The following is a 57,671-nucleotide window of genomic DNA, read 5'->3' as shown; positions in this document are numbered from 1 at the left end:
CAACTCGTTAAACAGCGCACTCAAGAGTTAGAACAAGAAAAACGGGTTTCCGAGGCGGCAAATCGCGCCAAAACCGATTTTTTGGCAACGATGAGCCACGAACTTCGCACTCCGCTCAATGCCGTTTTAGGCTTATCTCAAGTGTTGAAGCGAGAAATTTTCGGTAGCCTCAGCGCCAAGCAGCTTGAATATATCAATCATATTCATAGCAGCGGTGAACATTTGTTGATGTTGATCAATGACATTTTGGATTTGGCAAAAGTCGAAGCCGGACGAGAAACCCTGATGCCAACCGTTTTAGCGGCTCATGATCTCTGTCACTATTGCCTTGCGATGGTACGAGAACAAGCGACCTTGCAAGGATTGCAGTTAGTTAGTCAATTAGATGCCAACGCTAAGTTTTGCACTGCCGATGAACGACGACTCAAGCAAATGTTACTCAATCTACTATCCAACGCAGTGAAGTTTACTTCTGCTGGAACCGTTTCTCTAATTGTGTGTAAACAGCCGCAGGGGATTTCATTCACCATTGCCGATACGGGTATTGGCATTCCTGCTGACAAGCTAGATCTGCTATTTCAGCCCTTTAGTCAACTCGATGGTGAACTGACCCGAAGCTATGCTGGAACTGGGCTAGGGCTTGCCCTCACTCGCAAGCTGGCCCGGCTACACGGCGGCGATGTTACTGTATCATCCGTGCCGGGAGTGGGCAGCGAATTTACCCTGTTTTTACCCGATGTTTTAATAGAATCACCTCCACGATCGCAGGCTCTTGCCCTTAACCCTTACGTTGTTCAACACCAACAGTCAACCGGGAAGATTTTGCTGGTTGAAAATGACGTGATTAGCGCAACATTGCTGCAAGATTACTTGAAAGCGATCGGCTATCAGGTAGAAACGCTTTGTAATGGTGACGATTTCCTCACGCGAGTACGAGACTTTTGCCCCAATTTGATATTGATGGATGTGCAGTTGTCTCAAACGCTCTCTAGACTAGAGTTGCTGAAGCAGTTGCGGAGTGAACCCGATCTACAAGATCTTCCCGTTATTCTTGTTACAGCAATGGCGATGGCGGGCGATCGCGAAAACTTTTTGACCCACGGTGCCACCGACTATCTCAGCAAACCACTCGATATAGTCCGGCTTGAACTGTTGCTAATCAAATACTTATAGTTCTTAAGTAATAGTTTTAATATCTCCTGTTACAGTCTTATTGCAATCCAAAATTATTATCACGATTACTACGGATATCTAAATAGTTGCAACTCTATTAGGACATAAATTATGCGCTAATAGAACTGCGCGAGAGATAAACTCTGATCTGGCTTAGGAGGGATGAACCCCTTTGATTGAGTTGTTATTCTGGTCGAAGTAAGAGTTCGTTAGAAATACTTCACAACTGGGGATATAAAACCATGCCACTTCATAAGATTAAAGACTTCGATCCCGATTACCGCACACACTTTGATGACCAAGATATCGTTGGTTATGATTTGTATGCAGGTAAAGATAAAGTTGGTTCAGTTGATGATTTGTTGGTTGACGATTCAGGTAAACTCCGCTACCTAATCATTAACACCGGTACCTGGATTTTAGGCAAAAAAGTCTTGTTGCCTATTGGGCGATCGCGCATCGACTACAAAAATCATCGCATCACTGCTGAAGGGCTAACTCGTTCTCAGGCAGAAGCATTGCCTCAGTATGATGGCAACATGCCTGTGGATTATGACCATGAAGAGCAAGTACGCAGTGTTTATCGTCCTATGGCGGGCACTACGGCAGTAGAGAACTCTGCTCCTCTAGACAACAATGCGCCTCTGACAGGATACGATCGCGACACCTATAGCTATGATCGTGACTCTGCTTTGTATGACTTAGATGATACCAATCACCAAAGTCTCAAACTTTATGAAGAGCGGCTAATTGCCAACAAAACCCGCGCAAAAACAGGTGAAGTTGCAGTCGGCAAACGTGTAGAAACCGAAACTGCTAAAGTTTCTGTACCTATTGAGAAAGAGCGTGTGGTCATTGAGCGCACTGCGGGTGCTGGCACAGCCGTTACTCCCGGCGACAGAGCGTTTCAAGACGGTGAAGTAGCGCGAGTAGAAGTTTACGAAGAAACTCCTGATATTCGCAAAGAAGCGTTTGTCCGTGAAGAAGTCAACATCAGAAAGGAAGTTGATCGCGACACAGTGAATGCTGAGGAAACGCTACGTCGGGAAGAGTTAAACGTGGATACCCAAGGGAATCCGGTTGTTGATAAGGGAGTAGACTCTCGCCGTAACTCTGAGCGCGTTTAGATATTGCTTTTAGCAGCGCAAAAAACTCAGTCATAACGTACTCCAGGCAGAGCTATTGATAGCTCTGCCTGGAGGTTATTGAGGAAAAGTAGGGGAGGAATAATAAAATGTCAAAACAAGAGAATTCTGATATTAAAGACTTATCAAATAAAAACAAAAACATGTCGGTTGATGAGTCTTCGCAATCTCGTGATGCAGCCCGTTATCAGCCAGGAGGCAGCCAGTTTTTTGGAGCTTTAGAAAATTCCGCTTCTTTAGAAGAGCCTAAATTTATTCACCAATCGCCTGCAACGGTGTCTGTCGTTTCAACAGAAAATTCTTCTCAATCTTCTTATTCAACGCCCTTAATCGCTGATCATCAGGAGTCTAGTTCGAAACCTAATTTAGAGGTAGTTCCTAAACCAACTCTTTTAGAGCGAAACGAAACTATCAAACATTTATCTGATGCTGACAAATTGCCGTTTGAAGAAACAATTTCGTTGTTAGAAGAACGTCTGGTAATTGATAGTCACAGACGCAAGATTGGAGAAGTAATTGTTCGTAAGGAGATTGAGACGCGCATTATTGAAGTTCCGGTTCGCCGCGAGAAGTTGATCGTGGAACAAGTCAGCCCAACCTACCAACAATTGGCGGTAGTGGATTTGGGTCAGATACAAGAGACTGAATTTGATCGAAGTGCATCTATTGATACGGCTGCTCACAGATTTGATGATGTTAGTGAGGCGATTCACTTTTTGGAATCGATCGCGGCTCGAACCGATGAAGCACAGCAAACGGTACACATTAGTATTGTGGTCACCGGTAAATCGACGAGTCATATTGATTAACTCACTGCTCCCATCGCCTGACCTGCTAACCAGCCTGTCGTCCAAGCGCTTTGAAAATTGAATCCCCCAGTAACGCCGTCAATATCTAAGATTTCACCTGCAAGGTAAAGTCCTGAACATTGGCGACTTTCCATGGTTTTAAAATTGACTTCGTTTAGCTTAACGCCGCCACAGGTGACAAATTCTTCTTTGAATACGCCCTTACCGTTGATGGTGTACTGTCCTTGAGTGAGTTCTTGAATCAGTTGATTGAGCATTTTGTTCGACACATCTGCCCAACGGGTTTCGTCTTGAATAATCCCAGCACTGACAATTAAACGCTCCCAAAGGCGGCGCGGAACGGGGACTGGACAACTAGTAGCAACTAACCGTCGGGCAAGCTGCGATCGCACGGCTATCAGTTGTTCACGCACCACTTCTGGGTTCATTTGAGGAAGTAGGTTGACCCGCAAAGTAGCGTGATACTGCTGTTCATGCAGCGCTCTAGCCCCCCAAGCAGATAACTTTAGTACGGCGGGACCGCTTAATCCCCAATGTGTAATCAGCAGCGCTCCAGTTTGCTTAAACAGGGTTTTGTCGTTGACTTGAAGCTGAATTTGGGCAGATGGCACGGATACTCCCGCCAAATCTTCTAACCGTGGATCATTCACGTTGAATGTAAACAGAGAGGGGACGGGCGGCTCGATTGTGTGCCCTAAGGATCGGGCGATCTCGTATCCTTGCAGATTGCTTCCGGTTGCCAACAATAGGCGATCGCTATGTACTAATTGCCCTGACTTTAACTGAATCTCAAACCCGTTTTTTTGATGGTCAACCTGCTGAACGTGAGTGCCTGTGTGAACTACTACACCCGCTTTTTTTGCAGCCCACATCAAGCATTCCACGATCGTGCCAGAGTCATCCGTCGTTGGAAACATGCGTCCATCCGCTTCAGTTTTTAGTGCCACGCCTTGCTGTTGAAACCACTCCACCGTTTCTTTTGCCTGAAATCGGCTAAAGGCTCCCCGCAGTGCTTTGCCACCACGGGGATAGTTTTGCACCAGCAACGCCGGATCAAAGCAAGCATGGGTGACATTGCAACGTCCTCCACCCGAAACGCGCACCTTTGATAAGGGCTGGCGGGCAGATTCTAGCAAGGTAACCCGCGTGTGAGGATGCGCTTGGGCGCAAGCGATCGCGCCGAAAAAACCCGCGGCCCCTCCACCAATAATCACAATATTCATGGGAAAAACACTTTAAACAAGTTCGCTATCCACCAAAAATCCATAGCATGAAGCAACGAAAGAATCGGCGTTTCCCTTCATCAAGCATTCTCGCCGTGCACAGTCTAAACAGTTTGCCTGCATGGGCAACACCAAGTCCAGCGCTGAATACAGGCTCACACCTTGATGGATAAACGCCTGGGCTTCTAGATCGGAAATCGTGTTGCAAATGAGAATGGCTTGTTTGCTACCCAATGCTGATCTCTGCTGATTCAACTGTTGCAGAGTTTCTCCAAATCCTTGAGACTCATCTCGAATCGCTACCAGCGCTTTTTGGGCAATGGTTGCGAAACATGGTGGCTGTTCGCTTTCAAAAAAATCTTTATATTGCAGAGTCAACGTGCCATCAGGATAATGCAGAGTACGGATGTAGCGCAAAAAAGGGACTGCGAATCGCTCTTCTAAATCTAAGGCATACCACCAAGATTTGTGCCAAGCGTAATGGGGCAATCGGAGGATTTCTTGAATGTGGGGCGGCGGAAAGCCGACATTTGCCAGCAGCGAGATCGTCGGTGCCAAAGGCAAATGTTGAGCGATCGTTTGCAGGTCAGATTCATGCTGAGTTAATCTTGCAACTTCTTTACTGTCATTGGTCCAGCTATTATTGCTGTGGTCTAGCTGAGGTTGCACCTGGGCTAGCACACAGTGAATTGCTTCAAAGTGCAAAATGCCATCTGCCGTAATGCGATCGCCCATGGGTACCCCCACCTCGCTGGCAATGGTGCCAAGTCGCTCAGGCTGAATAATTGCTGGGATGCATTGAGTTAACAAGTTATGTAGCAGATTCAAATCAGCGATCGCCAGCGCCATCTGAATCTGATCCCGCACGCTGATCGCCCTAACTTGCTCACTAACCGAATGAAATAGCGGATTACTCGGCATTGCAGGAACCCTCCTACCAGCAGTGGACGATCAACTGAAAGATTCAGCGAGTTGCTTAAAGGTCTTGCCCGATTGACTGATCCAACCATCATTTCAGAACTGGGCTATATCATCCCAATTCCCGCTGATTTTCTTAAGATTGCTCGCTTGATAACCGCCTAAGCCCTGACCTTAATCATTGCGGCAAGCCGCGATCGCATAAAAAGGATCACCACCCGACATCCCTAACCACTGCAACATTGCTGGCGCTTGCGATTGACGCGCAATCACTTCTGGTTTGCTAAATCCTGGCACTGCCTCAAAATAGCCCTTCACCAGTGCAACTCGGCTTGTCTCCGAACCCTCTCGCCATGCCTGAATCGCCTTTTGATAAAACATCCGGTTAGAAAAGCTAATAATTGCAATGCCACCTGGCTTCAAAATCCGATGAATTTCAGAAAAAATAGCCTCAGGATATTGAAGATATTGCACTGAAACCGTGTTCAAAACCGCGTCAAAGGTTTGATCCGCTAACGGCAACTGAGGCTCTTTGTTTAGGTTCTGCACAAAGCAGTGACTTAATCGCTGATTGCGCGCCAGTTCTTCACCATTCAGTCCGTGCCCTTCCACATGGGCAAATTCCACATCGTCAGGCAAATGAGAAACCCAACTGCTCATCATGTCAAAAATTCGCGTGTTGGGCTTCAGTCGCTCTCGATATAAGTCAGTGAGTTGCTGAATAAAACCATCATCTACATGGGTCACAAAGCGAGGCGATTCATAGAACTGAGTGTCGTCAGTGTCGTCAAGTTTGGCGCGCTGACTTGGGTTAAGCAGAGTCATAAAAAGAAAAATTGATTACAGAACAACTATGAACTTATGTTAACAATTCGCTGGTGTGGCGGACCTTGCAGACTGAAAATAGGTGAAAGCCCCTAATCTGAAATAGTTTTAACCTACGTTTGAGCAAAGCATTTATGCTGAAATTGCCTACCCTTTGGGCGATCGCACGATTGGATATCAATAATTTTCCTAGTTGATTCTTGTATCATCTAACCCTTGCCAAGGAAGCCATACAGCATCACACTAGTGGTGAGTGAATGGCAGAGGGAGATTATTCTGTGAAGCGAGTACTAGCGATTATCTTGGGTGGCGGCGCAGGAACCCGTCTCTATCCACTAACCAAAATGCGGGCAAAACCAGCAGTGCCTCTGGCTGGCAAATATCGACTGATCGATATTCCAGTGAGCAACTGCATTAACTCCGAAATTTATAAGATCTACGTCCTAACCCAGTTCAACTCCGCATCGCTCAACCGTCACTTATCCCGCTCCTACACATTTTCTGGCTTTAATGACGGGTTCGTTGAAGTTCTCGCAGCGCAGCAAACGCCAGAAAACGCCAACTGGTTTCAAGGAACGGCAGATGCAGTTCGGCAATATCTTTCACTTTTTGAAGAGTGCAATGTCGATGAGTTCTTGATTCTGTCCGGCGATCATCTGTATCGGATGGACTACAGCAAGTTTGTGCAGCGTCACCAAGAAACTAATGCCGATATCACCATTTCAGTCGTGCCCATGGATGAGCGCCGTGCCTCTGACTTTGGTTTGATGAAGATTGACGGTGCTGGGCGCGTGGTTGATTTTAGCGAAAAGCCTAAAGGCGATGCGCTAACTCAAATGCGGGTCGATACGAGTGTTTTAGGACTGAACCCTGAAGAGGCAAAACAAAGTCCTTACATCGCCTCTATGGGCATTTATGTTTTCAAGAAAGAAATCTTGATTAAAGTCCTCAAAGAATCCTTAGAACGGACTGATTTTGGTAAAGAAGTCATTCCCGATGCTGCGAAGAAACATAACGTTCAAGCGTACCTGTTTGGCGGCTACTGGGAAGATATTGGAACGATTGAGTCGTTTTATGACGCGAATATGGCGCTGACGCAGCAACCCCTTCCGCCCTTTAGCTTCTACGACGAAAAAGCACCCATCTACACTCGCCCTCGTTACCTGCCACCCACTAAGCTGCTGGATTGCCATGTCAAAGAATCGATCGTTGCCGAAGGCTGCATTTTGAAGGAATGCTCCATCAATCATTCAGTTGTGGGTGTGCGAACTCGGATTGAGTCAGGGTGCGTGATTGAAGACACGATGATTATGGGTGCTGACTACTATCAACCTTTGGCAGAACGTCAATCTGGTACAGTAATCTATTCCGCAGCGAATGTGCCCGTGGGAATTGGCAAAGACACGATTATTCGCCGCGCCATTATTGACAAAAATGCTCGGATTGGCTGCAATGTGCAAATTGTAAACAAAGACAATGTGCAAGAAGCCGAGCGTGAAAGCCTTGGTTTTTTCATTCGCAGCGGTATTGTGGTGGTGTTAAAAGGTGCCACTATTCCAGACGGGATGGTTATTTAGGAAACGGTCTTCATCCCGAACTCCTTGCCCGATGGAGAGGAGCTTTCAGCGATTTTTAGATTCGTGAGATGTTCTTTCTCGATTGAGGGCGATCGCGTTTTGTAATGGTTCGTCTATTTTTTCTGATTGGTCTTCCTGGAAGTGGAAAATCAACCTTGGCAACCGACTTGCTCAACGAATGCTCCGATCGCACCCTGATCTCGACAGATGGGATTCGGCTGACTCTGTATGGGGATGAGGCAATACAGGGAGACTGGCTGACCATTTGGCAGGAGGTTGAGCGGCTCTTCCGAGTGACAGCCAGTCAAATCCGGCGGGGCGAACGATCTGACGCTATTTATGATGCAACGAATGCAGTGCGCCAGCAGCGGCGAGAGGCGATCGCCCTCGCCCGCAAGTCTGGCTTTACTCACATAACCGGGATTTGGCTCAATACTCCCCTCTGGCTCTGCTTGCAGCGTAACCAGCAGCGCGATCGCCAAGTTCCTGCCGATGTCATTCAGCGTATGAATCATCGTTTAAGGGGCGCACCGCCATCCAGGTTAGAAGGGTTTAATGATTTAATCAGGGTACGGGATAGTGCGGGGAGTGGAGGTCGGTGAGATAAGGTTACTCTCAACAACTCTTTGCACCTGACCCTACTTTTTGTCGTCTTTTGGTGGAGCAGGCTGACCTCGTTGAAGGATTTTCTGCACTTCTGGACCGGGTGTGTAGTTGAATCCATAGGGCGATCGATCAGAGTCATCCAACACTTGAGGTGTGACCAGCACGACAATTTCGTTGCGATCGTTTTGCTTCCTACGGTTTCTAAACAGCAAGTTGAGAATTGGGATATCTCCCAAAATCGGCGTTTTGATCGTAATCGTCCGCTCAGTTTCTTGAATAATGCCCGTGAGAATGAGTGTTTGACCATTCCGCAATCGAATTTTGCCTGTCTCTAATCGTCGTCGATTGACCAACTGTTGAATCAGCAAATTATTTCTGGAAGGGTCTGTAATTTGTTGCCCCGGTGAACTCACTTCAGGCGATAACGAAAGAGTAATAAAATCACTATCGTCAATCTGATCAATCGTTACGTTAAAAATCAATCCCACATCAATCGGAGGCTGCGGCAAAATTCGCGTAGTGGCAACATTCCCTTCCACCACTCGTTGCTCGGTGAAGCCAGAAAAAACTTGAGAAGTTAGGTTGACTTGAGACTGGCTGCCCTCCTGCACAATTAAAGTTGGATCAGTCAAAATTTTGGCGTTTCCAGAGGTTACCTGGGCCTGTAGCCGCAACAAAAACTGTGCCGGAAATTGAAATAGAGGCGGCAATCCATAGGTAATGACTGGATTTAACACAGTGGTCACGGTGTTGCTGGTAGTCACTGATCCAGAGGTCAGGTTGGTAATCACAGATGCTAAGGGATTAGCGCTAATTGGGCTAGCAGGTTGGAACCCTAGCGTTGCACCTTGAGAATTGATCACGGGTGCATTGACATTCAACGGAGGCTGCACATCGGCAAAAGGATTGGCGATCGTCGCTGGACTGGTGAGGCTATTGGGAACATCTGCTAAAGAGGGATTAAACCGCCCAAAGTTAGCAGTCGATTGCCCCTGATTGACATTGAAGAAGTTATCAGCAATGCCAAACGAGAAGCTGGCTCCGATATTGCTTGATCGTGTTAAATCCACTTCAACAATTTTGATGTTTACAGCAACCTGTTTGCGACGCACATCCAGTCTATTCAAGTAATTAGTCGCAAGATCAAGCAAGTCGAGCGTTCCTACCAGGGTCAGAGTGTTGGTACGGGAATCAGCCGTTGCCTGCAATCCTTTGAAGAGCGGACTTCTGGCTGCTGTACTACCATTCGCTCCCAATTCTTCCAAGATTTGTAGCGCACCTTTGTAAGGCACATTTTCAGTGACTGTACTATTTCTGCCAAGCTGGCTGTTTGTAGCGCTGCCCCCTTGTCCACCTCCGCTGGAAAGGCTAGATGCACTGGTCGCTGTGTTGGTGATGTTGGTTTGAGGAAGGGTGGCTCTCATCTGGTTGAGCCTGAGCGTTCGGGTAGTGTAGCTGCCTGCTGTAGCAGGCAGATTCAACCCAATGAAGATAGTTCTGCCGACGCGATTAGCTTTCAGTCCCTTGGCTCGCAAGACGTAGTTAAACACATCCTGAATCGGTTCGTTTTCAATATTCAATGAAATGTTGGAGTCAATCACTGATCCGGCTGCCTGGGGTGTCGTTCCTGGCAGCGTTCCAGGGGGGGCACCAGCAGCCCCCGATGCTGGGGAAGCCGAAAGGTCTTCTGTGTAGACAATTCCCAAATCTGCCGCTCTAGCCAAAATTGCCAGGGCTTCCCGTACAGGCGCTTCGCGCAATACTACTCGCGAAATTCGAGCGTTCGTTCCCAGATCAATATTGACAGGCACAACGCTGATATCGGTGTAATTGATTCTGTTGGAAGGCAGAGTAGTAGCGGCGGGTGAGGATCTAGGGGATGGGACAGGTGAAGGGGTGAGAGGAGATGGGGCGGGTGAGGGGACAGATGAAGGGGTGAGAGGGGATGGGGCGGGTGAGGGGATAAGGGATGCAGGTGAAGAAGGGGGAATGGGAGTGGCTGGACTGGCTGGACTGGCTGGATTGGTGGCTGGACTGGCTGGACTAGCTGGATTGGTGGCTGGTTTGGCTGGACTGGCTGGATTGGTGGCTGGTTTGGCGGCTGGAGTGACTAATGAAGGCGATGGAGCAGGAGATGGGGTTGCGGAAGATAGTGGGATTGGCTTTTTAGCATCGCTAGGTGCGGCAGGAGTTCCAGAATGCATTAGGCGAAGGGTCAAGCCAGTTGCATCCTGCTGGGCGACCTGACCCATAATCGATCCGGGTTGCCCGACGACAATCACCTGAATACTGTTGGTTCCCGACGGAGTGACAAGAATGGAATTAATGCCGGGGGCTGGATTATCCTGGCGAAAAATCTGATTGGTTTGAGAGAGCTTCAGTTGAGTGTTGGTGATGTTTGCGATCCAACTATTGCCCTGACCTGTGGTGAAAATTTGGGGGCGATCGCCCGATTGAGTCTGCAAAACAACATCCACTCCGCCGCTGGCAGCGTTGATTTTAATCGCTGTTACCTGGGTAGGAAGCGCCCAAGCAGACTGTTGAGCCAGGACAACTAACGCTCCGCTCAACAGTGCTCCACCTAATACCTGATGCTGTCGCAAACTGCTCTCCTCCCTCACCAGGGATGCTATTTCGATCCAATTTCAACAAAAATCGAGTGCACTCTGCCATTCAAAACTGATTTTGCGAACAAAACTGTTTTGAACCTGATAGTCGCCAATGCTACCTCAAATGAGCGCAGCGGCACAGAAAATTTAGCGTTGTTATCCAGGCTATATACAAAAAAAATTTCTTTTAACATCTGTCTACAGATACATCCATTTCGCACTGCTAAAAGGAATGATGGATTTGAGACAGTCAAGCCAGTATTTTTACGTAATTTCTCACAAATCAATAGATCTAAATCCCCCTTTGTTTCGTAATAGTCCTCAAGAGGCATTTAGCTTCTTACGCACTTTTTTGCGAAATGACAGATCCAAGATTAGCTTTGCTCCGTATTAGTGCTTAAGACATTACTCCGCGCTAGCTAGGTCGATATATTTCAAGGGTTTGATGCGCTTTCTACTATGCCCTACCCAGGGAGGGGATTCTGAGGCAATAGCCATTTATCTTCTCTGCTAACCCATGCCCCTCATTAAACTGACACTTTTACCAAAGGACTTCTAATGAACAAACTGGTGCAAGCAACAGCAACAGCGGTAGCTGTACTCGTTGCAGGATTATCATCCAGTCAGGCACAAGCGGTGACGTTTACTCAAGTAGGCGATACCGGGCAAACTTTGGGTACTGCTCAAGTGATTCCAGCCGGTTCGCTGCCGCTGGAGTCAATTTCTGGAACAGTTTCGGCTCCGAACATTGCTCATCTATTCAAAATTTTTCTTACGGGTGGTCAAACATTTTCAGCAACGACGATCAATGCTGAAACATTATTGCAACTTCCAGTTGATCAAGCGTTGGGGATACCCACCGATTTGTTGGTTGATCCTCAGTTGTTTTTGTTCGACGCGGCTGGTATAGGCGTGTATGGAAATGATGATAGCGTTGGAACTCAAGCAACGCTGCCATCTGGCGGTTTTTCTCCGGCTCAATCAGGGGCTTATTTTCTGGCGATCGCTGCTTCTGGCTATAACCCTGGTAATACCCTGGGCAGTATTTTCTCTCCTGCGAACGCGAGTGGGCTTTTTGAACCAACGGGTTCCGGTGCAGCAAACGCTTTTAGCAGCTTTACAGGACAAGCGGAAAGCGGAGGGCGCTACATGATCTCGCTAACAGGCGTGACTACTGGCGATGACTCCAACTCCAATGCAGTTCCTGAGCCTGAACAAACAGCGGGGCTAATAGCCGCGGGTGTTTTGGGAATCGGCTATCAGTTGAAAAAGAGAAAGCATCAGAAATCACTGAAACGCATTTCAGGCTTGCCGTTGCAGTAGATCGCCAAAGATAGGGTTTCCCTTGAGTCGCGCGATCGCGCGACTCAATCAGTCACTAATCACTCAAAACTATTTGTCTCAGGAGACTACCATCATGGCAACAAAGCCACCGCTTTCTTCATCTAAATCACTTTGGCAGCGTTTCTTTACTGGAGCGCCAGCCCGATTGAGCTTGATTGCTCTAACCGTATTTGCAACCGTTGGCACTGTTGGCCTGGTTTCCAGCTATGTTCGATCCTCTGACCATGACGATGGCGAGGTCGATACCAAAGGTCGGAATCTCAACTTAACAGACTTGTTTGTGTTCCGAGAGCAGGATCAAAATTCTGCGGCGGCTCCAGGCAATCTGGTGTTGATTATGAATACAAATCCGCGATCGCTGGCAAGACAGCAGTATTATTTCAGCACCCGTGCCCGCTATGAGTTCAAAATTACGCGGGTTGCAGACAAAAATGCACCCGTTACAGGCGTACCCAATGCGATCGTGCGGTTTGAATTTGGCGCTCCAGATGCCAATAAACAGCAGGCTGTCAAAATTACGACAATTGTAGACGGCAACACCACAGTCGCTATGGGCAAAACGACTCCTCTTGGGTCAGCGTCTCAACCAGTGGTTAACAATGTGTCCCTAGGCGGCGCTAATGCAACAGTATTTGCTGGTCTACGGGAAGATCCATTCTTCTTTGATGTAGAGCAATACTTCCGAGTGCGGGCGGGTGCTCGTGGGATGGGTCCTGCCGTTGGGTTCCGTCCTGCAAGCACGGCAGTGGATTTTACAAAAGGCTATAACGTGAATGCGATCGCCATCAGCATTCCCATTAGCCTAATTTCTGGCGGCAGCTCGACGGTTTTTGACGTTTGGGAAACCATTTCTCTACCTGGAGCCGCTGGCAAATACACCCAAGTTGAGCGCCTTGCCCGACCTGTAATCAACGAAGGCTTAGTGGTTGAAAATGATTTCTTAAACGCCCTCAATGCGGTTGGACCTGATTTTGAAGCCGCTGCCTTGGCTGGTCAGCAGCCTGCTGCTGGCATTGCTGCGCCTATCGTAGCTGACGTAGTCAAAACTCTAAAGGCGGTCGGCAATAGTGATGCTCGGGTTAACGCTCTATTAGGTGCTTTTCTACCGGATGTGATGCGGATTGATACCGCGGGTCCTAGCGGTTATGCCAATGATTTGAATGAGAAACTTAGCCCTGTTCGCGGTCGCCTGATCAAAGACGACGTGTTCGACATCACAATTGGTGTGTTGACCAACGGCGCAATCACTACCGACAATGTTTCCTATGAAGGTGCTCCGGGTAATCCGGCTCAAGGGCATCAGCCTTTAGTCCCTACGTTTCCTTACTTGGCTTTGCCAAACTAGAACGTCAGCAGGTTAACTAAAGTGATTTGACTGCCACTCTGCTAGAGGTCGGGCTTTTGAAAAGTCCGACCTCTCAATACAGGTTTGAGATTATGTAGAGGACGTGAAGTGAAAAGCGTAAACTCCTTCCAGGACAAAGACAATCGGGGAATTCTTAAGCGCTTTAGAACCTCATTGCTAATTGCGGTACCCATAGTAGGGCTGCTGTTCTGGTCAATGCCATCGGCATTGAAGTTGTGGACGAAAACATTTGGAAATAGTGGACTAGAAGCGCCTTACCGCTATCGGTTCGAGCGATCGCCAGAGAGCGTCACTACGAAGCTAGGGCAAGAAGTCTCCTTTTATAAGGAGCGTATTCGTCAAGATCCAAGCAGTGGATTGAACCGTGCCCTGCTTTCCAAAACCTATCTCAGAATGGCACGAGCCACAGGGGAAACCAGTTGGTATCTTTTGGCAGAGCAGACGGCTCAAGAGTCATTAGCTAAACTCCCGTTTAATAACGACGGAGCTATCTTCGCACTCGCTAGAGTTGCCACTGCCAAACATGATTTTCCAAGCGCACTCAAACTGATTCAGCAAGCCTCTCAGAATGAAGAAACCCTGGCACTGCAAGTGACTGCAAATCTGGCGATGGGCAATTTGCCATCGACCAAACAAGCGAGCGATCGCCTCGTGGCACAAAACCCAAGTCTGAACTCCTTCACCCTTCGAGCATTAGTGGGTGTTTCTCAAGGCAATGATCAAGCTGCGATGCAAGACTTTCAGCAAGCATTGGCGTCAGAAGAACCTGAAGAGACAGGCAGCTCTGTTTGGGCACGAACTGGTTTGGGTCGGCTTTACTTTAAACGGGGCAAACTTGATCAAGCGGAAAAACTTTATCAGGAAGCTTTGCGGATTCTTCCCAATTATCCTCCCGCCTTACTAAATTCAGCAGAGCTGGCAATTCGGCGAGGACAGTATCAGACAGCAGAAAAATTTTACTCTCAGTTCTTCCAGCTTTCTACAAACTCTCCCAGTGTGTATGATCACGTGATCTATAGAGGGATGGCGCGAGTTAAGGAACTGGAGGGTCAGTCCGCGGATGCAACTCAGTGGCGCAACGAAGCAGAAGCCCGGTTACGTAAAGACCTAACCACCTTTGGGCATCGGCGAGAACTGGCACGACTGTTGTTAGAGCGAGGTCGTCCTCAAGATTTGACTGAAGCCCTGACCTTGATGCAGGCAGAGGTCAAGGTTCGCCGTGATGCCGAAACCATGGATACTCTCGCGTGGTCATTTTCTCAATTGGGACGCTGGCCAGAGGCACAGACGGCAATGCAAGCAGCCCTTCGCTCCGGCATCCGTGACCCAGCACTATTCTATCGGGCAGGCACTATTGAGCAGGCATTGGGTCGCTCTTCTCAAGCAGCAGCTTTCTTCAAAGCCGCGCAGGAAACCGATCCGACGTTCGATGATCAAGCTCGACAGGCCTTAGGGTTAGGGGTTGGGTTGTTGGGTTTGAATTAAAAGGAAATGGTCATGTCCCGTAAATGGCGTTTAGTCAGATTTAGCATCCTCTCATTTATAGGTTCATTGGTGCTGTCGTTAGTTTTGGCAACACCAAGTCAGGCACACTGGGCAGACTTGGCGGTGGCGGATATTGTGGTTAACGAAACAACGGCTCAAATCACACTCACTTTCCCTACAGGACTAATCGCATCTGCCGATGATGACCGGGATGGGCAGCTTTCAGCCGTCGAAGTCCGCAAACATCAAGCTGAGCTGCAAACTTTCCTGGGCGATCGCATCCGCCTCACCGATGCCATAGGAACCTCCGGCGTTCTTAAAGTCGAACCCTCCGCAACCACCACGCTGCCTTCGAGCTTGAAAGCCACCACGGGTACTCACAGCACGATGCAGTTGATCTATACCTGGTCACAACCGGTTCAGGGAGTCAAGCTGGATTACGACCTGTTTCTTCCTGGAGTCTCTACTGCTCACTGCCTAGTAACGGTTTCCTATAAAGGACAAACGCAAACCGCCATCCTGCGCCCTGAAAGCCAGGAGCTTGCCCTGATGCAAACGGCTCCTTGGTATTTGACGGGAAGTGTGCCGCTTGCGATCGCGGGCTGCTTTGTCTGGGGAGCCATGCACGCTCTTTCACCGGGACATGGAAAGACGATCGTGGGAGCTTATTTAGTAGGGGAAACTGCTACCCCTCAACACGCGCTGTTTCTGGGATTGACCACCACCATTACCCACACCATCGGAGTCTTTGCTTTGGGGCTGGTAACGTTGTTTTTGGCAAACTTCATCCTGCCAGAACAACTGTATCCCTGGCTCAGTTTTATATCGGGTCTGATTGTGGTAGACATTGGTCTGCGTTTGCTGCATCGTCGCCTGCAAAGCTTTACATGGTTCAAAAAAATATTCTCTAGTCCTAGCCATACCTCTGATCATTCCTACGAGCATTTACCCGCTCATTCCCATCACTCTGTGCCTGATCATTCGCACCATCATTCTCATGAGCATTCGTCTGCTCAATCTGATCACCATTCGCACGATCATTCTCATCACTCCACATCTGCGCATTCCCATCAGGCTCACTCTCACCTCCCGCCCGGAGCGGATGGCTCTCCGGTAACCTGGAAAAATTTGTTGGCACTTGGCATTTCCGGTGGCATCGTCCCCTGTCCGTCTGCCCTGGTTGTATTACTCAGCATGATTGCGCTCGGTCAAGTAGGGTTTGGATTGGTGTTGGTGTCTGCCTTCAGCCTAGGCTTGGCAGGAACTCTAACCATTCTGGGGCTGCTACTGGTCAGTGCCCGCCGTCTATTTGAGCGAGTGCCAACTCAGCTTCGGTTCGCAAGAGTATTGCCTACCATGAGCGCATTGTTCATTACTCTGCTTGGCTTAGGTATATCAGCCCAGGCAGTGATGCAAATTGGTCTCGTCAAGCTATAGCTTTATGAATCAGCGTTACTTCACGATGGGTCTACTGCTAGGTGTCATTCCGCTTCTAGTAGAGTCGGCTGTGAGTCTTCCAGCAGCTATAGGGTTTGAGTTGCGATCGCCCCCTATGGTAGACACCAACACTCCGGTTTGCTACATCCAATTTGAGGGTAGCGGCATGACAGATGTAACCAGTATTTGTGGGAAGAATGTCAGTAGCCCAACAGCGGCAACTAATAACAGCGCTACTTCTACGCCTCTTAACATTACTCCTGCTGCTCCGCCCCCGCCCAACCTCTCTCCTGCTGCAACGGCTGGCAAATGCAACTTTATGGATGCCAATGGTAAACCTTGTCCGAAAACCGACGATGACAAGCCAGATGCAAGTAAGACAGAACCGAGTAAATAATAAACGCATCCAAATTGCATCGATAAACATACCTGTTCAACTATCCAGTTTTTGTTAATCTGGGATTACCATTGAGTAACCAGGTACTAATAGAGGTGCTAATAGAGGTAAGGGTTGATGGCAGCGACCGATTACAAAGACTACTACGCGGTGTTGGGGGTAAATAAGTCTGTGGATGCGGATGAAATTAAAAAAGCATTCCGCAAACTGGCACGTAAATACCACCCTGATATGAATCCTGGCGATCGCCAGGCAGAGGCGCAGTTTAAACAAGTCAGCGAAGCTTACGAGGTGCTATCCGATCCAGATAAGCGCCGCAAATATGATCAGTTTGGTCAGTATTGGAAGCAACCAGACCAGCCGCGATCGCCCTATGGAGGAAGTAATACAGACTTCGACGGCGTTGAATTTGGGCGCTACGGCAGCTTTGATGAATTTATTAACGAACTGCTAGGACGGATGGGATCTGACCCTGGTTTTAACAGTTCTAATCGCTACCGCACTTCACCGGGAACGACAGGCGCTCCACCGACCGGCAACACAGCAGGGCTAGATAGTGAAGCAATCTTGACCTTAACCCTGGCAGAAGTGTTTAACGGGGTGCAAAAGCGGCTGTCTTTGGGCAAAGAAGTGATCGATGTTCGGATTCCAGCCAGTGCAAAGCCCAAAAGCCGCGTTCGGGTTCGAGGAAAAGGAAACTATAGCCCTCACTACACGACTCAACGAGGAGATCTTTATCTCACGATTGACATTGCGCCTCATCCATTTTTTCAATTTGATGGCGACAATTTGGTGTGTGAAGTGCCTATTACCCCCGATGAAGCGGTCTTAGGTGCCGCGATCGAAGTGCCCACACCCGATGGCTTAGTTACAATGAACATTCCTGCTGGAATTCGGTCAGGACAATCGTTACGGCTGCGGGGAAAGGGTTGGTCAAAATCAAAAGGTGGGCGAGGCGATCAGATGGTGCGCGTGGTGATTACTCCACCCAAAGAGCTGAGCGAAATTGAACGAGAGTATTACGAAAAAATTCGAGATCATCGCACGAGCAATCCGCGATCGCACCTGAAAGATATTCGTCTGTAGAGATAATGAGCTTTGAGTGAGAATGAAATAAACCTTTTCTCACTCAAAAACGGCCTTCTCACCATCACATTTTTGGTTTAGCGAGGACGAGCAGGACACTCTTTGGGTTTTGGGTTTTGCTGACAAAAGCGAATTGCCTCGTTAAATTTGGAAACGGACATGCCACTTTTCTGAAGGATCGTTCGGGAGTTGTTATCAAAGCGATCGCAAATTTCCCGAACTTTGCTAGGAATATTACCTTGCTGGCAAACATTTTCAGGCACATTGCCAGCCATCAGTCGCTTTACCTCGGCAAAGTCTAGCATTCGCTGTTGCTCAATTTGCCGAGCCACAGCTGTATATTGCGCGATATCTGCTGGGGATTGAGCTTGGGCAGCGCCGTTAAACAACAGCCCAACTGTGGATACGCCAAATAGCAGTGCTTTAAACATAGAAGGACGGCTAAAGCGTAATGGGAAATACATAGAGCGGTTCATTTTCATAGCTGCGTGTTCAATGCCAAAAACTAGCACACTAATAGGTCTTCAAATGGTTTGAATTATTTTAAGGGCGATAAGTTCCTATAAGAAGCTGATTTCTGACTTTTTTGTTGCTCACCGCTCATTTCATCCCACAGAGATGGCATAACTCCACAATTTTTGTCTGCATTGCCGCTAAATCCTCTGCTCCATCCTTCAGGCTAAACTCTAGCTCCAACAACAAAGGCAAGGTTTGCAGCAGCGCTTGAGAAGAAAGGGGCTGCACTTCTTGTCTCAAAAAATAGAGGCGCTTGGGATTGGCAATTTCAGCCGCCTTGGCGATCGCCGCATCATCCCGCTCTCCCGATTCCAGCATCAGCTTAATCCATAACCAGCAGCGAAATTGTTTAATTAAAGAACTCACCATCCCCAAGGCGGGTTCATTTTGGCGCAACAATTCGGCAACCATTTCCAAGGCTTCAGCAACTTGCCCCTGGCGAATGGCAGCCGCTAGCTTTAAGGCATTTTGTTGAGTCGCAACAACTAAGGTCGCCACATCCGATTCAGTCAGCGATCGCCGCTCATTTCCGGCGTAGAGCTGCAGCTTTTCCAAGGCACTGTACAGCTGGCGTGTATCATTACCCACTGACTCCGCCAATAGTTCTTCCGCCTCCGCTGTCAGCCTTACGCTCATTTCCTGAGCCACCTGTTTCACCTGCTTTAACAACAAATCACCTTTCCAAGACGGAATTGGAGAAAACTCTCGAATCTCAGCATATTTTTGTAGCAGTTTCGTCACCTTTAAGCGACTATCAGGTTTTACGGAACTCGTTAACAAAAGAATGCTGGTATCGGGCAGTGAAGCAAAGGTGCGCTCTAACTCCCCAAAAAGCTCATCTGGGCATCGTTGACACACGGTAGTATCCGTTAGCCAAGTTAACCGACTGCCTGCCCCAAACGGCGGAGTCATTGCTTGGTTTAGCCCCTGAGTGACGGCATCGGATTGCTCTGGCGAAATTCTGTTGTAATTAAAGCTTTCCCACGCCGGGTCCAACACTTTTAGCCGCAGGGCTTTGGTAGCTTGAGCGATTGCAAAATCATCGGTTCCCCAATATAAATAAATTGGCATCAGCACTCCCTAGCATTGAGTAATTGGGTAGTGCCATACAAGTAATGATGCATTGTAGTGCGTGATTGATGAAATATCAGATGGTACTAATGTGATTCTCCAACGATGTTGAAAGCGATTCTAGCTATAAAAAGGTGCTCCAGCAGCAATCGGTTATAGGACTATGCCCCACCGAAACGTAAATTTTCGGGTAGTTTGCACGAACTGTCATCCACAGTCCTGACAGGTGAACCGTTGCTTACCGTTGTGGATATGACCATACTTGAGCGTTTGGGAAGACGCACAAAAATCGCAGGCATAGAGGAGAAATAGCAAGAAACCTTACTGCTCCATCGTTACATCTTGAGCACTACCGCGGATTGGACTGTGAACTGTGACTAGCTTGGTGCCATCAGGAAAGGTAGCTTCCACTTGCACATCGTGGATCATACTGGCAATGCCTTCCATCACATCAGCTTGGGTTAATAGGGTAGTGCCATAGCTCATCAGATCAGAAACGGTACGCCCATCGCGTGCGCCTTCGAGAATCGCTGCGGTGATGTATGCGATCGCTTCGGGGTAATTCAGCTTTACACCCCGCGCTTTACGCCGTTCTGCCAGCAGTGCAGCCGTGAAAATTAGCAATTTATCTTTTTCTTGTGGAGTCAATTGCATAGTGCGTCCTATTCCTCACATTTAACAATAATCTCAAGCTCATCGAGCAATGGCAGCAGATCTTGAGTGATTGTACTCTAAGTCAAAGTTTCATTTAGAGTTGCCAGACGCGGGGAGTGCAGGCAGAGCGCTGGAGGTGAGTTGATCTCACCAATTGCCAGACTGCCATTAGCCACTGGCGTGCTTCCATTGTAGAATTGCCGCGATAGCGACACAGTAACCCACACAGCAAACGGGTTACGCCAATTTCGCCAGAGGTGCCCAGCCAGAGCGATCGCGCTTTTTCTACCAAATCGGTTTCTACTATTTGCCCAACGAAGGCAAAGTTACCCACAATGGGATAGCCTCCTAAACCATGGGGACTATCGAATGCTTCTTCGCAGCCAGGAAGCCATTGGCGATCGATCCACAAGGGACGATCTCTTTGCCATATTTCGGTCTGCGATCGCCAGTTCCCCTGCACAAACTTTTCGCCCCGTGCTGTGCGTCCAAAGCGGGTAATATCCCAACCCAGCCAAGAGGCACCCGGTGCCAAGTCAATCCGCATATCTTGACGATAAATTGCCTGGTCAAACACGATGGTTTCTTGGGGTAGCCATTCTAAGCAAGCTCCTTCTGCGATGTAAATCTGTACGCTTTGCTGGGCTTCTAGTCCTGTGGAGCCGTATAGTTTGGCGGCGGCAGCGGTGGTGATGAGTGCCTGAGCCTGCGGTTGTAAGTGGATATCAAGGGAAAGGCGATCGCCGCCAACAATGCCACCCGCTGTATGCAAAATCACGCTATGACAGACGGCTTCGCCTTCAGGATAAAACGGTCGCTGCACCTTCAGTGGCGCTTTTACCTGCTCGAACGTTAGGCAAGTCGCATTGCCCTGCCGTGCAAAGTTGAGATGGAGCCTTCCATGCCAATGCTGGGTAAAAGGGCTAGTCATTGATTAGAGGACAGGGTTAGAGCCTTTTGTTTCACTTTTGTTATCTAAACCTAAATTTGAAATATATCAACCTGGCAACCTAAGTGGCAAAGAGAAATCCAGCAATTCTACGAATTTCAGCCAAAGCCATGAGTGGCTTCTCCCCTGCCGCAAAATTTGAATGTGTGCCTACTTTGCCGATAATGAGAGAAATTAGCCGAACAAGCTACTTTAGGCTGCGAAATAACGATTGATACAATAGACAATTAACTCTAAACGTCTTAATCAAACATCTATTTTACGTCTTATGGATTACCAACGATTTATTAATCAACTTCCTGAGCAGTTTCATCATTGGGGTAAGGAAACTGTTTATCCAAAGTCGGAGCAGTTTCAGGACTCGTTAAATTTTATTGAAGGCATGACCACTGCCAACGTAATGCAATTGCTCAATTTTGCAGTGGATTGTATGGATGCGGGTGAAATTTACTGTGAAATTGGCACCTATAGAGGATCGACATTAATAGGAGCGTTACTGAATCACCGCGATCGCATGGCGTATGCAGTAGATAATTTCTCTGAGTTTGATCTGGATGGAGTCTGCTTAGAAGCATTGCAAACCAACCTCAACTATTTTGGGTTAGAAGAACAGGTTTACTTTTGCAATCAAGATTTTCAAAATTTTCTACTGGAGCTACGAGAGCTTAATGTAGAAGAAAAAATTGGAGTCTATTTTTATGATGGTGCGCATGATTATCGCTCTACTCTTTTAGGATTGTTGTTAGTAGAACCTTTTCTGGCAGATCATGCCTTAATTATTTTAGATGATGCGAATTGGGGCACTGTGCAGCAAGCATGCTGGGATTTTTTAGCCGTCACGCCGGAGTCAACAGTAGCAATGGAATTATTGACTCCTGTTGCTCGGCATTCTACCTTCTGGAATGGGATTCAAATCCTCAGTTGGGATCGAAATAAAGTTCATAATTATTCTGCGGCTGCATTTGATAACAAGCGCTATCCACTGGTGATCCAATCAATTTATAATTTGCAACTACTTGAACAAAAGCAACAATCGTTGGAAACAGTTTATCAAGAAGCAAAAGCTTATCATGCAAACAAACAATTTAGTCGTGCTGAAAACAAGTATCAAGAATATTTGTTATGGCGAGATGATGATGCCGAAGCATGGCGAACTTTAGGCATTCTTTATTATGAATATGAAGCTTATCAAGATTGCTCAAATGCTCTCGAAAAGGCGATCTCGCTGGATTCATCCAGCGAGATTTCTTACTATTTTATGGGATGTGTATTAGAACGATTAGAGCGACCGAATCAAGCGATTGCAGCTTACCAAAAGGCTCTTTCACTCAACCCTAATTTAGTAGATGCCTACAACAATCTAGGGAATTTATTCACACTTAAGGATCAGTTGGGTAAAGCAAAGATGCTTTATCAACAGGCGATCGCGCTCAATCCCAATTTTTTTGGCACCTATCTCAATCTAGGCAATCTCTATCTAGATAAAGGGCAGCTTTCAGAAGCTGTGACAACCTATCAAACGGCTCTCCAACTTCAACCCGATAATTTAGATGTGCGGCACAACTTAAACATTGCCCTGCAAGCTCAAAACGATCCCATTCAATTTCATCAAAATGCGGCAGAACGGTTAGCTCAAATAGGGCGAGCTTCCACTGCTATTTGTCACTATCAAGCATTAGTTTTATTACCATCTGATCAACCTGAGCATTACTCTAAACTGGCTGAAATATTATGGCAGCTAAATCGCAGTATTGAATCAATTGAAGCATTGAATCAGGGTCTTCGCTTATATGAAAATTCAGAGAAACTAAACTATGAATTGGTGATTAAGTTGATGCAATTAAATCAGCATCACGCAGCAATCAAAGCGACAGAATTTGCCTTAGAGAAGTTACCAAAAAGCTACACCTTTAAACTGCTAAATGCTTTGATGCTGCCATTGGCTTATGACTCGCCAGAAGAGATTGAGTTTTATCGCGATCGCTTTACAGTAGCGTTGCAAAATTTAATTCAAGAAACTGTATTAAAAACAGCAGGGCAACGAGAAAATGCACTAACTGGCAGCCAACGCTTTACCAGTTTTCAATTAACTTATCAAGCCCAAAGTATGCTTGAACCACAACAGCAATATGGGCGCCTAATTCATCAAATCATGGCGGCAAACTACCCTCAATGGGTGCAGCCTTTGTTAGAACCAGCGATCGAAGGGAAGATTCGGATTGGGTATGTATCTCACTATTTTCACGCCTACAGCGGAACGCTTTGGCTCACTGGATGGTTAAAGCACTGTAATCACCAAAACTTTGAAGTTTTTTGTTATTACACAGGCGATTCGCCAGATTTAATCACTCAACAATTTCAATCCTGGAGCGATCGTTTTCATCATATTCCCAACAATTTAGAAGCAGTTTGCCAACAAATTTTGTCCGATCAACTGCATATATTAGTGTTTCCTGAAATTGGCATGGATCCGCTCACCGTGCAAATGGCAGCATTGCGCCTTGCGTCGATTCAATGTACGGCTTGGGGACATCCAGTCACTTCTGGTCTATCCACAATTGACTACTACCTATCCAGTCAAGCGATGGAGCCAGCCAACGCTCAAGCACATTATTTGGAAACCCTGGTTTGTTTGCCAAAACTAGGCATTGCTTACCCTCAACCCCAGGTGCCGCCGCTGACGAAAACACGAGCCGAGTTTCACCTGCGAGAAGACGCGATCGCCTATCTTTGCTGTCAGGCTCCATTCAAATATTTGCCGCAGCATGATGTTTTATTAGTCGAGATTGCGCGTCGAGTTCCTCACGCACAATTTGTGTTTATTCGAGCGGATATTTTGCAGCCCCGTCTGCATCGGGCTTTCGCCGCTGCCGAGCTTAACAGCGATGATTACTGTATCTTTTTACCATCTCTAGAGCGCAACGACTACTTGATGCTGAATCTGCTATCAGACGTTTATTTAGACACGCTGGGTTTCACAGGCGGTAACACTACTCTGGATGCGATCGCTTGTGGGCTACCGATAGTAACCTGTCCCGGAGAATTCATGCGGGGTCGGCTTTCTACTGGCATCTTGCAAACGTTGGGTGTGACTAACACGATCGCTAGCAATGAAGCTGATTACGTTAATATTGCCGTCAGATTGGCACAGGAAGACGCTTTGAGGCACGAAATTTCAACGGCAATGCAAGCCCGATGCTCAGAAGTATTTGATGACCCAACCTGCATCACTGCCTTAGAAGAATTTTATTGCCAGGTCGTTCAGGAAAGGGTTGAGGCAGCTACCAAAAATCAGTGATGTTGTAGCCAAATTCTGCCATCATCTGGCGCAGTAACGGCATACTTAGCCCAATTACGTTGCTGTGGCATCCTTCTAGTTTTTCAACAAAAAAACTGCCTTTTCCTTCCAACGCAAAACACCCGGCACAGTGCATCGGTTCACCTGTGGCAACGTAATCTTCAATTTGGCGATCGCTGATATTGGCGAAGTGTACCTGCGTTACCTGACAGCGAACTAAGGTTTTGAGTGGTGCTTCAGAAGATTTTGTTTTAGGCAGCAGTTCAATTAGAGTATGCCCAGTATAAAGTCCGCCAATGTGACCGCGCATTGCTTGCCAACGGGCGATCGCCTCCGCTGCACTATCCGGTTTTCCGTAAATCTCGCCATGCAGTGCCAAAACTGAATCACAGCCCAAAACGAGTGTTGGCGTTGATATTTCTACTTTCGCCAATCGTGTCGCCACCGTATCTGCTTTACGCAAAGCCAATGTTCGCACCAGCAGATCAGCATCGGCACTGGCAACCTGAGATTCATCAAAATCACTCGGCTGCACGATCGCATCAATCCCTGCAATTTTCAGCAATCGTCGTCGTGCTGGAGAAGCTGAAGCCAAAACAAATTGTGGAAGTCCCATGGAAAATGAGGAGTGAGGAGAGAAAGGGAGTTGGAGGCTAGAGAATAGGGAGCTAGGAGCTAGAAAAGGATTAGCCTGACCACTTAGCCTCTGTTTTCTAATATTTGCCTAATACACTGAAAACGATCGCACAGTTTTTTCTATCATGTCTTTCATTCTTTCCCACCGATCTTCGGTAGTAGAAGCGTTAAGGGTGTAAAGTTTGCCCCGACTGACAGCAACGCTAGCCAGATTGTGTCGGGCTTTATCGCCAACCTTGACTGCATATTCCAGCAGATAATAGGTTTTGTCACCGATTTCTCTCGCTTCGGCGTTGACCAATTCTGCTTCTCTGCCGGAACCCGGAGGGGCGATCGCGCTTTTAGAAAGCTTGTAACCAACCTGACTCGGATCGCCTAAATCTTTGAGAGATTTGCCAGTGGTAACTGGATTAATCACAACGCTGACATTTTCCGTTTGTTCAATAATGTCGTGGAACACAACATCGGGTCCATCCGACACTTGTACTTGGAGCCAACCGTTAGGATACAAGAACTGGTAACCGTCCAAACTGTCTACAAAGCTTTTGAACCCGGTCGCGCCGGATACGCATCCTTGCAAACTCAAACTGATGATAACCATCAGCATTACCACTGTTCGCTTAAGCATCTCTCCAACTCCGCTGCTAGCCAATTACATAGTCTGTTCGGGCAGATCACACTGCCCTCGTCAGTTTTTATATTCTCCCATCTCTTTGTAATGAAAGGTGAAACATGCTGAGAACTCTTGGACTCTTATTCGCAACAACCTGTGCCATCCTGCTTTTATGGCAGAGTGGCACCTCGGCTCAAGCCGCATTCAACTTGCAAAACGATATCAATCAATTGCGATCGCAGATGCAGCAACTTCAATCAGAAGTAAGTCAACTGCGCCGGGGCAGTTCCTCCTTACCATCCAATCCAACACCATCAATTTCTCGCCCAGCCCGCACCTCAACCCTGAGCGATCGCCAAATTATTGATCGTTTGGCAACGCTGGCGATCGAAGCCAAGGATCGATTCAACGCTTTAGAATCAAAGGTTTTCAGACTAGAAGCTCGCTTTAAGTAAGACAAGTGAAACAATTTTGAAGCTACTATCCACCCTTTTAATCCAGCTTCAAAGCGTTGACTGGCACCTCGTCCCAAGATTGCACCTGACGCATACTCGCCGTCCATCCATCGGATCGCTGCTGATCCGTTAGATTTTCCTTAAATGATTCATGGCAATCCTGCGCTTGGTCTTCATCACAACACGCAATGCAGGTGTGAAGAATTCCACAGGGATCTATTTGTTCGTTTACCCAAATTGGCATTGCACTATCTCCTGATAGGCTAAACATCTAGATCCTTACACAAAAATCAAAATCAACCTGTTGATTTTTGCTTCTTGACTGTCAAATCTTGCAAACAGAGGCAAGGACATCAATTATTGTGTTGGCACGGTCCGGCAAAAGGAAACGATTAGTAACCCTAACTTTACTATTAACAGTAGATTTTTCAAAAATCCGATTCTATGGTGTCTTAAATTAAATTTGCAGTACCTGATACTCTAGTAAACCTGAACTCTTTTAGGTAGCCTGTCTCTTTTAGCCACAGAGCAGGGAAAGTTAGAGAAGCGATAAAGACTGAGAGCATAATTAAGAAAAATCATGCGAGCTTCCAACAAAGTAAAACCTATCGTTAGCTCCACCCTCGAACAGATCCTCTCCTCCAAGCAAGTTTCTCGCCACCAACACCTTCAACTCACATCGATATTGCTTTCCAATCAGCAAGTCACAGATGCGGATCGACTGAACATTAATCGAGTGTTGGAAAAGGTAAAAGCAGGTCAAATAGATCTAATTGACTAACATTAATTTCCCTTCCAATAGGGCATCTTTGTTTTAGCGCCGTAGGCTTGGCAATATAGAGCATTGGCATCGTGAAATCCAGAGTGAGATCGCGCTGTCTTCACGGCTGAGGTAACACAATCGTTTTGCCTGCTAAAAACCGAACCAGGCGCGAAATTTGGAACCTGCGCAAGACTATCAGTTGAATTGCACGGAGAGGAAGCCGTAGGCAGGAGGATGTTAGCCCTCTATTTGGCAACCTGCCACGGAATCATTACATCTTGGGCGAGGCGCTGCGATACGGCATAGGCTCCATAGCGGTTGAGGTGGCTTGGGTCAGAGAAGTAATCGGGTTGAGTTGCTAGGGCGCTGCTGAGATCGCGGTAGATAAAGCCAAACTCAGGTGCAAGGCTGAGCATATGCTGCTGAAAAGCATCTTCATGACGTTTGCGTGAGGGGTCGAGGTATTCCTGCGTGAGGGGCAAATTGACAAATACCAGCTGCAGTTTTTGAGATTGAGCATATTGAGCGATCGCAATCATTGCGTCGGTTTGAACTCCTCCCAGCCTAAAAGATTCGTAGTCAGAATCGTAATCACCCGAAACCCGCGCATACTTTTGATAGTAAGTGACTGGATTGAAGCGAACTGGCAGAGGCAAGAAGCCATCAATATCGATCATGCCTTGCCCATCGGCAGAGAGCGAAGGGGCCGAACTGGCAGCAGCAGCTGGAGAAGTTGAGTTGATTAAACTATCGGAGGATGCCAGCACGCCCGATGAAAGTGCGGGGGGCAACAGGCTAATTAATTGTTCGCGCAGCCGAGTTTTTAAGCGATCGCGCTGACTATACACGGCTGACAATCTACCCAACTGTTTGGTCAGCGCTTCATTCACCTGCTGATATCGGTTTGCAGTAGAGGGAGCGGCCTCTTCAGTCACAGATGCCGGGGTGCCGTTTGGCTGCTGTTTGGCAGTCGGTGCCTGAGCGATCGTCGTACTGGCGATCGGGAGATTACCCGCAGTCAACGTACGGTAGCCTTCAGAGGTAATCATTCCGTTATAGGTAATATCCATGCGGGCACTGTTAAAGGCACGCGCCCCGTCTGCAAACAGCAGCAATTTTGGCAGTTTATCCTGCGGTAACACATGCTGGACTAGCAAATCGACGACTTGAGCCGTTGCGCCATTAATGCCAAAGTTGAAAATTTGAACCCCAGAATAACCTTGTTTTGCCAATGTTTTTTCTAACGCCACCGGATCGATTCCCCGTAACGCTCTGGAACTGCCGATGATTAGCACATCGGGCGCTCCAAAAATTTCTAAATAGCTTTTATAAACGGCAAGCTGGCGATCAAATTGACGACTGTTAAAGCTGGGGTAGTTGAGTTGGGCGGTCAGCGTGTCTGCCTTTGCCTGCATTGGAGAAGCGGGTAGCACTTTAGCATCCAGCGGATCGATAGATTCAGCTAAAGGCAGCGTTGCTTCACCAATGTGGGTAAAGCTTGAAGCATTAAAGGCTTTAGCATCACTCGCTTGTTTGCGGAGCGATAAACTTGGGAGTTTTGCCGCTGATGATTTAGGACGGGTCGCCAATAGAGAGGCGGAAGTTTGGGTTTGGGCGATTTGTGTTTGAGCAGATAGCTGAAGCCAGTAGCCTAGCAGCCAGTCTGCTTGCAGAACAAGCAGCAACCCCACAAGGCTCCAAACCAGCCCAACCCCTAAACGCTGGCGGTCAGGCGTAGCAGGGATGTCGGACGAGGAAGAGCTAGGATTGAGCGATGCAGATTCTAGAGGAATAAAGAGTTGGGTTTGAATTAACGATCGCTGAATTCGCTCCAAGGTTCGTTCCGCGATGTGAGCGATCCCTGAACCGCGCTCATCGGTCTGCTGCTCCGACCACGGCACCATAGCACCCGCTGGCGACAGCAATTCATCCACATGAATATCGGATGCTGCAAAGTCTGGGGTGGCTGTAGGGACTAAGCGATCGCCACTAAAATCAAGCCCATAGTGCCAGAGCGGCATCCGCTGTCCAGAGCGCCGCCCATAAACGCGCACTCCCATTACTGAATCAATGTGTAGCGGTTTCAAAAAACGAGCAATGGGCGCAGCAACAGCATCCTGCCGAGGGCAATTCGGCGCATCCGTCATAATGTGCAGCAAGTCGCCTTTTTGCCGAATTTGGACGCGAATGCCGCCCGTTGCCAACTTGGCACTTAAATCAGGATTTACCAAGCGCGTTAGCAAAAAGGTAATCGCTGCCAAATTTCCCTGACGGGCAAGATCGAGCGTGGCGATCGCCAGTTCTGGATGGTGAGCAGCGGGTAACTCTAGCCAGTGAACCCAGGCAGGAGTAGCTGCGATCGCCTCGGTCGAGCTCATCACTCCATAGAGCGCCACCGCCTGAATCCCCTGCGGCAGCAACCCTTGCAGCACTGGCTCAATCGCCGCGATCGCCCTAGCCTGATCGGGCACCGGGCCGTTGATCCCAGCACAAGAGAGATGCAAGGTAGAGTCTTTTAGCAAGGCCGATAATTCCATTGCTTGCCCTGCCAAATGGCGATTTAGCAATTGGGCGATCGCCTGCACATCGCCCCACCGCGCCCATTCTTTGAGGATGTCTGCTGTGGGGGTCAGGTCTACTCGCACTATCCATTCGGGTCGTGTTTCACCGCTTACCTGCCCAAATACCACCGCATCTCGAATGTGTTGAAGCTCCAATTCGCGGAGACGCTGGGCAATCTGGTCTCTCAATAGAGACAGATCAGGGCTATACGCCGACTCACAAATAATGATTAATCTTGGCGGGACTAAATTGCCAGAGGACTGAGGAAAAGGCTGCCTAACAGGAGCCGCCTCAGTTCTGGCACGCACGGCAACCCCCAAACCGCTGAGAGCCTGACTTAAGTAACGAGCGATCGCATCGGGCTCTCCCTGCTGGGCTTGGGCAAAGCAAAGTGCAATGGGATCAACCTGGGCGGAGGTAGGCTGATCAGCAGTTTTCAAAGTGGTTAAAGGGCGATCGCCTAAGGTTGTAGATGCGTTCCAATTTAAATCAATCGCTTTTATCCAAAGCGGCTGATTGCCACCGATACACCGCCCGTAAACCATCAGACGGTGAATGTGAGCAGATCTCAGGGGCAAAGAACGATCCGGAGCATCAGAGGCTAAAGCGTGCGACAGCATCGTAACAATGGACTCTGCATCTGGGCTGGAGTCACTTTCTATCAAAATATGAAGGTGATTGCCCTTCAATCGAATTTTGATATGAGCTTGGCTCTGCCCAAAAATTTGCTGTAGCCACTGTTTCAAGCGCCTACGAGCGATCGCAGATTTCTGGGGCATTCCAGAAGAGATTGGGAGTTGTCCATCGGCGTTCAGCATGAGAGCATTAGCATTAGCAACTGATTTGATAGATACACGGTTGAGTTAAGAGCAATCGTGCCCATAGAGATAACATATCCTCATCAGATCTGGCATAGTTTAGGATCAAATTGCAGTTTCAACTTTGCCATGTTTGGTGCCGACATGTATCTCGTATCAGTATTGAACACCTAATTTCAAAAATCGCTCAGGTAATATTGCTTTTATCCAAAGCTAAATTAGTTTCTTTTCACGTTTTATTGACACGCTGAAAAATCTCTTCATAAAAATTACAATCAGGCCACACTATGCAATCATCAGATCGTTTACCCACAAAAGCTCCAGTTTCTTCTCTGCCAGCGCCAGCTTTGGAGCTATTGATTAGCCTAGCGACGGCACCCCTATTAATTGGCTTAGTGGGTGGAAAAGCTCTGGCAGAAGCCTCTCAAGAGATTGGCAGATTTGCAGAAGAAGTGTTTCGGGGCGATCGCCTGCCGTTATTAAACCTTTCCAGTCTACCCTCGCCATCGATTGATACCGTCAATCCAGATTAGCTCAGGCATGTTTGCCAAAAATATTTGGTCACCTGAACCACTTCACAGGTGGAAAATAGCCCATAGAATACTTTGAATGTCCTTCTAGAACCAGCCTCCATGAGTGTGACACGTGCTTCAGCGGATGACGCGTTTAGTTCCAGTACAGTGATTGAATCTAGAACATTAGCAGAGATGTCTACAACATCCACATCCGACCTTTTCCTTAAGCTGCGGCTTAAATCGGTTGAAGAAACTTGGGAATCTGTTTTACGGGAAGAATGTGGACAGCAACTCGTTGATCTACTAAGCCAACTTCGTGACTTGTGTTCTCCTGAAGGACAGGCAAACACTTTTATCGAATCTGAAGTACTCAAAGTGGTTGAAAAGCTCGATTTAAACGAAGCTATTCGGGCAGCCCGCGCTTTTGCGCTTTATTTTCAGCTAATTAATATCGTCGAGCAGCACTACGAACAGCGAGATCAATTGCAATATCGGGCGGCTGTGCGCGATGCCAGCGGTTTAGAGTCAGGCACTTCGAGTCAGGGTGAAGAAACCACACACGCTAGCCGATTAGAAGCAGATCTTTTAGAAAAAACGCTTCAAGATCCTGCGACTCGTCGCGCATTAGGCACTTTCCATTGGCTATTTCCTAAACTGCAAGCGCTGAATGTGCCACCCAAACACATTCAAACCTTAGTAGAACAGTTAGATATTCAACTTGTGTTCACCGCCCACCCGACCGAAATTGTTCGCCACACCATTCGCGATAAACAGCGCCGGATTGCTACCGTTCTACGACAGCTTGATCAAGTAGAAGAGCGCCAAGCCTTTCAAGGGTTGGATATTGATTCAGTTGATGAAAACCAACTACGCGAACAACTTACGGAAGAAGTGCGGTTGTGGTGGCGAACCGATGAATTGCACCAATTTAAGCCAACCGTATTGGATGAAGTGGACTATGCGCTGCACTATTTTCAAGAAGTGCTGTTTGACGTGATCCCTCAGCTTCATCAGCGGTTTAAGCGAGCCATGAAAGAATCCTTTCCTGGCATCAAACCACCCAACTATGATTTTTGTCGGTTTGGCTCGTGGGTAGGCTCGGATCGCGATGGCAACCCGTCTGTTACCCCGCAGATTACCTGGCAAACCGCTTGCTATCAGCGTAACTTGGTGCTGAATAAATACATTGGCTCTGTGGGTAAACTGATCGATCTGCTGAGTCTTTCCTTGCATTGGAGCGATGTATTGCCCAACTTGCTGGAGTCTTTGGAACAAGATCAACTGCAAATTCCCACCGTCTACGACAAGCTAGCCATTCGCTATCGTCAAGAACCTTATCGGCTTAAACTGGCATACATCCAAAAGCGGCTAGAAAATACCCGCGATCGCAGCCTCAAAATGTATAAAGGCGAGTATGTTCAGCAAACTCACTCCGATCAAGAGCGCGCCACATTCTACCGATCTGGCGCAGAATTTTTGTCAGAACTACGGCTGATTCAAAGCAACCTCTGCGAAACCGGATTGACCTGCCGCGACTTGGAAAATCTCATCTGTCAGGTTGAAATTTACGGCTTTCACCTAGCTCAGTTGGATATCCGCCAAGAAAGCACCCGCCATGCAGACACCATTGATGAAGTGGTGCAGTATATGCAGGTGTTGCCCAAGCCTTACTGCGAAATGACGGAGGACGAACGGATTCACTGGCTTTCTACGGAATTGCAAACTCGCCGACCTTTAATTCCGGGAGCGCTGCCATTTTCTGAGAAAGCCAACGAAGCGATCGAAACGTTTCGCATGGTTCGCACCTTGCACGACGAATTTAGTCCAGAGATCTGTCATACCTACATCATTAGCATGTGCCATGATGTCAGCGATATGTTAGAGGTGCTGCTGTTAGCCAAAGAAGCAGGACTCTATGATCCCGGAACGGGCATTAGCATGATCCGCGTAGTGCCGCTGTTTGAAACGGTAGAAGACTTACAAAAAGCGCCGGCTGTTTTAACCCAACTCTTTGACATGCCGTTGTACCGCACGATGCTGGCAGGCGGAAACGATCCCGATGCCGAAAATCATCTACCCGTAGAGAAGCGACCGTGGCGGCTTAATACCCACTTGCAAGAAGTGATGCTGGGCTATTCCGACAGCAACAAAGACTCTGGATTCCTCAGCAGTAATTGGGAAATTCACAAAGCTCAGCAAGCATTACACTCTTTAGCTGAACGCTACAACATCTTACTTCGTATCTTCCATGGTCGGGGCGGCTCCGTGGGTCGGGGTGGCGGTCCTGCTTACGAGGCAATTCTGGCACAACCGGGACGCAGCGTTAACGGACGCATCAAAATCACGGAGCAAGGGGAAGTGTTAGCTTCTAAATATTCCCTGCCAGAATTGGCGCTGTATAACTTGGAGAAGGTCGCTTCAGCAGTGCTTCAGAGCAGTTTGCTTCGCACTGGATTCGATGAAATCCAGCCCTGGCACGAGATTATGGAAGAGTTGGCTGCGCGATCGCGCAGCCACTATCGCGCCCTGATATACGAGCAACCCGATTTCATCGACTTTTTCCATAGTGTTACCCCAATCGACGAAATTAGCCAATTGCAGATCAGTTCCCGTCCGGCGCGACGGGGTGGCAAACGCGACCTAGCGAGCCTGAGAGCGATTCCCTGGGTGTTTAGCTGGACTCAGAGCCGTCTGCTGTTGCCTGCCTGGTATGGCGTGGGCACTGCCCTCAGAGACTTTTTGCGCGATCATCCTGAAGAACACCTGAAGCTGTTACGCTACTTTTACTTCAAATGGCCATTCTTCAAAGTGGTTGTTTCTAAAGTAGAGATGACCCTGTCTAAGGTCGATCTGCAAATTGCGCGGCATTATATGAGCGAACTGGTGCATCCCGAAGATCGGGAGCGATTTGAGCCTGTGTATGAACAAATTGCCAACGAGTTTTACTTAACTCGCGACATGATTTTGACCATCACGGGACATAAGCGCCTGTTAGATGGCGATCCAGATTTGCAACGCTCAGTGCAGTTGCGTAACGGCACCATTGTGCCCCTTGGCTTCCTTCAAGTTTCCCTGTTAAAACGCCTGCGCCAAAGTAAAGATGAAGCAGCTTCGGGCATTGTGCGATCGCGCTACAGCAAAGGCGAACTCCTGCGGGGTGCTTTATTAACCATCAATGGCATTGCTGCCGGAATGCGAAACACAGGCTAAGCCTACTCACCATACAAAAAGCCCCCTCAGCAATGCTTTTGGGGGCTAGTAGATTTAGGAGCGATGAAGTGAATAGTATGAAAGTACTATAAACGTCGCTCTTTTGTCAATGGAGCGTTATTCTTTCTCCTATTAGAGAGACACTTAATGCAGACGCGATCGCGAGTAGCTATTCATGACAAAAATCGACCCCCCTTCTAGTTCCCAGCCTCATCAGAGTCCGGTAACTTTTCAACCAAAATCTTTGCTCAACCTTAAAAGTAGACGGCGGCGTTCCTATAAAACGTTGACGGCTCCCAATGGACGCACCACTTTTTTGCAAGTTAATTTCAAGCCAGCGTTTTGGGGAGATCTGTATCACTTGCTGCTCACCATGTCCTGGATTCAGTTCTTGGGCTTGGCAGTTGGGCTTTATTTGCTCAGTAATTTATTGTTTGCTGTCGCTTATCTCTTAGGTGACGAATCAATTGCCAATGCAAAACCTGGTTCGCTATTAGATGCTTTTTTCTTCAGCGTGCAGACCATGGCGACAATCGGCTATGGCGCGATGTATCCCAAAACCCTCTACGCCAATTTTCTAGTGGCGATCGAAGCACTGATTGGTTTGTTGGGTGTAGCAATGATCACCGGGTTGATGTTTGCCCGGTTTTCTCGCCCAACTGCACGGGTGATGTTTAGCCGGGTTGCGGTTGTGGTCCCTTACAATGGCAGACCCACCTTGATGTTTCGCACAGCAAATAAACGCGGCAACCAAATTTTGGAGGCGCGACTGTGGGCAACACTGGTGCGATCGGAAACCACAAGTGAGGGCTACACCATGCGGCGAATCTATGACCTTAATCTGATTCGTAGCCACAGTCCTCTATTCACCCTTTCTTGGACTGCCATGCACCCAATTGACGAAAATAGCCCTCTCTATGGAGAAACGCCTGAATCCCTTGCCAACAGCGACGCAGATATTATTGTGTCCCTCACCGGGCTAGATGAAACTGTTGCCCAGCCCATTCATGCTCGCGAATCTTATGCTATGCAGGATTTAATTTGGAATCATCGGTTTGTCGATGTTATTTTCTCTTTACCCAATGGACAGCGCATCGTGGACTACAGTTACTTCCATGATGTAATGGCGATCGACGCTGAATAGTTAGAGCAATAAAGCTCGTTATTAAGCAAAAAGAACATTTTGCAGAGTTAACGCGAAGCATAAGATTGAGGAAATCCTTAGTAAATACTTAACTGATGGCTCAGGCGGGGTTTGAACCTGCGACCTTGGGCTTATGAGTCCCCTGCTCTACCACTGAGCTACTGAGCCGTAACAACACTAAGCAACCTTACTAAAATAACACAACTGACATGGATACCAAAATAGTGCTTGAACCTGATTTATAAAACCTCAAAACGAAGGGGAGATATTTCTCCCCTATTGAATCGAATCTATCAAGAAAGGATTAACTGCGAGGCAAATAGGCCATAGGATTAACGGCACCTTTTCCAGAGGAATGTATCTCAAAGTGCAGGTGAGGACCAGTACTGTAACCTGTGCTTCCCATTTCAGAAACCTGTTGCCCCTGAGCAACCTGTTGCCCCACTTGGACTAATACTCGACTGTTGTGCGCATACAGAGTTAAGCTACCATCCGGATGCTGAATTTCGACAAGATAACCGTAGCCACCCGAATTCCAGCCAGCGGTGACAACTGTACCTTCTGCGGCTGCAACAACAGGTGTGCCAGTTGGACCTGCAATATCCACTCCCTTGTGCATCCTTCCCCAACGCCAGCCAAAGCCAGATGTTAAGACCCCTTTTGTGGGCCAAACGAAACCTTCTGAACGTTCCCCTGACCCAGGTAGGTAGGATTCACTCGTGCCTAAGGAGGGTAGTTCGGGTGATACCGCTTGACCAATCTTAGATTGCAGCAGTGGATCATAGCTTTCAGAGCCAACAGGAGCAACAGCTACAACTTGTCGCTGATTTTGAACTCGCATCGGTTGCTGAGATGATGCTTTCACCTCATTCGACGAATCAACCCTGACTCGACTACGCATTTCTTGCAACTGAGTTCTTAAAGTGGCCGATCTATCACCACTAAACTCTGAGTTGACTCGATCGCTCAAACCAGCAGCATAGCCACCACCTGTAGCCACAGGATAGGCAGCAACCTTTGTTTCTAGCTGAGGAGCCGCTTGAGGACGAGGTGTCTGAGTTTGATACCGTTGTCGAAGTTGATCAATCTCTTGCCTTAAATTCTCAACATGGTTGTAGCGGACCAACCTAGACTCAGATTCACTCGTGGTCTGAACCTGACTCTTGCCAGAAAGAGATGCAATGGCAACTTGCACACTTGCTGACGGCGATGGCGCAAATGTTGCGGTCGAGCTTGGCAGAGAAGTGTATGAAGCAGTTGCAACAGTGGATGTAACTGGAATAGAAGCGATCAATCCTTTATAGTCAGATCGTTCACCAGCAGCACTTTGAGAGGGTGGAATAATTAACGTCTGATTTACGAAAATTTGGTTCGGATCAGAAATTCGATTTGCTTCCGCTAGCTGCTTCACAGAGATACTGTGAATACGGGCGATCGCTACAAGCGTATCTCCAGGAACAATTTGATAAGAAGAAGCCCGATTAGTTTGAGCAGGCGATGTTGGAAGTTGCGTGTTCACAGGGGCACGAAATGCCACTTGCTGCCGAGTATCTGAAGATACCAATGGCTGTGGTGTCAACGCTTTATCAGATTCACGCTCAACAGGAAGAGTAGAAACTACTTGAACCTGCTGCTCCGTTTGAGGTACTTGCTGTGCTGATTGAGGGACAGCCTTATACTTCTTGGAACTCAATACGGCTAAGCCACTCTGCAAGCTTTGAGTTTTTTGCTTAAGGTTCTCAAGTGCTTTGTGCTGCTTATTCTTCAGGTCATCGCTGTCTGCTGAATCAGCTTGAGGCTCAGATTCTTGAATCTGATTAGAAATTGGACCGTAGTAACTAGGTGAGTTTGGCGAGGCTGAAGCATCCAATGCTTGTGCCAAACGGGTATCAGTTGGAATGATCAGAACCTGACCCACCCGAAGTACAGCGTTCACAGAAAGCCCATTTGCCGATGCTACTGAATTTGCATCAGTTGTATAGAATCGAGCGACGTCCCAAAGAGTCTGCCCTTCTTGAACCGTATGGCTAACTTTGCGATCGCTTCTAGAAATAGACGATTCAACCACTTCAGAGTTGGGTGAAAGCGTAGCGGCTTCAAAGGAAGCGGAAGATGCCGAAGTCACGGGTTCATTTTGGATCGGTTCTGCCGCAACAGCCCCATCTCCTTGACTAGAAATCGGCAGGCTATAAGCCCCCATCGAAATTGCCAGACCAATCATAGCTGCCGAAGTCCGAGCTCGGCGATTGGGTTCTGGATCAGCCTGCTTTGCTTGAGCCGTTGTTTCTTCGTGCTCGTTCATACAAGAAGGAACAGGCTTAACCTTCTGCGGAAATGTTCGTCTCAAAAAACGACCTCCTAAATCTCCAGCGTTTAACTGTCCTTGAGCCATTGACTTAACCCTGCGGTAGAACCTTAATCACAGTCCAAAGCGATCCAGATCACACATGGCAAATACACTTAGGCAAGATTACCCCGCTTTTTCGATTTAGACAAGTTCATACTCACAATAAATTTTTAAAGTAAGCATCAAACCCATCGAGGCAAGGAAACTTGGGAAACCAGTAACACAACAAAAACTAGTAGTGCTTTCAAAATCCCAATAACTAGAATCCTACAGCACCTGTAAACCGTTACAGAAATCTGTAGAACAGTTGCCCTATCAATCAAAGCAGAAGCAAAACCGCAAAAACGTATCCTTTAGAAAAGACTCAAATATCCTCACCACCACCACTCCTCACAATCCCACCTTCAAATCGGTCATGCTGTCTGACTGATTTGTTCTTCGAGAAATTGAACTGTACCACAGACAGAAGCAACCAATTTTATTTAGCACAAACCTCGAAGTACAACTATTTACAGTCAGAAGGCTTACTACTTCTAGTTTGCAGGAATTGGCAAGAGCATTAAAGCACTAATTGCTCAACTGAACGACAGTGTTAAGAAACTATAGAAATTTCTTATTGTTTTGTATCAAATCCGTAGCAGAACAGATCTAAATACTGCAATTCTTTAAATCGTGTTTTTGCTTAGGCTGGCTCACAGATTTCTTAATGCTCCTGAAATCTAAATATCTGCATTGCAAATCTGCGATGGATTTTCAGGCTTGATGTATGGATGCGCATATAAGGATGAAGTGCTGTTTGAATTCAAGCGAATCAGAATAGTTCTTAACGATAGAAGCAAGCAATTTAGTGGGGACCTCTTGCTCTCAGCTATATGCGATTAATGATGAACTCAAACAGCAGGCTAGGATCATTACAGTAATCCCAACTGCCGACGAGCTTCAAATAAGCCGATAGCAACACTAACAGAGAGATTAAGGCTGCGTACTTGGGGCTGAGCCATTGGAATATGAACCGTTTCAGTGCAAGATTGCAGCAGATCTTTGGGTAGACCCATTGTTTCACTGCCGAAGAGTAACCAATCAGAGGGTAGAAACTCAAACTCAACATAGCTGCATCGTCCTGAAGTGCTAAAGCCAATCCAGCGACTGTCTGTCTGCCGAGAGAATTTTTGAAAGTCTTCGATTGAGGGGTGGTAGGTCAAGTTTACGTAGGGCCAATAATCTAATCCTGCCCGTTTAAGATAGCGATCGCTAATTTCAAAGCCCATAGGTCCAACTAAATGTAGCTCTGTGCCTGTTGCAGCGCAGGTTCTAGCAATATTTCCAGTGTTGGGCGGAATCTGTGGATGAACTAAAACAACATGAACCATAGAATAAATTGCACTCTTTAATGAGCCATACACTAGCTCTCAGTTGTTTTCTATCTTAGGAACACTTTGATAGCTTTTTTTAATATCTACTTCGGGCATTCGACAAATTAAAAATTTTGTCCCCAGTTTTCGCCTGAGGCGTTTATACCTTCTTCGAATTAAATTGATTTGACTTATCTCAGCCAGCGAAGAATGACAATTTTGGGGTTGAAAGGGTCAGTATAGGACTTGGCAACAGCAGTTAATTTAGCTATGTTTTCGCCTGAATCAAAAGTGTCTGTATTTCACTTATCAGTTTTTTAGTTTTTATCTATATATATATGCATCATATATGCATCAAAATCTGTAGGTTCTAACTGGGAAGGAATGGCGATGAGGACAGCTTTTACCAGGGGTTTTGCCTAAATAATTAATCAACGATCGCTGAAAGCAGGGTAGGGTTAGGAAACATAGAGCTTGAAGATGGGTTGATGCCAGTAACAACACAGCAGATTGTGCAGTGGAAACAGCAGGGACGGGCGATCGTGGCGCTAACTGCATGGGATTTTGCCTTGGCAACGGTATTAGATGAAGCCGGAATAGACTTAATTCTGATCGGCGACTCGTTAGCAATGGTTGCTTTGGGATACAACACAACCCTGCCGATTACGCTAGATGAAATGGTGCATCATGCAAAAGCGGTGCGGCGCGGAGTTAAGCAAGCCTTGCTGGTGTGTGATCTGCCTTTTATGACCTACCAAGAAAGTGTGCAGCAAGCATTGCACTCGGCCGGTCGGTTGTTAAAAGAAACTGGAGTGCAAGCAGTCAAGCTAGAAGGGGGTAACCCGATCGCGGTTGAAACGGTGGCGCGACTGGTGCAAGTTGGTATTCCAGTTATGGGGCACGTGGGGCTGACTCCGCAATCGGTGCATCGGTTAGGCTATCGACAGCAAGGAACCTCACAGTCGGCGGGAGAAGAAATTTTGGCGGAGGCGATCGCCTTGGAACAAGCCGGAGCTTTCGCGATCGTCTTAGAACATATTCCGAGTGAGCTTGCCCAGCAAATTACCCAGAAGCTATCTATTCCAACCATTGGGATTGGAGCCGGACGCTATTGTGATGGACAGGTGTTAGTTACCGCTGACCTGTTGGGATTATCGTCGCGTCAGCCACCGTTTGCGAAAGCCTATGTCAATTTGAGGGAGACCATTACAGGCGCAGTTCAGGCATTTGCTCAAGAAGTCAGCGATCGCGCTTTTCCAGAGAAATAATCGCTTTACAGTTTTTCTTCTAGTGGCTTGCAAAAATTGACTGCACCAACTTTGATCACATAGATTGCAACGGGCGTTGCTAGCTTAACGGGCAAATCAGTGCTTGTGGTTAAGGCTACTAAAACATCGCCGCTGAGTCCATCTTCAAAGGGTTCTTTAAGTTCGGGTTGGCAAATAATATGTCGCCAGCGTTTGGCAAGTCCATCAATCCAGCGGTCGGAGGTATCCGGTTGTTGTCCGCATTGAATAGCAAGGGCGATCGCAGCGTCATCTAAATTCCCTTCACAATCTTCCAAAACATCCAAAGCAACCAACGCTTCGGCATATTCTGAGAGTTCAGTTCGGAAGTAATTGATTTCCTCAAGCGTAACAATCATAGACATACAAGCACTGTAATAAGTCAGACAACCCATATTAACGCATGTCTTTTTAGCGCATATCTTTTTAGGGCGAACCGATTTTTCTGAACTGTCAAAACAGAATCAGCCAGTTTTGGTCACACAATTTTTTTTGCCAAATTCTTTTGCAGCAGCCACAAAGCGATCGCAGTTGCACCAGCAGTCAGAAATCCACTGCCCAAAGATGCTTTGCCCAAAAGGATACAAACAAATCCGCTGCTGAAGAGTGCGATCGCGCTGCCGCCCACCACCATCACCATCAGTTTGACCGTTGTTACTGCATCTGTCATACGTTTTAACACCGCTTCATCTGACTCTAGCGGCACCACAGACTGCATGGTGTGCTGCAATGCTTGATACTTCACAGCATCTAACTGGTAGTAAGTTCCTAGATCTTCATCCCGCAATTTTGCAACAGAATGTAAGCCGAACCGTTTAGCATGTCGAATGGCAAGACTAATATGGCGCTTAGTCGCAACGGGTTGAAATGCCTCAAAAATCGAAGTGCGATAAACTCCTGTTTTTGCCATTTCAAGAATCCGTTCACTCAGTTCTGCAACGGCTAAACGGCGGCTAATTTCACTGGTCATCACCAATGGACTCCCAAAAATCTACACCAGACTGAAATGCTCTGTATTGTCTACATCACAGGCACTTTACGATGACATTGTAGTTCAACCAGTTGATCCGCGCCTACTCTGAAGCGGGTAGCTGCATCACTGCACGGTAGTGATCTTCCACCTGCTGCACCGCATTGGATTTACGGTTTACTGACCATTGACTGCGGTTAAACAGTTGCGATCGCAACTCATCCAAGTTGATCCGCGTGGGCTTACCTTCCGCAATGACGCGATCGCCCTTGACCCAAACGCTGTCTACTACCTGAGTGGGACGACCCAACACCAGCAGCCCAATCGGATCGGTGCGGGGCAATAGCGACAAATTCATCAAGTCATACAGCACCAAGTCTGCTTGCTTACCCACTTCTATGGAACCCAGCTCACTTGCCATGCCCAGACCAGTCGCACCTCCCAAGGATGCCAGTTCTATCGCTTGGTGTGGCGTAATCCAATTTGTGTAGTCCAAATCGGTGACGTTGTGCAAAATAGTGCCAATTTTGATCGCTTCTAATACATCTTGAGAATCGTTGCTAGCCGCCCCATCGCAGCCAAAAGCAACATTAATCCCCGCTTGGCGATATTTCAAAATCGGAGCAATGCCGCTGCCTAAACGCAGATTACTTAAGGGATTGTGGACGACCGTCGAATGAGTGTCTCCTAAAAGGTCTATGTCGTGTTCATCTAGCCAAACACAGTGAGCCAGAGACGTTTGGGGGCTGAGAAATTCCAGCCGTTTCAAACGTTCTACCGCGCTACAGCCATACTGTTCATACGCCAAGAGTTTCTGAGCTTTCGTTTCTAATAAGTGGGCATGACGACAAAGATCGTGGCGATCGCTCAACTCCACACAGCCCTCGAATAAAGCATCAGAACATAGCTGAGTGCCAGTAGGAGCAGCCATAATCGAAATCCCTTCGGTCGGGCGATGAAATTGGGAGATCGCCTCTCGCAGAAGCTCCAACATTGCCTCCGTTGATCGCAAGTAAGGTTGGTGCTTTCGCCCTGTGTCTCCACAGGGAATTCCCGATTCCAATGATTCATCCTGAATTAGCGGACCGACAAAGGCTCGAATGCCCACTTCTTTATAAGCTTGGACAGCCGCAGCAACCGTTTCCAGCTCTCGACCCGGAATCAAAACCAGGTGATCCACAACCGTCGTTCCACCCGTGAGCAAGGTTTCAACGGCAGTTCCCAGGGCGCTCAGATAAATCTGTTCCGGGTCAAGGGGCGTGGAGTCGTAGAGTTCTGCCAGCCAGAGTTCTAGGGGATAGGGTGGAATCATGCCACGCTGCCACATTTCTGAAGAGTGCGTGTGGGCATTGACAAAACCCGGTAGTAGGAGTTTGTTGCGACCGTCGATCGCTGTCCCCAAAATGTCTAAAGTGGGGGCGATCGCAGCAATCCGTCCCTCAACAATATGAACGCTGACTGCTTGATACTCTTGCCCAACCGGAATTAATACATTTTGAATCGTAAACACCAAATACAGCCCTAAGAAACTCTTTACAGTTTGCCAGTTTAAGTTAGACAAAAAATACCACTCACTGGATGAAGTTTAAGCACCAAGGGCCAAGAATATGCCGAGCCTATGGGCATATGAGCTTCAGCTCTCCCCATAATTTGTGTTTAAAGACCATTCAGGGCGGAAGGAAAGTCATAGGCTCTTGACAATATGTGATCTCTCTCATTTAAGAAGTGATGGGGCTTCGACAAAGATCCAGAGTTTTGCTCATCATCGCCATGGACTTTAACGGCTGGATCTAAAAGTTTTGATAGGGAGCAAAAGTTGCTGCGATCGAGTCTATAACTGTAGACAGCTTGATGACTAACAATTTGATGCATACTCAATCGGTGTAGGAGAAGACCCAATGAAATTAGGCACAGTCGCTCTAGCAGGATTAACAGTAATGGGTGCGGTAGCCGCCACCAACTTAGTACTAGCGCAGGAGAGCCAACCAATTCCAGTAGAATCCCAGCAAATTCCAGTAGAACCCCAGCAAAATGATAGGCGGGCGGCGATCGCCAGAGTTAATCCCAAAAAACCCATTCAAATTCGCGTGACCAGTCGGACGAATATTCCTGTTGTTGCGACCGTGTTGCCCACTGCTGGCGATCGTCCAATTGCGCCAGGGAAAACTGTGATCTTTGGTCGCCTGCATACGAGCTATCTGTCCCTGCCTATGGATTTGCAAGTTTCGTTGCAAGAAACTCCTGACTTCGATAATCCCATTCGCGTGTATTTAGAGGTCAAGACAGTGGGCAACGAAATTCTCATCGACGTGAAAACCGCTTCAACGGGTGCTGGTAACTCCTCCCAAACCGTGGATGTAGACGAGAAGGGCGCAGTTTCTGTTTACTAAGTGGGCTGAGTGCAATTAAATATCCCGTTTATAATTTCCCCCTAAAAGCAGGTGGGTGATCGTGGCTTGCACTCAAACAACTGAGTTTCGAACGAGAGCGATCTCGTTTGCACTGGAACACTTGCGGGCAGCTAAACAGTAGCATTTTGAACTTGAACTGCACTTCATCCTGCACCTCAATAATTTGTGTCGCGAGACACTATTTAGAGTGAAAGGAAGGTCATAGGCTACTGACAAGAGCGGCAAAAGTTTGTTTGACTGAGTGAAGTTGACAATCTGCACAAATCCTTTGGTGCCCTACAGGTGCTGAGCGGCAATACAACCCAAGTTGATCGCGACTTCGCCTTGATCGACTTGGGTTGGCAATGCAATCGCGCCAAAATCTTTCTCGACAAGATGCTGAGGTGACTTTTTATTGTGCAGCATCAGAAAAAGCTGACAGCCCGCCAGTCGCGATAGGGCGATCGCATTTTCTACCTTTAGAAGGATTTTCCTAGAGGTGGCTAACATTGCCCTGTATGCTAAAACAAACTCTTTTGGCTAGCGGGTCAGATGTTTCCTATTAGCGACGATAACCCTGGAAAAACAACGCCCTACGTCACCTATGCCCTGATTGCACTGAACGTATTGGTGTTTTTGTACGAAATTACCCTGTCTCAGCCTCAGCTAGAGCGATTTTTCTATTCAGCGGCAGTCATTCCGGCTCAGCTTACAGCCACCTTTGAGGGTAATCCTGGAGCACGAGCCGAACTGCCTGAACTGGCGACTCTGATTACCTCGCAGTTTCTCCACGGCGGCTGGTTGCATATTTTTGGCAACATGCTGTTTCTCTGGATTTTTGGCAACAATGTAGAAGATGAACTGGGCCACTCTAGGTTTTTGGTGTTTTATATCACGTGCGGAGTATTGGCAAGCTTAGCCCAGTGGTTTTTCTCGCCTACATCAGCAATTCCATCCTTGGGAGCCAGCGGTGCGATCGCGGGAGTAATGGGCGCTTATATTGTTCGCTTTCCTCTGGCGCAAATTCTGACACTCGTGTCAGTTTTTCCGCTGCGGGTGCCTGCTTTCATATTTCTAGGCATTTGGTTTTTGCAGCAGGCGCTCTACAGCTTTGCCAGCCTCCAAGTTCGCACCAATATTGGCATGGAAAGCGGTGGGATTGCCTACTGGGCACATGCAGGTGGTTTTGTATTTGGGGCGCTCATAGCACTGCTGTTTGGGATGCGCCGTGATCCAAGTATGGTTGCCAAGTAAAGCGCTGCTTGAAGAAACAATGTAGGGCACAATAAGGAAACTCTTTCTGATTGTTGACTCTATGCCTGCTCCTTTGGATGCCCGACAACATTCCACAGCAACGCTTCGTAACCGAGAGCCAATTTTGGCGGTGTTGCAATCGGTTTTGCCACCCACGGGTACGGTGCTAGAAATCTCCAGTGGCACGGGCGAACATGCAGTGTTTTTTGCGCCCCGGTTGCAACCGCGTCACTGGATACCTTCCGACCCCAACCCAATCTCCCGTGCCAGCATTGCCGCTTGGCAAGAGGAGTTGCCAGCAAAAAATCTGCATCCACCCATCTTTTTAGATGTGCGCGATTCAGTCTGGACCGTGGAACAGGACAACATGGGGTATGAACCTATTGAGGCGATTGTCAACACCAACATGATTCATATTGCGCCCTGGACGGCATGTCTGGGATTGATGGCGGGGGCTGGGCGAATTTTACCCAAAGGTGGCATTTTATATTTGTATGGTCCATTTCAGCAGGGTGGTGAACATACGGCTCCTAGCAATGCCCAATTTGACCGGGGTCTGCAACAGCAAAATCCTGAATGGGGCGTGCGAAATTTAGAAGAGGTGGTTGCCGTTGCTCAGACCCAAGACCTGACACTGCTAAAAACCGTTGCTATGCCTTCCAATAATTTGTCGGTAGTGTTTCAGCGCTAGCAGCAATTGCTTGGGCGATCGCTATGCTTCTAGCAACATCAATTGCTGTGGATTGAAGTGAACATACCAGGGAAAAGGTCGGCTTTTTAGGGTTTCCCATTTTTCCTTATACACTTCTGCTTGCAAATGGTAATCCCTTGCATGGAGTGGAACCGACTGAAGTTTGAGAAATACGGTCATGCGATGGGGCGTTTCGCTAATCGCCGCAACCCAGCAAGAAAAAGTGTTGAGGTTAGAGCTCACGGGTGGACTATCTACAAATTGAATGTGGTGGGCGCGGATGCCAACCTGGGCTAAATGTGATGGCATAGGTTCTGTGACATGGAGGGTACAGTTCCAGTTGATAGCGTCAATTTGCTGGACTCCGTTGACTGGGGCATGGGCTTTGGCGCGGGAAAAGTTTTTGCAGCCTGTCAGTTTGGCAATGCTAACCCGGTTGGGATGTTCAAAAATGGTGTGTTTATCGGCATGGGCGATCGCGGTGCCCTGCTCCAAGATCAGCAAGGTTTGGCAAATGCGATAGGCTTCTTCCAAGTTATGGGTGATAAACAGGGTCGTCCCAGAATAAGCGTTCAAGGTCGCAATTAATTCTTGCTCCATTTGAAAGCGTAAATGGGTATCCAATGCAGAAAACGGCTCATCCAGCAGCAAAACATCAGGGTCGCAAATCAATGCTCTGGCAAGGGCAACGCGTTGCTGTTGTCCCCCTGATAACTGATGGGGATAGCGATCGCCTAGCCCTGTCAATTCCACTGCTTGCAATTGCGCCTCTATGCGTTGCCGTAAGGCTTTCTTAGTTTGAGTCAATCCAAACGCCACATTTTGGGCAACCGTCAGGTGCGGAAACAGCGCATAGTGTTGAAAAATCACACCAATTCGGCGATCGCGGCTAGGAAGATTAATGCCAAGCTGAGAGTCAAATAAAACTCGTCCGTTGAGAACAATGCATCCCTGATCAGGCGTTTCGATGCCTGCAATACAGCGCAACAGCAAACTTTTGCCTGCTCCTGATGCACCAAGAATTCCTAAAGGATAGCGATCGGTGTGAAAAGCAAGTTGGAGGGAGAAGTAAGGGAGGTGCTTTTGAATATCAACCCGTAGGAAGGGTTGGGTTTCAGATGTTGGATATCGGCGGGGTGCAGGGTGCAGGGTGTGGGGTGTGGGGTGCGAGGTGCGATGAGGGGTGAGAAGGAGATTGATTGTGGCGATCGCGGAGAGGGAAATAGACAAAATGATGACGCTCCAGAACCAGGCTTGATCGGTTGCGCCCGCTTCTACGGCTGAATAAATTGCTAAGGGAATGGTTTCTGTTTCACCGGGAATATTGCCAGCTAGCATCAACGTCGCGCCAAATTCCCCCAATCCCCGTGTAAATGTAAGGGTTACCCCCGCTAAAATTCCGGGCAACGCCAGCGGTAGGCTAACCTGCCAAAAAATTCGTAGTTCCGAAGCGCCTAAGGTTCTAGCAGCGTGGAGTAGATTGCTATCAATTTGCTCAAAGGCTCCCAAGGCAGTCCGATACATCAGCGGAAAGGTGATGACAGTGGCGGCGATCGCCCCTGCATACCAGGTAAAAATAAGTTCTACATTCAGCGATTGCAGCAGTTTTCCTGCCCAACCGTTTTGACCAAAAAACTGCAATAAAACAAATCCAACGACGGTTGGCGGCAGCACCAAAGGGGAAATAAACACCGCATCCAGCAGCGATCGCCACTTTCCTTGATAGCCCAACAATCCGTAGGCAGCCGCAGTTCCGACAAAACAGGTAATCAGAGTCGCCACTGCTGAAACTTTGAGCGAAATCCAAAGGGGAGACAGATCAATAGTCGTCATGACAATGGTTATGAATGCAGCAAAAAATTAGTTGAAACACCTAAAAACTCATTATTAAAACTAAAATTAGCTGGCTCCAAAGCCATATTTTTGAAAGATTTGTTTTGCTTTGCTGCTCGACAAAAACTGGATAAACGTGCGTGCAGAGGTTTGATTTTTGCTGCGTTTAACTACGGCGATCGAGTAAGTAATTGGCGTGTGTAAACTAGCAGGAATAACCTGAACCACTTTAACTTTGTTGGATGTTTTCGCATCGGTAGCGTACACTAAACCCGCTTGCACATTACCCGATTCTACAAATTGCAGCACTTGGCGCACATTGTTTGCCAACACAAACTTAGGTTTTAACGAGTTCCATAATCCCTGCTTCTTTAACGCTTCTTCGCTGTATTGCCCGACTGGAACACTGCGCGGGTCACCGATCGCAATTCGTTTGACGCGTAGATCCTTCAAGCTCTGAAGATTAGTCACTCCTGATGCTGTATTGGGCACTACCAGAACTAATCGATTGGTTAACAAATTGCGACGGCTAGCGGATTCAATCAAATTTTTCTGCTGCATTGCATCCATTTGTTTGTCAGCGGCAGAAATAAAAATATCTGCGGGCGCACCATTTTCGATTTGCTGTTGCAGTGCGCCAGAACTGGCAAAGTTGTAGCGCAAGGTGACGGTTGGACGAGTTTGATTATAAAGTGGAGCAATTTCTTGCAGCGCATCGGTTAAGCTGGCAGCAGCCGACACAACTAATCGAGAATTATTTTGCGCGATCGCCAAAGATTGACCATCCCATCCCCTGCCAACCGCTAGCGCGATCACCAGCGCCATTCCAGCAATTAAAGCAAGACTAAAAATTCTCTTCATCATTTTCTTCTCCTAACTCAAACAGTGCTTCAGCTCGATTTGTGAAACACTCGAAACGCCGAAATATTTAAGATTGTTCCAAGACCAAACTTTAATGCTGTTGCTGGAACGATGCCAGCCAGCATCCTCCCAATGATCGCTCCAATCAAACACACCCACGAACACAGGCAATCGAAACTCAGCCCCTCCTAAACCGATTAATCCTCCTAATACTTCAATGGGTACAGCATAGAAAAATGCGAGTTGAGAATAGTACTTACTCAGGCTTCTGTCTGTCTTTACAACGGGTGTGTTGGGTTTTTCCATTAACTATCTACACGCTACTTTTTCACTCCTCGCTGTTTGACTTAAATTAGGTGAAAGCTCAGGTTCTAAATGGCTTATTCTGACTGAGCCGCTGGGTTTGTAGCATAGACACCTGCTTAAAATCGATGGGTGCCTCATCATCTGTGGGTTCGGCTGATTTTTGGGTTGATGGTGGCGATCGCATGCAAAGCTCACTGAAGCGAATGGTAATCGGCGGAGGCTTTTTAGGGGGCACCCTAGTTGTCGCAGTCGCAGGCTATCGACTAGCAGGATGGAACTGGCTTGACTCTATCTATATGGTAGTCATCACCGTTTTCGGGGTAGGTTTTGGCGAAATCGGACCCATGACACCTCCCCTGCGAGTTTTTACGATGATGGTCATTATTTCGGGCTGCACTTCAGTTGCTTACATTTTGGGCGGCTTTCTGCAAATGATTACTGAAGGCGAAATCAAACGAGCATTGGGAGTAAGACGCATGAAACGCGAAATTGATTTGCTAAAAGACCACGTAATTATCTGTGGCTACGGTCGCATTGGGCAAATTTTAGCGCATCAAATGGAAGCTGCTCGCCAGCCTTTCGTTGTCATTGATAATGATGATCATCGGATAGCACAGGCTGAGGGCAATGGCTTTTTGGTGCAGATGGGCAACGCTGCCGATGAAGATATTTTAGAAGCCGCCGGAATTATGCGAGCAAGGCATCTAGCAACTGTTTTGCCCGATGATGCCATCAATGTGTTTATTACGCTCACGGCGCGGGGCTTGAATCCTGATCTGATTATTTTGGCAAGAGGCGAGTATCTTTCCACAGAAAAAAAGCTATTGCAGGCAGGAGCTGATCGCGTTGTCTCTCCAGCGGCGATCGGGGCACTTCGCATGTCGCATATGATTACGCATCCTGCCACACTAGATTTTTTGGAGCAAGATGATGGACGCAATAGCCTGAATGAACTGTTGGCTCAAATTGATGTTCAGGTTGAAGAACTGGCGATTTCTCTTGGCTCTAATTTGGCAGGGGCAACGATAGGAAGTGTGCAGGTACGCGGCAAAGGCACTTTTATAGTAGTGGCACTCCGTAAAGCAATCGGTTCGACCATCATCAATCCTGATCAAGAAGCCTTTTTAGAGGAAGGCGATACCCTGATTGTGATGGGGCATCTGGGCGATATTCCCAAATTTGCACGACATCATGCTGCTAAACGCCAAATGCAGTATCGCGGCACCAAGTTTACACGACATCAAAAATGAGGGAATATTTTTTAGCTGTAGAAATATTTCTTTGTACGACTCTGGCAGAGAGTAAAGTCAATATTGAGGGTTCACTCCCCAAGCTTTCTCTTTGTTAGCAATGCCGGAAATTACAGGATGATGGAAGGATCTTTTACTGGGTGTGGGAATGCGATCGCCTGAGTTGTCTGCGTTTCAATTGCTGCAAAAAGCAGCATCTTTGTTGGTGTATCAATCGGTGTTTGATTTTGAGCAGGAAGCAGGACAAGCTTTTCTAGCATTGCTGCAAGCCATTCACAACGTCCAGCAGCAGGCAAACGCAGACGTTGCAGATGCAGATGTTTTAGATTGTCTTCATGCCTATGGTCGCTGGTTTCGCTGCCTTGCAGAAGCAGAACAATCTTGGCAAGATCTGTTGCTCACCTGCATTTTGCAGGATGAGAATCCATTTACTCAACAGGCGCAACAAAAAGATTTTCAAGCTGTGTCGTCCGTTTTAGTTTTGGCAGCACAGCACGATTTGCGAGTGCTGCAAGAGGTGTCTAATTGTGGGGAAGCGCAGCTGAGAAACTGGGTGGAGGCAATCGCGCAGGTTTCTCTACCCGCGACATCCTGGGAATCATCAGGCGATTCAGCAGTAGCGTCTGTCAAGCTTCAGTTAGAACAGACTAACTGGGCAGAGGGCATAGAAGTATTTGCCGCTTATTACCGTCAGCGCGGAACTGGAATTACAGCGATGTTTTCTGCATTGCGATGGCATCAGGGCGAACTAGTGGGCATCGCCCACGCCGATCCGGTAAATCTGGAGGATCTGGTGGGCTACAGCGTGCAGCAAGAATCGCTGTTGAAAAATACAGAGTTTTTACTCAAAGGCTATCCAGCGCTCCATGTGTTGCTGTATGGCAGTCGTGGATCGGGTAAATCATCGTTAGTGAAGGCGCTGCTAAATCGCTATAGCAAAGATGGCTTGCGCTTAGTTGAGGTTACCAAGTCGGAACTGCGAGATTTACCCGCGATCGCCGATCAACTGCGTTCGCTGCCGCAAAAGTTTATTTTATTTGTCGATGATCTGTCGTTTGAAGAAGACGAGGACGATTACAAAGCGCTAAAGGTGGTGTTGGAAGGAAATTTAACGGCGCGACCGCAAAATATAGTCGTCTATGCCACCTCTAATCGTCGGCATTTGATTCGGGAGTTTTTTGGCGATCGTCCCCGTCCCAAAGACGGTGATGAAGTCCATGCCTGGGACACCGTGCAAGAAAAGCTCTCCTTCAGCGATCGCTTCGGACTAACGCTGACCTTTGAGCCACCCGATCAAGTTACTTATTTACAGATCGTTCACCATTTAGCTGCCCAAGCCAAAATCTCTCTTAACCCAGACGAGTTGGAGTTTCAAGCGCTTCAGTGGGCAACTCGCTACAATGGGCGATCGGGACGAACTGCCCGCCAATTTATTGACTTTCTTCACGCTGATCTAACAGCATCAAAAAATATACGGTTATAAGGTTTGCTTACGCCAATTGCGTTACTTGCAGATACTATTGCAGTGAGCTTAAAAGTTTAACTATCAATCAATTTCAGTAACTCAGAGTCTCATGAGCGCAATATTTCGAGATATTTTTTTGAGAAATTCATCAAAAACTAAAATTAGAATTAAGAGTCGCATCTGTATTCTTCATTCATATGGTGAATTATCAGATTCATTAAAATTCGGGCATTATATTCTTGAACCTTATGACCAAACAAGAGACTTTCATGCCGCATCTCCACAGCGATTGAAAGTCACAATAAGTCACGCAGAACCAGAAGGGGTCAACGGTTACAACTCTCAAAAAATAAATGATGAAATTGGTTCTTTGCTATCTCTTGCCAGTGGCAGAACAGTAATATCCAAGCGAGATTTCTTGTTAATTGTAGATGGCAAGGAAAAGCTAATTGAACGGAGGCATCGTACGGTAGAACATCATAGCAATCTATTTGCTTCGATTGAGAGTGAAGAAACTCAAAAAACTTTAGATAGAATCTGGCTCAATATTCAACAAGTCAAAACGCAGCAATCTCTTGATAAACTACGCATTTTAATCAAAGCTGTAAATCTCTATCAAAGTTCACTAGAAGTGATACTAAATAGCTATGAAGCTGCCTATATTTTACTGATCTCCAGTGCAGAAACGGTTGGACGAGCATTTAGTTCAGTATCTCCGACAGTGGAAGACCTACCTCAAAAAGACAAACTTTGTGGCTTTTTTGACAAACATGAATTGAATGAAACACTACGACAAGAACTCCTGAGCATTCTTTTTACACCAGATCATATTAAATTGCAGGCTAAATTTAAAGATGTGATCATGTCAAACCTGGACTCAACTTTTTTTGACAGATCGCCCTTACTATATGAGCCAAGAGGAAAAGATTTTAGTGAGAAAGACGATTCATTCACATTCCTGGGTTGGCACAAAGAAACTGATCCAACCTGGAAAATCCATAAAAGCGAAGTCAAAAAATTATTAACTACGATATATCAGTGCCGTTCTCAGTTTGTCCATGCAGGAGAAGAATTTCCTTCTCATAGCAAGTTTACAGGATGTAATTCAGGAGTTCAGCCATTGAAAGTTGACAAAGGTGGAAAGATAAAAAAGGATAAGGATGATAGATTCTTTTTAGAAGAGAAGGTGATGTCCTACTTCTGGTTTGAACGAGTTATAAACAATGTGTTAATTAACTTACGGCGGATTGCAGTGTTAAGAGGGACAGTAACAGCAGTGTGCAAACCAGTTGTGCAAATGTTGAGGATCTATCAAATCCATCGCTGTGGCAATGAGGGTATCTACCCTTTTCGAGGTTGTCGGCGAGAACTGTCTTAGGAAAGCCTTTAACTGTGACCACCAATGCTCAATCGGATTAAATTCGGGAGAGTAAGGAGACAGATACAGAACCTTCGCTCCAACCGCCTCAATTAAAGGTGCAATGGCTTTTACCTTGTGAGCAGGCAGGTTATCCATGACCACGACAGCCCCTTTCCACAGTTGAGGCACAAGACACTTTGAGACGTACACCTCAAAGACAACCGCGTCCATCGACTGATCTATCGTCATCACAGCCAGCACCTTTGAGACGGTAATCGCGCCCATGACACTCACCTTCTTGCCCCGATAAAAAGGTTTGAAGTCATACGCTCGTTCCCCAGGTGCAGCACGGGCATGGGTTCGCATGAGTCCCAGTAGAACACCCATCTCATCGAGAAACACTAAATCTTTGAGTTCTATACTCGTCACCTGTGCCCAGTACTCCTGTCTCAGGAGTTGGACTCGTTCGCTGGTGGCTTGGCTGGAGCGGAGCGTTTTTTTTTGCGCGGTAAATTGAGTCTCTGAAAGGTTCGGCACATAGTACTTTGGCTAACCCATAGCCCAGTCTCATCAAAGAGTAGCTCACAATATTCCGCTAAGGTCGCATCGCGCTGGTTCTCGAAGATCGCCACTAACTGGTCTTTGTGCTCCATCACAGGACTCACCGAACCACCCTGCTTATGGGGAACGACGTGACCTTCTGTGCGCTTCTGAATCATCCATCTCTCGACGCAACTCTTGCTGACAGCAAAGCGGGCAGCAACTTTTCGGATCGAGCTATCACCCTTCTCCATAGCACTTACAATCTTCTCTCGAAAGTCTATGGAATACGGCTTCATTTTTGACCCAACGTTGTAATCCTTCATTGTCCTCTATCTGACTGCAATCCGCTGTATTTGATAAGCTTTAAAGATCATATTAAATCTAGACTTTGCCTTTCTGCGGGAATCAGGCTGACGAGTCCATACTTAAAGTGCTGTAATGGCTCACTTCAGAGCTTTTATGAGGAATTGCCAGAAATGCGATTGTAGTTTGAATATTCGCCGCAACCTTGAGCCACTTTCTATCGTGGTATTACTCAGAATTGCAGCAAACTCTTTACCGCCATACCGGGCAACTAAATCAGTTGGGCGTTTTATCGCTTGAGCAATCGCCTGTGTCATTCGCATTAAGCAGTCATCACCGCCTTCATGCCCGTAGCTATCATCGTAGCGTTTGAAATAATCAGAATCAGAGCCAGAGGGTTTTATTCTCGTTGAGGTCGTTGCCATTCTAGAATGAGGTGACGAGCAATGCGATGAACAAATGAGCCACAGTCAGGTAGTGGCAGTGATGGATCAACTGCACCAGATTCAGGGGGGGGTAAGACTGTCAATTCCAGCACAGTCAGTAGTTTGACTGGCTAGTTAATTCTCCAGATGTCTTAAAACTGAACTCCAACAGTCGCTGCCTGCCCATTGCGGGCAATAGTAAACTGAGCAGAAGTGGGAGCGGTGCTGATAAATGCTTTTAGGTCATCAAAGTTGCGGAGGGCATTCCCATTCACTCCTAGCAGGCGATCGCCCACTTGCAAGCCGCTATTTGCCGCGGCTGAACCGCTATTGATGCTCTGAATGACTAACGTTCGAGTATCCATGGTCACGCCTAATTGAACGCCCGAAATCGCTGGAGAATTTGAGTCAACACTGGTTGATGGAGATGTTGAACCTGAATTAAAACCAGGATTTTCATATTGGGGAGTGGGAACTTGGGAGTTTTCATAGACTGGATTTAAGCGCCCGTCGTTTGGTGTTGGGATGACAACAACACCGCCGGAATATTGACCGCTGGAGTAGCCGCCATTGGGATAGCGAGACGCAAATTGATTACTTGGTTTGTTGACCGACTCATAAATACGACTATTTTGGCGCGATCGCCAGATTGGATCTTGCGGCTTCGGCAACACAATTCTACCGGGAAATTGGGATATCGTCGGGTCAGTTGGCGGCTGATAGATGGGCGTTTGTGCTTGAGGCGATCGCTGCATCGAGCCATTATAAATTGGCGACACCGAAGCAATATTACCTGAGCCATTTTGGGCAATAAATGACCGGGCAACTTGCACACTGGTAGCAATACTGATCCCAGTGTTGCGGCCCTGTGCCGACTCCAAAATCGCCTTATTTACTCCCACCATCTCACCCAACCCATTCAACAACGGTCCACCCGAATTTCCAGGTCGCAATACTACCCTCGATTGCAGATCGCCATTACTTCGCACGCTGCTAAAAGTGCCCGTCGTCAACACCCCTGGACGACCATAAGGACTGCCGATCGCTAACACTGTTTCTCCAGGTTGCGGTGTGCTGTTCGCCAATGGCACCGTGGGCAGTTGCGCCCCAGTTTGCAGTTGAATCAGCGCTAAATCGGAACGGCGATCAATAGCAATCACCTGCCCTGGATATCGCTGCCCATCAGATGTTGTAGCAGATACCTGACTACCTACCGCCCCATTCACCACATGGTTGTTAGTGATCACCAATCCATTGGAGCTAACCACACTGCCAGAGCCAATTTCTCGACCTGCAAATACCGTCACCACAGCCGGATTCACCCGCTGGTAAATCGTATCTGCTGACCCTGCGATCGTGCGAGATTCATAGGCAATTAGCGCTGGAGCACTAATGGTTGGAATAGGCGTAACCACCAAAGCCGACGCAACAAACAACAGCAAATATCGTAATTTCATGGCATCTGAGTAAAGAGTGTTTGGTGCAAACCAACCTAGCTTCCAGCCCCTCAACACGTTGAAATAGTGGTTTTAGCACCCCTCTTAAACTGCCCAGTTAAAACGGTGAACAAACTGTCACACCATTTCCAAAAAGTTTGCGGAAACAGGAGAAGCTAAAAAGTATCAAGTAGAAGAGAGTGGTTATTATTTCGACGCTCTGGCACCCCCAGAGCGTTTTTAATGTTTAAACGAAAGCTAGCGAGTATTGTTACCTTTCAACAGGTTTACTAGGGCATCCGGATAGTTTTTGGGGATTATATCCACCATTTATTTAGAGGTTCACACCAGATTGAAGCCCTTAGCACTTCTGTCGGTGGAGTAGCTGACTCAGCACAAGATACGGGTCGATCAATTTGATAAACTCGACTGCGGTAAATCGAAGCGTATATCTTTTGCCGAGTTCTCCTTATCTCTTAAATGCTTCGACAGAATGATCGAAGCATCACATAGGGGATGGTTGCTAATGTCAAGTACTTAGCTGCGATTTAGTAATGCCTGACGGTGAGCTAAAACTTGTGTAGGTTCAATACGAGTGATGACTTCATCTAAAGGCAGCTTGCGGTTGGCTCCAGTATAAACATTGACTTGATAGACTTCACGATTAGTAATATCCAAGCCGGTGAGCCAACCACTTTTTGGGTGATAAGCTCCAGTATCAATATCTAGCCAACCGCAGCCTTGAGCCAATTCTCCAGGTTCCACCTTCGGTAGGGTAAAAGTAATGGTGTGACCGGTAATAATTAACTTATCGGCAAAGTAGGGTTTGGAACTGCTGTGAAACTCATCTCGAATCCAACAAAATTCTTGAAGGCTTTGTGACTCGATGGGGAGCAATGGATGAACCCCTGCATGAACCAGCCAAATATCTCCTAAGTCAAGATAGGATGGCAATGTTTTCAACCAGGCTAGATGCTCTTGAAAAAGCCCTCCGGTGTCGCCGTAGCTGGCGATTGTTGCTCTTCCACCACTGTATAACCATGCTTGGAGGGCGGGGGCGAAAGGGCGACCATTGGGATAAGCATCGAGCATCAGTTGTTCGTGGTTGCCCAGCAAGCTTGTGTAGCGATGTTGCCGCACGAAACTAATAACATCGGCGCTATCGGGTCCTCGATCAATTAAGTCGCCTAAAAAGTAGACTTTATCTAAGGTATCGGGTGCGATCGCTTCTAACAGCGTCATCAGTGCCCGGTAATGTCCATGAACATCGCCTATGATAATCCGTCGATGACGAGCTTGAGTCATGCGATCGCCTTTTAACACCGTTAACAGTAATGCACCAGTGCAGTATCTGTAATTTAACTTACGAATACTGACGCAGTGATATAAATCACCTACTTCATTATGCCCCGATTATCCTTTCGGTTCTCATAAACCGCCTAAACATTACAGTTAATCTCATCAACTTTACTTCGGCTTTACTGGCTCTTTTCCTTCTAAAAAAGGATGGAAAGTTAAACAGCTTCAGACTAAAGCGAACGTCACAAAATCACTGGCGCAAAGCCTTTAAAAGACGTTCTAATCCTGCAAACATACTTTTGGCACGAGAGGGTTGAACACTACTGTTTTTTAGGAAAATTTCATCCAATCGTTCCAAACTTGGTTTTAATGGCTCTTCTGCAATTAGGGTATAGGCTTCATCTGCGCCAGCCCATACTTGCCAGTTAGAAGGATAGCATCGCAGCAATGCGGCTCCATCTAATGGCTTTAGGAAATAGCAAGGCTCAATAGTATTCAAAAATCGCTCTCGGAGTTTACGCGCTGTGTAGCCAATTCCAACTGCGCCGACATCTTCTAATCGAGGATTGAAAAGAAGAACTGGGCGATCGCCTGCCGCATTACAAATCTGTTCTACTAGCAATACTTCGACTGAAGAGGGCGCTACGAACATAAATGCTTGATCTTCTGAAGTCGCCAACTCTTCCACTAACGTGGTTTGACGAGCGCCTGCAATGTCAATACTTTGAATGGAATGAGTAGTATCACCCCAGTCTCGACGAGCAAGGGCTGCTGCGCCTGCATCAGTGAAAAAAATCTTTAGCCCAGCGCCATAGCCTGCCAAGGCTGGAAGAAACTGATGGGCAGGCTGCATCGGTTTTAATTCTGGAATTGCCAACTCCACTTGCAACCGTGTGTAGCCTGCTGCCAAGGCGGCTTGGGTTGCTGTTTGAGCTTGGGCGATCGCTTCATCCAGAGTAGTAGGAAAATCAACCATTAATCGTATTTATACTTATGTGTCTATTCTTAGAGTGTCAAGGATTGAACATCCGTCTCAATCAACTTTGCCAGATCTTTCAAAAATGCGGCAGCATGGGCACCATAAATTATTCGATGA

At 47.4% G+C, this 57,671-nt stretch carries 52 protein-coding genes and 1 tRNA gene (2 of these 53 cut by a window edge); 23 read left to right on the top strand and 30 right to left on the bottom strand.

Annotation, left to right across the window (positions count from 1 at the left end):
- The 3 genes from JOY44_RS10240 to JOY44_RS10230 all read left to right on the top strand — a co-directional run.
- Nucleotides 1-1,173, top strand: the 3' portion of a protein-coding gene (locus JOY44_RS10240; RefSeq protein ID WP_171573470.1) for a GAF domain-containing protein. The gene continues 2,040 nt to the left of window position 1, outside the view; the window shows 1,173 of its 3,213 coding nt (coding positions 2,041-3,213); its start codon lies beyond the left edge, outside the window; the stop codon is at nucleotides 1,171-1,173.
- Nucleotides 1,174-1,415: 242 nt separating this feature from the next.
- The gene (locus JOY44_RS10235) at nucleotides 1,416-2,300 is read left to right on the top strand and encodes a DUF2382 domain-containing protein (protein ID WP_171573469.1); all 885 of its coding nucleotides are present in this window, start codon (nucleotides 1,416-1,418) and stop codon (nucleotides 2,298-2,300) included.
- A 107-nt stretch (nucleotides 2,301-2,407) separates the two neighbouring features.
- Nucleotides 2,408-3,127, top strand: coding sequence for a YsnF/AvaK domain-containing protein (locus JOY44_RS10230; RefSeq protein WP_171573468.1), 720 nt, complete (start codon nucleotides 2,408-2,410; stop codon nucleotides 3,125-3,127).
- On the opposite strand, the gene JOY44_RS10225 is transcribed toward JOY44_RS10230, so the two are convergent.
- From JOY44_RS10225 to JOY44_RS10215, 3 genes are all read right to left on the bottom strand, one after another.
- Nucleotides 3,124-4,350, bottom strand: a complete 1,227-nt coding sequence (locus JOY44_RS10225) for an NAD(P)/FAD-dependent oxidoreductase (RefSeq protein WP_171573467.1) — start codon at nucleotides 4,348-4,350, stop codon at nucleotides 3,124-3,126. The two genes, JOY44_RS10230 and JOY44_RS10225, sit on opposite strands and share 4 nt — an antisense overlap.
- A 12-nt stretch (nucleotides 4,351-4,362) precedes the next feature.
- Nucleotides 4,363-5,271 carry a hypothetical protein gene (locus JOY44_RS10220; protein ID WP_171573466.1) on the bottom strand — a complete coding sequence of 303 codons (909 nt, stop codon included), beginning with the start codon at nucleotides 5,269-5,271 and terminating at the stop codon, nucleotides 4,363-4,365.
- Nucleotides 5,272-5,442: 171 nt separating this feature from the next.
- On the bottom strand, nucleotides 5,443-6,093 hold the full coding sequence (locus JOY44_RS10215) for a class I SAM-dependent methyltransferase (protein ID WP_171573465.1): 651 nt from the start codon (nucleotides 6,091-6,093) through the stop codon (nucleotides 5,443-5,445).
- A gap of 278 nt (nucleotides 6,094-6,371) precedes the next feature.
- On the opposite strand from JOY44_RS10215, the gene JOY44_RS10210 reads away from it, so the two are divergent.
- Together JOY44_RS10210 and JOY44_RS10205 are read left to right on the top strand one after the other, a co-directional pair.
- Complete coding sequence (locus tag JOY44_RS10210; protein WP_171573464.1) at nucleotides 6,372-7,670, top strand: glucose-1-phosphate adenylyltransferase; 1,299 nt, start codon at nucleotides 6,372-6,374, stop codon at nucleotides 7,668-7,670.
- Between the two features lie 104 nt (nucleotides 7,671-7,774).
- Nucleotides 7,775-8,272, top strand: coding sequence for an AAA family ATPase (locus JOY44_RS10205; protein WP_171573463.1), 498 nt, complete (start codon nucleotides 7,775-7,777; stop codon nucleotides 8,270-8,272).
- A 36-nt stretch (nucleotides 8,273-8,308) separates the two neighbouring features.
- Here the strand turns inward: JOY44_RS10205 and JOY44_RS10200 are convergent, their stop codons facing one another.
- Nucleotides 8,309-10,879 (bottom strand): AMIN domain-containing protein, encoded by a 2,571-nt coding sequence (locus JOY44_RS10200; protein WP_171573462.1) that lies wholly within the window; start codon nucleotides 10,877-10,879, stop codon nucleotides 8,309-8,311.
- 564 nt (nucleotides 10,880-11,443) lie between these two features.
- Here JOY44_RS10200 and JOY44_RS10195 point away from each other — a divergent pair.
- The 6 genes from JOY44_RS10195 (at nucleotide 11,444) to JOY44_RS10170 (ending at nucleotide 18,000) form a co-directional block, all read left to right on the top strand.
- Entirely contained in the window at nucleotides 11,444-12,208 is a 765-nt protein-coding gene (locus JOY44_RS10195; RefSeq protein WP_171573461.1) for a hypothetical protein, read from the top strand.
- A gap of 94 nt (nucleotides 12,209-12,302) precedes the next feature.
- Nucleotides 12,303-13,574 (top strand): DUF4331 domain-containing protein, encoded by a 1,272-nt coding sequence (locus tag JOY44_RS10190; RefSeq protein ID WP_171573460.1) that lies wholly within the window; start codon nucleotides 12,303-12,305, stop codon nucleotides 13,572-13,574.
- Between the two features lie 108 nt (nucleotides 13,575-13,682).
- Nucleotides 13,683-15,080: a tetratricopeptide repeat protein gene (locus JOY44_RS10185; RefSeq protein ID WP_197985110.1), complete on the top strand. Its 1,398-nt coding sequence runs from the start codon at nucleotides 13,683-13,685 to the stop codon at nucleotides 15,078-15,080.
- A gap of 12 nt (nucleotides 15,081-15,092) precedes the next feature.
- Entirely contained in the window at nucleotides 15,093-16,517 is a 1,425-nt protein-coding gene (locus JOY44_RS10180; RefSeq protein ID WP_171573459.1) for a nickel/cobalt transporter, read from the top strand.
- Nucleotides 16,518-16,521: 4 nt separating this feature from the next.
- Nucleotides 16,522-16,914 (top strand): hypothetical protein, encoded by a 393-nt coding sequence (locus JOY44_RS10175; RefSeq protein ID WP_171573458.1) that lies wholly within the window; start codon nucleotides 16,522-16,524, stop codon nucleotides 16,912-16,914.
- 117 nt (nucleotides 16,915-17,031) lie between these two features.
- Nucleotides 17,032-18,000, top strand: a complete 969-nt coding sequence (locus tag JOY44_RS10170; RefSeq protein WP_171573457.1) for a DnaJ C-terminal domain-containing protein — start codon at nucleotides 17,032-17,034, stop codon at nucleotides 17,998-18,000.
- A gap of 77 nt (nucleotides 18,001-18,077) precedes the next feature.
- On the opposite strand, the gene JOY44_RS10165 is transcribed toward JOY44_RS10170, so the two are convergent.
- The 5 genes from JOY44_RS10165 to JOY44_RS10150 form a co-directional block, all read right to left on the bottom strand.
- Nucleotides 18,078-18,482: a DUF4168 domain-containing protein gene (locus tag JOY44_RS10165; RefSeq protein ID WP_171573456.1), complete on the bottom strand. Its 405-nt coding sequence runs from the start codon at nucleotides 18,480-18,482 to the stop codon at nucleotides 18,078-18,080.
- A 118-nt stretch (nucleotides 18,483-18,600) separates the two neighbouring features.
- Nucleotides 18,601-19,587, bottom strand: a complete 987-nt coding sequence (gene holA, locus JOY44_RS10160; protein WP_171573455.1) for a DNA polymerase III subunit delta — start codon at nucleotides 19,585-19,587, stop codon at nucleotides 18,601-18,603.
- Nucleotides 19,588-19,794: 207 nt separating this feature from the next.
- Nucleotides 19,795-19,902, bottom strand: a complete 108-nt coding sequence (locus JOY44_RS32805; RefSeq protein ID WP_415881099.1) for a transposase-like zinc-binding domain-containing protein — start codon at nucleotides 19,900-19,902, stop codon at nucleotides 19,795-19,797.
- A gap of 6 nt (nucleotides 19,903-19,908) precedes the next feature.
- Nucleotides 19,909-20,241, bottom strand: a complete 333-nt coding sequence (gene ureA, locus JOY44_RS10155; RefSeq protein ID WP_171573454.1) for an urease subunit gamma — start codon at nucleotides 20,239-20,241, stop codon at nucleotides 19,909-19,911.
- Nucleotides 20,242-20,335: 94 nt separating this feature from the next.
- Nucleotides 20,336-21,172 (bottom strand): urease accessory protein UreD, encoded by an 837-nt coding sequence (locus JOY44_RS10150; RefSeq protein ID WP_171573453.1) that lies wholly within the window; start codon nucleotides 21,170-21,172, stop codon nucleotides 20,336-20,338.
- A gap of 286 nt (nucleotides 21,173-21,458) precedes the next feature.
- Here JOY44_RS10150 and JOY44_RS10145 point away from each other — a divergent pair, with 286 nt between their 5' ends.
- Nucleotides 21,459-24,488: a tetratricopeptide repeat protein gene (locus tag JOY44_RS10145; RefSeq protein WP_171573452.1), complete on the top strand. Its 3,030-nt coding sequence runs from the start codon at nucleotides 21,459-21,461 to the stop codon at nucleotides 24,486-24,488.
- On the opposite strand, the gene JOY44_RS10140 is transcribed toward JOY44_RS10145, so the two are convergent.
- Nucleotides 24,472-25,104: a Maf family protein gene (locus JOY44_RS10140; RefSeq protein ID WP_171573451.1), complete on the bottom strand. Its 633-nt coding sequence runs from the start codon at nucleotides 25,102-25,104 to the stop codon at nucleotides 24,472-24,474. The genes JOY44_RS10145 and JOY44_RS10140 overlap by 17 nt on opposite strands.
- Before the next feature lie 108 nt (nucleotides 25,105-25,212).
- Nucleotides 25,213-25,752 carry a photosystem II reaction center PsbP gene (gene psbP / locus JOY44_RS10135; protein WP_171573450.1) on the bottom strand — a complete coding sequence of 180 codons (540 nt, stop codon included), beginning with the start codon at nucleotides 25,750-25,752 and terminating at the stop codon, nucleotides 25,213-25,215.
- A 104-nt stretch (nucleotides 25,753-25,856) separates the two neighbouring features.
- Between psbP and JOY44_RS10130 the strand changes: the two genes are divergently transcribed.
- The gene (locus tag JOY44_RS10130; RefSeq protein ID WP_171573449.1) at nucleotides 25,857-26,192 is read left to right on the top strand and encodes a hypothetical protein; all 336 of its coding nucleotides are present in this window, start codon (nucleotides 25,857-25,859) and stop codon (nucleotides 26,190-26,192) included.
- Nucleotides 26,193-26,229: 37 nt separating this feature from the next.
- Here JOY44_RS10130 and JOY44_RS10125 read toward each other — a convergent pair whose 3' ends face one another.
- Nucleotides 26,230-26,436 (bottom strand): glycogen debranching protein, encoded by a 207-nt coding sequence (locus JOY44_RS10125; RefSeq protein ID WP_171573448.1) that lies wholly within the window; start codon nucleotides 26,434-26,436, stop codon nucleotides 26,230-26,232.
- A 336-nt stretch (nucleotides 26,437-26,772) separates the two neighbouring features.
- Between JOY44_RS10125 and JOY44_RS10120 the strand changes: the two genes are divergently transcribed.
- Nucleotides 26,773-26,973, top strand: coding sequence for a hypothetical protein (locus JOY44_RS10120; RefSeq protein WP_171573447.1), 201 nt, complete (start codon nucleotides 26,773-26,775; stop codon nucleotides 26,971-26,973).
- Between the two features lie 227 nt (nucleotides 26,974-27,200).
- Here JOY44_RS10120 and JOY44_RS10115 read toward each other — a convergent pair whose 3' ends face one another.
- Nucleotides 27,201-30,335, bottom strand: a complete 3,135-nt coding sequence (locus tag JOY44_RS10115; protein WP_203031962.1) for a DUF1574 domain-containing protein — start codon at nucleotides 30,333-30,335, stop codon at nucleotides 27,201-27,203.
- A 287-nt stretch (nucleotides 30,336-30,622) separates the two neighbouring features.
- Between JOY44_RS10115 and JOY44_RS10110 the strand changes: the two genes are divergently transcribed.
- From JOY44_RS10110 to JOY44_RS10100, 3 genes are all read left to right on the top strand, one after another.
- Nucleotides 30,623-30,868 carry a hypothetical protein gene (locus JOY44_RS10110; RefSeq protein WP_197985109.1) on the top strand — a complete coding sequence of 82 codons (246 nt, stop codon included), beginning with the start codon at nucleotides 30,623-30,625 and terminating at the stop codon, nucleotides 30,866-30,868.
- Between the two features lie 99 nt (nucleotides 30,869-30,967).
- A complete protein-coding gene (gene ppc, locus JOY44_RS10105; protein ID WP_171573828.1) occupies nucleotides 30,968-34,060 on the top strand; it encodes a phosphoenolpyruvate carboxylase in 3,093 nt (1,030 codons plus the stop codon).
- Between the two features lie 175 nt (nucleotides 34,061-34,235).
- Nucleotides 34,236-35,204 (top strand): ion channel, encoded by a 969-nt coding sequence (locus JOY44_RS10100; RefSeq protein WP_171573445.1) that lies wholly within the window; start codon nucleotides 34,236-34,238, stop codon nucleotides 35,202-35,204.
- 96 nt (nucleotides 35,205-35,300) lie between these two features.
- Here JOY44_RS10100 and JOY44_RS10095 read toward each other — a convergent pair.
- The 3 genes from JOY44_RS10095 to JOY44_RS10085 form a co-directional block, all read right to left on the bottom strand.
- Nucleotides 35,301-35,372: transfer RNA gene (locus tag JOY44_RS10095), tRNA-Met, on the bottom strand.
- Nucleotides 35,373-35,508: 136 nt separating this feature from the next.
- Nucleotides 35,509-37,551 carry a peptidoglycan DD-metalloendopeptidase family protein gene (locus tag JOY44_RS10090; RefSeq protein ID WP_207211162.1) on the bottom strand — a complete coding sequence of 681 codons (2,043 nt, stop codon included), beginning with the start codon at nucleotides 37,549-37,551 and terminating at the stop codon, nucleotides 35,509-35,511.
- Nucleotides 37,552-38,462: 911 nt separating this feature from the next.
- On the bottom strand, nucleotides 38,463-38,921 hold the full coding sequence (locus JOY44_RS10085; RefSeq protein WP_171573443.1) for a tRNA (cytidine(34)-2'-O)-methyltransferase: 459 nt from the start codon (nucleotides 38,919-38,921) through the stop codon (nucleotides 38,463-38,465).
- Between the two features lie 470 nt (nucleotides 38,922-39,391).
- On the opposite strand from JOY44_RS10085, the gene panB reads away from it, so the two are divergent.
- Nucleotides 39,392-40,171, top strand: a complete 780-nt coding sequence (gene panB / locus JOY44_RS10080; protein WP_171573442.1) for a 3-methyl-2-oxobutanoate hydroxymethyltransferase — start codon at nucleotides 39,392-39,394, stop codon at nucleotides 40,169-40,171.
- A gap of 5 nt (nucleotides 40,172-40,176) precedes the next feature.
- Here panB and JOY44_RS10075 read toward each other — a convergent pair whose 3' ends face one another.
- The 3 genes from JOY44_RS10075 to JOY44_RS10065 form a co-directional block, all read right to left on the bottom strand.
- Nucleotides 40,177-40,554, bottom strand: a complete 378-nt coding sequence (locus JOY44_RS10075) for a hypothetical protein (protein WP_171573441.1) — start codon at nucleotides 40,552-40,554, stop codon at nucleotides 40,177-40,179.
- Between the two features lie 113 nt (nucleotides 40,555-40,667).
- Nucleotides 40,668-41,159 carry a hypothetical protein gene (locus JOY44_RS10070; RefSeq protein WP_171573440.1) on the bottom strand — a complete coding sequence of 164 codons (492 nt, stop codon included), beginning with the start codon at nucleotides 41,157-41,159 and terminating at the stop codon, nucleotides 40,668-40,670.
- A 103-nt stretch (nucleotides 41,160-41,262) separates the two neighbouring features.
- The gene (locus JOY44_RS10065) at nucleotides 41,263-42,720 is read right to left on the bottom strand and encodes an amidohydrolase family protein (RefSeq protein ID WP_197985107.1); all 1,458 of its coding nucleotides are present in this window, start codon (nucleotides 42,718-42,720) and stop codon (nucleotides 41,263-41,265) included.
- 337 nt (nucleotides 42,721-43,057) lie between these two features.
- Between JOY44_RS10065 and JOY44_RS10060 the strand changes: the two genes are divergently transcribed.
- Nucleotides 43,058-43,549 (top strand): hypothetical protein, encoded by a 492-nt coding sequence (locus JOY44_RS10060; RefSeq protein WP_171573439.1) that lies wholly within the window; start codon nucleotides 43,058-43,060, stop codon nucleotides 43,547-43,549.
- A gap of 297 nt (nucleotides 43,550-43,846) precedes the next feature.
- On the opposite strand, the gene JOY44_RS10055 is transcribed toward JOY44_RS10060, so the two are convergent.
- Nucleotides 43,847-44,059: a hypothetical protein gene (locus tag JOY44_RS10055; RefSeq protein WP_171573438.1), complete on the bottom strand. Its 213-nt coding sequence runs from the start codon at nucleotides 44,057-44,059 to the stop codon at nucleotides 43,847-43,849.
- Nucleotides 44,060-44,101: 42 nt separating this feature from the next.
- On the opposite strand from JOY44_RS10055, the gene JOY44_RS10050 reads away from it, so the two are divergent.
- Both JOY44_RS10050 and JOY44_RS10045 read left to right on the top strand, forming a co-directional pair.
- Entirely contained in the window at nucleotides 44,102-44,803 is a 702-nt protein-coding gene (locus tag JOY44_RS10050) for a rhomboid family intramembrane serine protease (RefSeq protein ID WP_171573437.1), read from the top strand.
- Between the two features lie 61 nt (nucleotides 44,804-44,864).
- A complete protein-coding gene (locus JOY44_RS10045) occupies nucleotides 44,865-45,494 on the top strand; it encodes a DUF938 domain-containing protein (RefSeq protein ID WP_171573436.1) in 630 nt (209 codons plus the stop codon).
- Nucleotides 45,495-45,515: 21 nt separating this feature from the next.
- Here the strand turns inward: JOY44_RS10045 and modB are convergent, their stop codons facing one another.
- The 3 genes from modB to JOY44_RS10030 all read right to left on the bottom strand — a co-directional run bounded on the left by modB (nucleotide 45,516) and on the right by JOY44_RS10030 (nucleotide 48,494).
- Nucleotides 45,516-47,327, bottom strand: coding sequence for a molybdate ABC transporter permease subunit (gene modB / locus JOY44_RS10040; RefSeq protein WP_171573435.1), 1,812 nt, complete (start codon nucleotides 47,325-47,327; stop codon nucleotides 45,516-45,518).
- A gap of 66 nt (nucleotides 47,328-47,393) precedes the next feature.
- Entirely contained in the window at nucleotides 47,394-48,191 is a 798-nt protein-coding gene (modA, locus tag JOY44_RS10035) for a molybdate ABC transporter substrate-binding protein (RefSeq protein ID WP_197985106.1), read from the bottom strand.
- Between the two features lie 9 nt (nucleotides 48,192-48,200).
- Nucleotides 48,201-48,494 carry a hypothetical protein gene (locus JOY44_RS10030; RefSeq protein ID WP_197985105.1) on the bottom strand — a complete coding sequence of 98 codons (294 nt, stop codon included), beginning with the start codon at nucleotides 48,492-48,494 and terminating at the stop codon, nucleotides 48,201-48,203.
- A gap of 125 nt (nucleotides 48,495-48,619) precedes the next feature.
- On the opposite strand from JOY44_RS10030, the gene JOY44_RS10025 reads away from it, so the two are divergent.
- Entirely contained in the window at nucleotides 48,620-49,744 is a 1,125-nt protein-coding gene (locus JOY44_RS10025) for a potassium channel family protein (protein ID WP_197985104.1), read from the top strand.
- A 148-nt stretch (nucleotides 49,745-49,892) separates the two neighbouring features.
- Nucleotides 49,893-51,227, top strand: coding sequence for an ATP-binding protein (locus JOY44_RS10020; RefSeq protein WP_171573434.1), 1,335 nt, complete (start codon nucleotides 49,893-49,895; stop codon nucleotides 51,225-51,227).
- Nucleotides 51,228-52,464: 1,237 nt separating this feature from the next.
- On the opposite strand, the gene JOY44_RS10015 is transcribed toward JOY44_RS10020, so the two are convergent.
- The 7 genes from JOY44_RS10015 to JOY44_RS09985 all read right to left on the bottom strand — a co-directional run.
- The gene (locus tag JOY44_RS10015; protein WP_171571819.1) at nucleotides 52,465-53,106 is read right to left on the bottom strand and encodes an IS630 family transposase; all 642 of its coding nucleotides are present in this window, start codon (nucleotides 53,104-53,106) and stop codon (nucleotides 52,465-52,467) included.
- On the bottom strand, nucleotides 53,019-53,435 hold the full coding sequence (locus JOY44_RS10010) for a helix-turn-helix domain-containing protein (RefSeq protein WP_171571820.1): 417 nt from the start codon (nucleotides 53,433-53,435) through the stop codon (nucleotides 53,019-53,021). Before JOY44_RS10010 ends, JOY44_RS10015 begins: the two co-directional genes overlap by 88 nt.
- 120 nt (nucleotides 53,436-53,555) lie before the next feature.
- On the bottom strand, nucleotides 53,556-53,840 hold the full coding sequence (locus JOY44_RS31345) for a diguanylate cyclase domain-containing protein (RefSeq protein ID WP_197985103.1): 285 nt from the start codon (nucleotides 53,838-53,840) through the stop codon (nucleotides 53,556-53,558).
- Nucleotides 53,841-53,992: 152 nt separating this feature from the next.
- Nucleotides 53,993-55,297, bottom strand: a complete 1,305-nt coding sequence (locus tag JOY44_RS10000; protein ID WP_171573433.1) for a S1C family serine protease — start codon at nucleotides 55,295-55,297, stop codon at nucleotides 53,993-53,995.
- Nucleotides 55,298-55,813: 516 nt separating this feature from the next.
- Nucleotides 55,814-56,581, bottom strand: a complete 768-nt coding sequence (locus JOY44_RS09995) for a metallophosphoesterase family protein (RefSeq protein WP_171573432.1) — start codon at nucleotides 56,579-56,581, stop codon at nucleotides 55,814-55,816.
- Between the two features lie 244 nt (nucleotides 56,582-56,825).
- Nucleotides 56,826-57,551, bottom strand: coding sequence for a DUF1995 family protein (locus JOY44_RS09990; protein WP_171573431.1), 726 nt, complete (start codon nucleotides 57,549-57,551; stop codon nucleotides 56,826-56,828).
- Nucleotides 57,552-57,580: 29 nt separating this feature from the next.
- Nucleotides 57,581-57,671, bottom strand: the end of a protein-coding gene (locus JOY44_RS09985) for a dihydrolipoamide acetyltransferase family protein (RefSeq protein WP_171573430.1). 1,184 nt of this gene lie beyond the right edge of the window; the window shows 91 of its 1,275 coding nt (coding positions 1,185-1,275); its start codon lies beyond the right edge, outside the window; its stop codon occupies nucleotides 57,581-57,583.

It is taken from the genome of Leptolyngbya sp. Cla-17 (genome assembly GCF_016807185.1).
Lineage (GTDB): Bacteria > Cyanobacteriota > Cyanobacteriia > Leptolyngbyales > Leptolyngbyaceae > ULC077BIN1.
This window is presented reverse-complemented; position numbering and strand designations above follow the sequence as displayed.

Coding starts and splice junctions, on each gene's coding strand:
- JOY44_RS10180 (WP_171573459.1), top strand. CDS start 15,093: ATGTCCCGTAAATGGCGTTTAGTCAGATTTAGCATCCTCTCATTTATA.
- JOY44_RS10055 (WP_171573438.1), bottom strand. CDS start 44,059: ATGTTAGCCACCTCTAGGAAAATCCTTCTAAAGGTAGAAAATGCGATC.
- ureA (WP_171573454.1), bottom strand. CDS start 20,241: ATGCAATTGACTCCACAAGAAAAAGATAAATTGCTAATTTTCACGGCT.
- JOY44_RS10235 (WP_171573469.1), top strand. CDS start 1,416: ATGCCACTTCATAAGATTAAAGACTTCGATCCCGATTACCGCACACAC.
- psbP (WP_171573450.1), bottom strand. CDS start 25,752: ATGCTTAAGCGAACAGTGGTAATGCTGATGGTTATCATCAGTTTGAGT.
- JOY44_RS10110 (WP_197985109.1), top strand. CDS start 30,623: ATGCAATCATCAGATCGTTTACCCACAAAAGCTCCAGTTTCTTCTCTG.
- holA (WP_171573455.1), bottom strand. CDS start 19,587: ATGCCAATTTATTTATATTGGGGAACCGATGATTTTGCAATCGCTCAA.
- JOY44_RS10195 (WP_171573461.1), top strand. CDS start 11,444: ATGAACAAACTGGTGCAAGCAACAGCAACAGCGGTAGCTGTACTCGTT.
- JOY44_RS10020 (WP_171573434.1), top strand. CDS start 49,893: ATGCGATCGCCTGAGTTGTCTGCGTTTCAATTGCTGCAAAAAGCAGCA.
- JOY44_RS10170 (WP_171573457.1), top strand. CDS start 17,032: ATGGCAGCGACCGATTACAAAGACTACTACGCGGTGTTGGGGGTAAAT.
- JOY44_RS31345 (WP_197985103.1), bottom strand. CDS start 53,840: ATGGCAACGACCTCAACGAGAATAAAACCCTCTGGCTCTGATTCTGAT.
- JOY44_RS10115 (WP_203031962.1), bottom strand. CDS start 30,335: ATGCTGAACGCCGATGGACAACTCCCAATCTCTTCTGGAATGCCCCAG.
- JOY44_RS10165 (WP_171573456.1), bottom strand. CDS start 18,482: ATGAAAATGAACCGCTCTATGTATTTCCCATTACGCTTTAGCCGTCCT.
- JOY44_RS10010 (WP_171571820.1), bottom strand. CDS start 53,435: ATGAAGGATTACAACGTTGGGTCAAAAATGAAGCCGTATTCCATAGAC.
- JOY44_RS10030 (WP_197985105.1), bottom strand. CDS start 48,494: ATGGAAAAACCCAACACACCCGTTGTAAAGACAGACAGAAGCCTGAGT.
- JOY44_RS10140 (WP_171573451.1), bottom strand. CDS start 25,104: ATGGGACTTCCACAATTTGTTTTGGCTTCAGCTTCTCCAGCACGACGA.
- JOY44_RS09995 (WP_171573432.1), bottom strand. CDS start 56,581: ATGACTCAAGCTCGTCATCGACGGATTATCATAGGCGATGTTCATGGA.
- JOY44_RS10205 (WP_171573463.1), top strand. CDS start 7,775: ATGGTTCGTCTATTTTTTCTGATTGGTCTTCCTGGAAGTGGAAAATCA.
- JOY44_RS10050 (WP_171573437.1), top strand. CDS start 44,102: ATGTTTCCTATTAGCGACGATAACCCTGGAAAAACAACGCCCTACGTC.
- JOY44_RS10085 (WP_171573443.1), bottom strand. CDS start 38,921: ATGGTTCATGTTGTTTTAGTTCATCCACAGATTCCGCCCAACACTGGA.
- JOY44_RS10100 (WP_171573445.1), top strand. CDS start 34,236: ATGACAAAAATCGACCCCCCTTCTAGTTCCCAGCCTCATCAGAGTCCG.
- JOY44_RS10190 (WP_171573460.1), top strand. CDS start 12,303: ATGGCAACAAAGCCACCGCTTTCTTCATCTAAATCACTTTGGCAGCGT.
- modB (WP_171573435.1), bottom strand. CDS start 47,327: ATGACGACTATTGATCTGTCTCCCCTTTGGATTTCGCTCAAAGTTTCA.
- JOY44_RS10230 (WP_171573468.1), top strand. CDS start 2,408: ATGTCAAAACAAGAGAATTCTGATATTAAAGACTTATCAAATAAAAAC.
- JOY44_RS10125 (WP_171573448.1), bottom strand. CDS start 26,436: ATGCCAATTTGGGTAAACGAACAAATAGATCCCTGTGGAATTCTTCAC.
- JOY44_RS10225 (WP_171573467.1), bottom strand. CDS start 4,350: ATGAATATTGTGATTATTGGTGGAGGGGCCGCGGGTTTTTTCGGCGCG.
- JOY44_RS10130 (WP_171573449.1), top strand. CDS start 25,857: ATGCTGAGAACTCTTGGACTCTTATTCGCAACAACCTGTGCCATCCTG.
- JOY44_RS09990 (WP_171573431.1), bottom strand. CDS start 57,551: ATGGTTGATTTTCCTACTACTCTGGATGAAGCGATCGCCCAAGCTCAA.
- JOY44_RS10075 (WP_171573441.1), bottom strand. CDS start 40,554: ATGTCTATGATTGTTACGCTTGAGGAAATCAATTACTTCCGAACTGAA.
- JOY44_RS10060 (WP_171573439.1), top strand. CDS start 43,058: ATGAAATTAGGCACAGTCGCTCTAGCAGGATTAACAGTAATGGGTGCG.
- JOY44_RS10025 (WP_197985104.1), top strand. CDS start 48,620: ATGGGTGCCTCATCATCTGTGGGTTCGGCTGATTTTTGGGTTGATGGT.
- JOY44_RS10120 (WP_171573447.1), top strand. CDS start 26,773: ATGCGAGCTTCCAACAAAGTAAAACCTATCGTTAGCTCCACCCTCGAA.
- panB (WP_171573442.1), top strand. CDS start 39,392: ATGCCAGTAACAACACAGCAGATTGTGCAGTGGAAACAGCAGGGACGG.
- JOY44_RS10045 (WP_171573436.1), top strand. CDS start 44,865: ATGCCTGCTCCTTTGGATGCCCGACAACATTCCACAGCAACGCTTCGT.
- JOY44_RS10175 (WP_171573458.1), top strand. CDS start 16,522: ATGAATCAGCGTTACTTCACGATGGGTCTACTGCTAGGTGTCATTCCG.
- modA (WP_197985106.1), bottom strand. CDS start 48,191: ATGATGAAGAGAATTTTTAGTCTTGCTTTAATTGCTGGAATGGCGCTG.
- JOY44_RS10215 (WP_171573465.1), bottom strand. CDS start 6,093: ATGACTCTGCTTAACCCAAGTCAGCGCGCCAAACTTGACGACACTGAC.
- JOY44_RS10220 (WP_171573466.1), bottom strand. CDS start 5,271: ATGCCGAGTAATCCGCTATTTCATTCGGTTAGTGAGCAAGTTAGGGCG.
- JOY44_RS10000 (WP_171573433.1), bottom strand. CDS start 55,297: ATGAAATTACGATATTTGCTGTTGTTTGTTGCGTCGGCTTTGGTGGTT.
- JOY44_RS10070 (WP_171573440.1), bottom strand. CDS start 41,159: ATGACCAGTGAAATTAGCCGCCGTTTAGCCGTTGCAGAACTGAGTGAA.
- JOY44_RS10145 (WP_171573452.1), top strand. CDS start 21,459: ATGGATTACCAACGATTTATTAATCAACTTCCTGAGCAGTTTCATCAT.
- ppc (WP_171573828.1), top strand. CDS start 30,968: ATGAGTGTGACACGTGCTTCAGCGGATGACGCGTTTAGTTCCAGTACA.
- JOY44_RS10150 (WP_171573453.1), bottom strand. CDS start 21,172: ATGACTAGCCCTTTTACCCAGCATTGGCATGGAAGGCTCCATCTCAAC.